Source organism: Streptomyces sp. NPDC058637 (assembly GCF_042717325.1).
Lineage (GTDB): Bacteria > Actinomycetota > Actinomycetes > Streptomycetales > Streptomycetaceae > Streptomyces.
In genome coordinates, this window is the sequence record NZ_JBHXRD010000039.1 from 1 (window position 1) to 57183 (window position 57183).

Below are 57183 nucleotides of genomic sequence, written 5' to 3' on the forward strand. Positions count from 1 at the left end.
ATCCAGGAGGGCCGGCCTCAGCCCGGCGCCGGGCTGAGGCCGGCCCTCCTGGATCCGCCCCCTCAGTCCGCGGGGCCCCCGGTCCGGCCGTACTGCTCCTCCGGCGGGCCGGCCGGTTCCTCGTACCGGCCGAGTGCCCGTTCCGCGGAGGCGACGACCACCGCGTCCACGGCCCCGCGCGCCAGCTCCCGCAGCAGGGGCACCGCACGCCCCGCGAACGGCCGCGCACCGGAACCGAATCCGAGCCGTGCCAGCACCTGCGCCCCGAACGCCTGCCGCAGCGGATCGCCGCTCGCCGTCCAAGCCGCCGCCGCCTGGAACGTCTCCTCGTCGCCGCGCAGCCACAACGCCCCGACCGACTCCTGCCAGTTGTCCAGCTCGGGGTCCCCGTACCGCAGTGCCCTGGCCGCCAGTTCCTCGTAGGAGGCCCGCAGCCCCAGCGCGTGTTCCAGCATCGTCGCGACCGCGCCGTGCCCCGTCTGGCGGTCCTGCCCCGCGAAAGGCTCGCCGTCCCGCAGCAGTTCGACGGTGACGGTCACCCCGCCGTCCACGGCCGTGCGGCGCACCGCGGTCCCGTGACGAGCGTCGTCCCCGTACAGGTCGGACAGCGCGTCCCGCAGGTCCTGTTCCACGTCGAGCGCCAGCACGCGCCGGGCCTCCTCCAGCGCCGGGGCCAGGTCCGGGGCGCCGTGCCGGAGCAGGGCCCGTACGGTGCGCGCCGAACCCCGCCGGGCCGCGACGACCAGCGGGGGTTCGCCCTGCGGACCGGGCAGACCGGGGTCCGCGCCGTGGTCGAGCAGCAGCTCGGTGATCCGCGCGTGGCCCAGACCGACCGCCCAGCGCAGCGCGGTGAAGCCGAAATCCTCGCGCAGGTCCGGCCAGGCTCCGGCTGCCAGCAGCGCCTCGACGACCTCGGTGTGCCCGCCGCACGCCGCCCCGCACAGCGGCAGGTCACCGGCCTCCGGGCCGCTCGCCCGGTTCGGGTCCGCGCCCACGGCCAGCAGCAGCCGGACCGCACCCGGCAGGTCCTGCACCGACGCCAGATACAGCGCGGTCGTGCCGTCCTCGTCGGTCGCCTCGGAGGGCGCACCCGCGCGGAGCGCGCGTAGGACGGCGTCGTCACCCTCGTACAACGCCTCGAAGAGGCTGCTCGGGTCCCCGGCCGGATCGTTCATCATGCACCGACCCTACGGCGGTCCCCGCCCGTGACCACGAATCAGGTGTCGCACTCCAGGACCGTGCGGCACAGCCCGCACCGGACGCGCACCCGGCCCCGGGCCGGGACCCGGACGCGCTGGTGACAGGTGGGGCAGGGGAAGGAGACCCGGAGTCCGGCGGACCCGCTCTCGAAGGCGTAGGGCACGGACGGGTCCTGGCCCGCCGCCCGGCGTTCCCCGGCCTGGCGCCGGTCCTTGGCGTAACGGCGGCGGCCCGCCCAGCCCGCCGAGGCCAGCGGTGGCCGGTCACGGTCGTACCGGGCACGGTCCCGGCCCTTCGTGTACGCCGTGTACGCCTGCGGGCTGGTGAACCACACGGACGGGTCCTCGTCGAAGACGAGCGCGCGTTCGGCCAGGACGTAACCGAACTCCTCGGGCGTGAGATAGCCGAGCTTCTGACTGGAGGTCGCGTCCTCACGGAAGGCGTCCAGCAGCAGCCAGCCCGCGCCGAGGTAGGCGGTCACCGTGTCGGTGAGGATCTCGTTGTCACGGGTGCCGGGGAACTCCAGCCCCAGCCGGTGCAGCAGGACATGGGTGATCTCGTGCGCCAGCGCCGCCCCGATGTCCCTGCGGTGCGTGCGGAACCGGTCGTTGAGCTCGATGAAGTACTCCGGCCCCGCCGTGAGTTCGACACTCGCGGCGTGCTCCATCGGCCGGAAGGCGACGATGACCCGGGCCTCCGGCAGACGCAGGTGCTGCACCAGGGCGTGCGCCACCCGCTGGGCGCCGAGGTGCAGGTCGTCCCCGTCGGAGAAGGCCGCGTCGGCCGGGGCGAGGCTGGTGGCGTACCTGTGCACCCCGTCCGGTGAGATCCGCCGGTAGAGCGCGGTGATCGCGGACCTGACGGTGTCGAGGTGCGGGAATCCGTGGACGACCGGGCTACCGCCGGTCGTGCCGCTCCTGCTGTCGCTCACGTCCCAACTCCCCGTCGATCGTGCTCAACGGACCTCACTCTAGGCGGACGCGCGGGGGAGCGGGCCGGTTGACCGGCTGATGATCTTGGCCGGAATCCCTGCCTTGTGGCAGCGGTGATCGTCTCCCGATAATCGGATCGGTCTTGTCGGGAGCATGTCGAGAATGTGGACGGCTGTGCCCCTGACCTGGACCTGCACACCCGCACGCCTGCACCCGCACCCCCACCGAACCCCCCACCGAAAGCAGGCAGTCCCTTGAAGCAGCTTCTGCGCACCCTCAAAAGATGTTCCGTCGTCGCCGCGGTCGTCCTCGCCGGCCTCAGCCTCCAGCCCAGCGCATCCGCGGCCCCCGCCCCCGTCGTCGGCGGCACCCGCGCCGCCCAGGGCGAATTCCCCTTCATGGTCCGGCTCTCCATGGGCTGCGGCGGCGCGCTCTACGCCCAGGACATCGTGCTGACCGCCGCGCACTGCGTGAACGGCTCCGGCAACAACACCTCGATCACAGCCACCGGCGGCGTCGTCGACCTGCAGTCCTCCAGCGCCGTCAAGGTCAGGTCCACCAAGGTCCTCCGGGCCCCCGGCTACAACGGCACGGGCAAGGACTGGGCGCTCATCAAGCTCGCCCAGCCCATCAACCAGCCCACCCTGAAGATCGCCACCACCACCGCGTACAACACCGGCACCTTCACCGTCGCCGGCTGGGGCGCGGCCACCGAGGGCGGCGCCCAGCAGCGCTACCTCCTCAAGGCGAGCGTGCCCTACGTCTCCGACACCGTCTGCCGCCAGGCCTACGGCAGCGACCTCGTCCCCGCCGAGGAACTCTGCGCCGGATACGTGAACACCGGCGGCGTCGACACCTGCCAGGGTGACTCCGGCGGCCCCATGTTCCGCAAGGACAACGCCGGAGCCTGGATCCAGGTCGGCATCGTCAGCTGGGGCGAGGGCTGCGCACGCGCCGGCTACCCCGGCGTGTACACCGAGGTGTCGACCTTCGCCTCGGCCATCGCGTCAGCGGCCTCGACCCTCTGACCGGCTCACCCCCGCACATCCCCGGGGGCGCCCTTCCTGACGGGCGCCCCCGGACCCACCTCCACGAACGGGGCCCCGGCCTCCTCCGGCTACAGCACCCCACACCTCGTCGGAACCCTCGCGGAGGACCGGCCCCGGCACGTACAGCAGGCGCTGCGGCCCCACCGACCAGTAGCGGCCCAGGCAATCGAACCGGACCGCCCCCTCGTCCCGCTCCCCGACACCTCCGCGCCCCGCGCCGCCATCGGCCGCATCGTGCGCTCCGCACACCGCGGGAACCCGCTGCTGGAGGTGGAGGCGGGCGCCGCCGTCCACGAACTCCTCGTCTCGCTGCGCCGGGCACGCGCCGACGTGGGACCGGACGGCGACCCGGTGCTGCAGGCCCTGGCACGGGACGCGTTCCAGCCGCTCTCCGTCGCCGAGCACGCGGCCCGCCACGGCATGACATCCGCCGGACTGCGCACGGCGGTACGCCGGGGAGCGGGGTGCAGCCCCAAGGACTACCCGCTGTCCATCGGGCCGGGCCGCGCCGAGGAGCTGTTCGCCGCCACCGGCCTGCCGGTCGCGGCGGTCGCCCGGCGCGTCGGCTACGACGACCCGGCCTACTTCTCACGGCTGTTCGCCCGCCGGGTCGGCACGGCACCGGTCCGCTTCCGCGCACAGCGGGGCCGCAGTGTGCCGGGCGGCTGGGGCGACCGGGTACCGGACCCGGAGGACCCGCCGATGATCCCGCCCCCGCAGGTGCGGCTAGGCTCGTCGACCATGACCACGAGCGACATCGACGAGTCCGTCCGAGCGGAACTGAACCGGCTGCGCGAGAGCATCGACAACATCGATGCCGCAGTCGTCCATATGCTCGCCGAGCGTTTCAAGGCCACCCAGCAGGTGGGCCACCTCAAGGCGGCGCACCAGCTGCCGCCCGCCGACCCGGCCCGCGAGAGCCGTCAGATCGCCCGGCTGCGGCAACTGGCGGAGAGCGCCAAGCTGGATCCCGCGTTCGCCGAGAAGCTGCTGAACTTCATCGTGGCGGAGGTCATCCGGCACCACGAGCGCATCGCGGAGGAGTCGGCGGGGGAGACCGTGCCCCCCGGGGCCTGAGACAGGACCCGGGACACGTCACCAGGCGGACACGTCACCAGGTGGGAGTGTCCCGGGAGGGGGTGTCGCGGGAGGGGCCGGACTGCGGCGGGTGCGCCGGCGGGTACCGGGACGGGTACGCCGACCCGGGCTCGGCGGGCCGACCCGGCCGGGTTCCCCGGGCCCGGGCCGCGGACCGAGGCCCGTCGGCCGGGGTGTCCGAGGCGGACCACTCACCCTCACCGAGGACGAGGAGCGGGTCGAACATCACGATGACACCGGCGAGGATCAGGAACGTCACCGGCCCGATCAGCAGCGGCAGCATGATCGAGGTCGCGGCGTCCCCCACGATCGCCTGGGAGTTGTCGACATCGTGCAGGTGCACGGCGATGCCGGTCATGCCCACGTAGTGCATACCGGTGACGGCGACACCCATGACCATGCAGGCACCGAGGCTCGCCAGGAAACCGTGGACGGACACGGCGGCCCAGAGCGCGGCGGTCGCGGCGGCGACGGCGATCACGACGGAGAGCGTGACGGCCACGGTGTCGTACTCGATCCGGCCGTTGAGCCGCATGCCCGCCATGCCGATGTAGTGCATCGCCGCGACACCGAGCCCGGTGATCAGGCCCGCCGATATCAACGCAGGCCGGGTCGCACCCCGGTAGCCCACGATGAGGACACCCACGCCGACCACCACGATCGCGACCACCAGGCTCAGGACGGTGAGCCGGAGGTCGTAGGTGACCGGGGCCTCCGCCACGTCGAAACCCAACATGGCGACGAAGTGCATCGTCCAGATGCCCGAGCCGATCGAGGCCGCGCCGAGCGCGAGCCAGCCGGGCTTCCAGGCGCTGGCGTTGTGCAGGGAGCGGATGGTGCAGCGCAGCCCCAGCGCACCGCCCAGACATGCCATCACGTACGCCACCACGGGGGTCACGGCGCCGTAGTTGAAACCGTCGATCGTGCCTTGCATGAGCAGGCAGCTCCCTGGCATGTGGAAGGTGTGAAGAAAGAGTGTGAGAGGTGACTTTAGGGTCGCCTTAGTATTTGGCCAAATCTTGATCCAGAAAATTGCCGCAAAATGTATAAAAGTGATCAGTCAAGGGGGTGTTAGGGGATATTTCGGGGACTTCAACCTCAAGATCAAGATAAACGAACGAGAAACGACGACACCTCGCCCCCGCGCACACCCACATCAGGCCACCACGCACATCCACACCGGCCCTCACGAACATTTACGCCGGGCCGCCACGAACAGACACGCCGGGCCACCACGAACAGACACGCCGGGCCACCACGAACACCCATGACAGGCAGCCCCCGCCCCGACCACCCCCGCCCGTCAGCCCTGCGAGAACCCCACTGCACAGCCCCCGACCTGTACGGCAGCATGGGCGCCATGTCCGTACTGACGCGCAACGAAGCGCAGACCCGCGCCCAGCTCCTCGACGTACACCGGTACACGGTCGACCTCGATCTCACAGCAGGCGAGGAGACCTTCGACTCCCGGACCGTCATCCGGTTCACCGCCCGCACGGCCGGAGACACCTTCGTCGAGATCAAGCCGGAGACCCTGCGCTCGCTCAGTCTCGACGGACACCCCCTCGACCCCGCCCTCCTCGACGGAAACCGCTACCCCCTCACCCACCTCACCCAGGGCCCCCACGAACTCACCGTCGACGCCTCCCTCCGCTACTCCCGCACCGGCGAAGGCATGCACCGCTTCACCGACCCCGCCGACGGCCGGACATACGTCTACACCCAGCTCTTCATGGACGACGTCCAACGCGTCTTCGCCGCCTTCGACCAGCCCGACCTCAAGTCCGTCTTCGACATCACCGTCACCGCACCCCACAACTGGACCGTCCTCGGCAACGGCATCGCCACCCGCACCGCCCCCGGCCGCTGGACCATCGCCCCCACCCCACCCATCTCCACCTACCTCGTCGCCGTCGCCGCAGGCCCCTGGCACTCCGTCACCACCGAACACGCGGGAATCCCCTTCGGCATCCACTGCCGCCGCTCACTGGCACCCCACCTCGACACCGACGCCGACGAGATCCTCACCCTCACCCGCGCCTGCTACGACCGCTACCACGAGAAGTTCGACGAGCCCTACCCCTTCGACTCCTACGACCAGGCATTCGTCCCCGAATTCAACGCCGGCGCCATGGAGAACCCCGGACTCGTCACCTTCCGCGACGAATTCATCTACCGCTCCGCCGTCACCGACACCGAACGCCAGACCCGCGCCATGGTCATCGCCCACGAGATGGCCCACATGTGGTTCGGCGACCTCGTCACCCTCACCTGGTGGGACGACATCTGGCTCAACGAGTCCTTCGCCGAATACATGGGCTACCAGACCCTCACCGAAGCCACCCGCTTCACCGACACCTGGGTCGACTTCGGCGTCGCCCGCAAGGGCTGGGGCTACGACGCAGACCAACGCCCCTCCACCCACCCCGTCGCCCCCGACCCCGACGCCGTCCCCGACACCGCCTCCGCCCTGCTCAACTTCGACGGCATCTCCTACGCCAAGGGCGCGTCCGCCCTCCGCCAACTCGTCGCCTGGCTCGGCGAGAAGGACTTCCTCGCCGGAATCAACACCCACTTCGCCCGGCACAGATTCGCCAACGCCACCCTCGCCGACTTCATCGACAACCTCGCCTCCGCCACCGACCGCGACGTCCACGCCTGGGCCGCCACCTGGCTGCGCACCACCGGCATCGACACCCTCACCGCACACACCGAGGACACCGGCCACACCTGGACCCTCGCCGTCGAACACACCGGCAACCGCCCCCACCGCATCGCCGTCGGCACCTACGACCACATGCTCGACACCCAGTCCGGCACCGTCCAACTCGTCCTGCGCTCCCGCTTCGAACTCGACATCCCCCAGGGCGACGCCCCCACCACCCTGCCCGGCCGCCGCCCCGCCCTCGTCGTCCTCAACGACAACGACCTCACCTACGCCAAGATCAGGCTCGACCCCGCGTCCTGGGCCACCACACTCGACCACCTCTCCGGCATCCCCGACCCCCTCACCCGCGCCCTCCTGTGGAACACCGCCCGCGACATGGTCCGCGACGGCGAACTCCACCCCACGGCCTACCTCACCGCCGCCCGCACCCACCTCCCGCACGAGACCGACCTCGCCCTCGTCCACGGCGTCCTCGGCTTCGCCGCCACCCACATCACCGACCGCTACCTCACCCCCCACGACCGACCCGCAGCCCTCAGCACCCTCACCTCACTCTGCCGCGACCTGCTCCGCCGCACCGAAGGCCTCACCGCCAAGGACTGGGAACAAGGCGCCGACACCACCGGCCCCGGCAACCCCGCACCCGGCCTCCGCCTCACCGCCGTACGCCACTTCATCGACGCGGCCACCCAACCCGACGCCATCCAGGACTGGCTGAACGACGGCACCGTTCCCGGCGGACCCGAACTCGACCCCGAACTCCGCTGGCGCATCCTCACCCGACTCGCCGTCCTCGGCGCCACCGACGAAGCAGCCATCGCCGACGAACTCGCCAAGGACCCCAGCGCCACCGGACAGGAAGGCGCCGCCCGCTGCCGCGCCGCCCTCCCCACCCCCGAAGCGAAGACCACCGCCTGGCACGCCATGTTCACCGACGACACCCTCTCCAACTACCTCTTCACCGCCACCGCCCAAGGCTTCTGGCAACCCGAACAGCACGACCTCCTCCACGACTACGTCGCCCGCTACTACCCCGAGGCCACCGCCCTCGCCGTACGCCGAGGCCCCGCCATCGCCGAAGCCGCCGGCCGCCACGCCTTCCCCGCCTACGCCATCGACCCCCACAGCCTCCGCCTCGGCACCGACGCCCTCGACGACCAGGCACTCATCCCCGCCCTGCGACGCAAACTCACCGACCAACTCGACGACCTGCGCCGCGCCCTCGCCGTACGCAACGCCCACTGACCCGCCCACACCGCACCCCGACGGCACGACACACCCACCCACGACCCGACCCGCGCCGTCGGCGTACGCGACACCCATCCGGCGCCAGACCTCGACGTACGCACCACCCACCGTGCCCGGCCCACCCACACCAGGGGGGCCGGGCACAGCCATGCGAACAGCGCACACCCATACCAGCCACGCCCTCGCCGCCCCGGCCGACACCAGGCAGCAGTACCCCTTTCGGGTTCAGATCGTTGGGCTCTTCGGCCGCTCCCCCCGAAACCCCGGCAAGCCGGCACGCCCGCACCCGCGCACCCGAAGGACCACCGGACCCATGCCCACCCCACCCCTGGCCGGAGGCACCGCAGGCCCCACCCACCTGCGCCCCCTCCTCGACACCGTGCTCACCGCACTCCACGACGGCGCCGCCCGCCGCGACGGACCCCTCCCCGCAGGCGGCCCCGACACCATCACCCACCACACGCACCACACCACCGGCCCCCTCGTCCCCGACCACGGCACCGGTCCCCACCACGCCCTGCGCACCCTCGTCACCGCACTCACCGAAGGCGCCGCAGACCCCGCACACCCCCACTGCGCCGCCCACCTCCACACCCCACCCCTCGCCGTCGCCGCAGCAGCCGACCTCGCCGCATCAGCACTCAACCCCTCCATGGACTCCTGGGACCAGGCCCCCGCCGCCTCCGCCCTCGAAGCCACCCTCACCCGCACACTCGCCGCCGAGATCTACCCCCACACCCCCCACCCCGACGCCCTCATCACCACAGGCGGCACCGAAGCCAACCAACTCGCCCTCCTCCTCGCCCGCGAACGCCACGGCCCCGTCCAGACCATCTGCGCCGAGAACGCCCACCACAGCATCGCCCGCGCCACCTGGCTCCTCGGCCTCCCCACCCCCCTCGTCATCCCCGCCCCCACCGGCACCATGGACCTCCCAGCCCTCGAAACCGCCCTCACCCGACACCCAGGCCCCCTCCTCGTCACAGCCACCGCCGGCACCACCGACACCGGCCACATCGACCCCCTCCACGCCATCGCCGACCTCACCCAGGCCCACGGCGCCGAACTCCACATCGACGCCGCGTACGGCGGCCCACTCCTCTTCAGCCCCACCCACCGCCATCTCGTCCACGGCCTTCACCGCGCCCACAGCGTCACCCTCGACCTGCACAAACTCGGCTGGCAACCCGCATCCGCCGGCATCCTCGCCGTCCCCCACCACCACGACCTCGACGCCCTCCACCACCAAGCCCCCTACCTCAACGCAGGCGACGACACCGACGCCGGCCTCCCCGACCTCCTCGGCCGCTCCCTGCGCACCACCCGACGCCCCGACGCCCTGAAAATCGCCGCCACCCTCCAGGCACTCGGCCGCGACGGAATGGCCGACCTCATCGACCGCACCCTCGCCGCCGCCCACCACCTCGCCGACATCATCACCACCACCCCCCACCTCGACCTCTACGCCCGCCCCACCATCAGCACCGTCCTCTTCCGCCCCACCGACACAGACGACACCACCGTCGCCACCATCCGCCGCACCCTCCTCACCCAAGGCAAAGCCGTACTCGGCCGCGCCCACGCCGACAACCGCCTCTGGCTCAAAGCCACCCTCCTCAACCCCCACACCACCCCCGAAGACCTCCGCCGGCTCACCACCCTCGTCACCCACGCCGTCACCGGCCTCACGGAAGGCAGCACCCCCCGATGACCGAACAGCCCGCGGCCACCCCCGACCGGCCGCACGACCTCATCGGCATCGGCATCGGCCCCTTCAACCTCTCCCTCGCCGCACTCGCCCACGGCATCCCCACCACCCCCGACAACCCCCACCCCCTCGCCGCCACCTTCTACGAACAGAACCCCGCCTTCCACTGGCACCCCGGACTCCTCATCGACGGCGCCACCCTCCAAGTCCCCTTCCTCGCCGACCTCGTCACCCTCGCCGACCCCACCAGCCCCTGGACCTTCCTCAACCACCTCCGCACCCAGGACCGCCTCTACCCCTTCTACTTCGCCGAGCGCTTCCACATCGAACGCACCGAATACGACGCCTACTGCCGCTGGGTCAGCCGACACCTCCCCGGCCTCCACTTCGGCCACCAGGTCGACACCATCCGCTGGAACACCGACCGCGCCCTCTTCGAAGTCGACTTCACCCAACTCGACCCCCAAGGCGAAGCCGAAGCACTCGGCCGCGCCTACACCCGCCACATCGCCCTCGGCGTAGGCACCGAACCCTTCATCCCCGAAGCCCTACGCCCCCTCACCGACGCCGCGACCCTCCCCGTCATCCACTCCGCCGACTACCTCCACCACCGACAGGAACTCCTGGCCGCCGAACACGTCACCGTCATCGGATCCGGCCAGTCCGGCGCCGAGATCTTCCTCGACCTCCTCCGCGCCCGCCCCCACGGAACCGAGAAGATCCACTGGCTCGCCCGCACCCCGGCCTTCGCCCCCATGGAGTACTCCAAACTCGGCCTCGAACACTTCACCCCCGACTACACCCGCTACTTCCACGCACTCCCCGAAGCCGTACGCGACACCCTCGTCCCCAGCCAGTGGCAACTCCACAAAGGCATCGACACCGACACCATCGCCGCCATCCACGACGAGCTCTACCGACGCACCCTCCACGGCGGCTGGCCCGACGCCACCCTCACCCCCGGAGTCACCGTCCGCACCGCAGGCCGCATCTCAGGCACCCGCATCGAACTCCACCTCGAACACACCCAGCAGGCCACCCGCACCCGCCTCACCACCGACGCCGTCATCCTCGCCACCGGCTACCACGAACGCCCCCTCGACACCCTCCTCGACGGCATCGACCCCCACATCCGCCGGGACGCCTCCCACCGCCCCCGCGTCGACGAGACATACCGGCTCGACCTCGACCCCGCCGTCACCGGCCACATCTACGTACAGAACGCCGAACGCCACACCCACGGAGTCGGCGCCCCCGACCTCGGCCTCGCCGCCTACCGCAGCGCCACCATCCTCAACGACCTCACCGGCACCACCCCCTACCCCCTCCCACAACGCACCGCGTTCACCACCTTCGGCCTCACCCCCCACCCCACCCCCCGCATCCCCGGCCAAGGCACCACACACACCACCCGCCTCCACCACCACCCGTGAACCCACCCACCCACGACAGAAAGGGGCGGCCCGCACCCGCAGACCGCCCCCGACGACAACGGTGGGACCACCCGGAACAACCACGGGCGGCCCCACCGGCCGGCCCAACACCCGGTACCCAGGCACTCAGAGCACCCCGGGCACCCGGAGCACCCCGAACACTCGAAGCACCCCGAACACCCCAACCACTCAGAACACCGGCACACCCTCACGCGTCAGCCGCCAGTCCACCGAAGCGAACTCCGCCGGATCCACCGAACCCTTCGCCCGCACCCAACCGATGATCGTGTTCCGGATCTCATCCGAATTCGCCCACAACTGCTTCGCACCCGGCACATGCGGGAAGTTACCCCCACCACTCGCCCGGTAATTGTTCACCGCGAACACGAACTCCGCAGCCGGATCCACCGGCCTCCCCCCGAACGACAACCCCACGATCCGCGAACCCACCGGCTGCGCGACATCGATCTCGTACGACACACCCGACACCACGTCATAGTTGTAGTCCGGAACACCATCCGCATTCGTCAACTTCGACGTATCCACCGGCACACCCGAAGCCGTCCGCACGTAATACCGCGCCGAATACTCCAGATAATCCTTGAGCTGCGCACCCGTCAGCAACCGCGCCTCCAGCGTGTTCTCGAACGGATACAGCCCCGCAGCATCCCTGATCGTCACCTCACCGGCCGGAATCGCCGCCGTACGCGAGAAACAAGCGGCCTGCGACAGCACCGGCAACGCCGCGTACTCCCCACCCGCCAACGCCTCCCTCACCGTGTCCGCCTGCACCAGGTTGATCAGATCGATGACCGGCTCGTCCTTCCACGGCGCGTCCACCGTCGACATCGCCACCACCGACGTACCGATCACCTGATTCACATACGCCACCACCTTCGTGTGCTCGTCCCCGAGCATCGACGTGATCCGCGGATCCTCCTCCACCGCATTCGAATTCAACACCTCCGCGCCGACCTTCTCCACGACCCAGCGACCCTTCTCCCACACCAGATCGAAGTCGAACAACGTCAACCGCTGCCCCCACTTCAACGGCTCCGAAAGAACGACCTGCTTACCCGTCTCCTTGTTCGTCACGAAATACTCGGGAATCTCCGAATGCGCGTGACCCACCAGAATCGCATCGATACCCGGCACCTGCTCCGCCACCAGACCCGCCGCGTTCTCCACGTACGGCAACTGATCCCCGTACGACGACGTACCCGACGAACCCGAATGCGCCGAAACGATGACCACATCAGCGCCCATCGAACGAAGCTTCGGCACCCACTTCGCCGCCTGCTCCTCAAGACCCGGGAACACCATCTTCCCGCCCACATTCGCCTTGTCCCAGATCGCTATACCCGGATTCGTCAACCCCAGCACAGCCACCCGCACATCACGGCCGTACGGCGTACGCATCCGCTTGATCACATACGGGGCGAACGCCGGCCGCAACGTCTTCGCGTCCAGCGCGTTCGCACCAAGCAGCGGAAAATCGCACTGCTCCTCGAACTTACGCAGCACCGGAATGCCGTAATTGAACTCATGGTTGCCGAGCGCCGCGGCGTCGTACCCGATCCGGTTCATCGCCTGCGCCATCGGATGCACCGGACCACGCTTCGCCGTGATCGGATCGACCTTCGCGTAGTAGTACGACAACTGCGTGCCCTGGATCGTGTCACCCGCGTCGATCAGCAGCGTGTTCCGCCGCCCACGCTCCTCACGGATCTGCTCCACCAGCGTCGAGATCTTCGCCAGGCCCACATCGTTGTGCGCCTTGTCGTCGAACTCCCTGTCCGTGAAGTAGTCCCAGTTGAAGACGTTGCCGTGCAGGTCCGTCGTCCCCATCACGGTGAACGAGTACCGCTTCGCCGGACGCCCGTGCCCCTTCGCCTCCGCGGCCCCGGCAGGCCCGGCGACAGCCCCGCCCGCCAGCGCCACACCCGCACCGGCAGCGGCCGACCGGCCCAGAAAAGTCCTACGGTTCAACGGCATTCTTGACTCCTCGTCCAGACGAACAACGCGCGTAGATTCTGGCTCAGCCACCACACCCCGCAACACCCCACGCAGGTTTCGATCTGATGACCACCAGCACACCCCACCCCGACGGCGGACGCCCGCGCGACCCGGCCGCGGCACCCTGACCCATCCGCCAACGCCACCCGGAATGCTCATCGGAGCGCACCGCCGCACAATTCAACACTTGTCAATAAGCTTTCACCCAAAGGTTGTTGGGCTTTCATGCAAGGCCAATTACCTACCCGTAGGTAAGGTCTAGGCTCGAACCATGCGCCGAGCGAAAATCGTTTGCACCCTGGGACCCGCAACCGACACATACGAGCAGATCAAGGCACTCGTCGAAGCGGGAATGGACATTGCCCGCCTCAACCTCAGCCACGGCACCTACGCCGAACACGAAGAGCGATACCACCGCGTACGCAAAGCAGCCGAAGAGACCGGACGCAGCGTAGGAATCCTCGCCGACCTTCAAGGCCCGAAGATCCGCCTCGGACGCTTCGCCGAAGGCCCCGTACTCCTTGAACGCGGCGACGACTTCACCATCACCGTCGAACCCATGGAAGGCGACCGCCACACCTGCGGCACTACCTACGACGGCCTCGCCGCCGACGTCACCGCCGGTGAACGCATCCTCATCGACGACGGCCGCGTCACCCTCGAAGTCACCGGCATCGACGGACCCCGCGTCCACACCACCGTCATCGAAGGCGGCATGGTCTCCGACCACAAGGGACTCAACCTCCCCGGCGTCGCCGTCTCCGTCCCCGCACTCTCCGAAAAGGACATCGACGACCTCCGCTGGGCCCTGCGCACCGGCGCGGACGTCATCGCCCTGTCCTTCGTACGCTCGGGACGCGACATCGACGACGTCCACCGCGTCATGGACGAGGAAGGCCGCCGACTCCCCGTCATCGCCAAGGTCGAGAAGCCCCAGGCCGTCGAGAACATCGACGACATCGTCGCCGCCTTCGACGGCATCATGGTCGCCCGCGGCGACCTGGGCGTCGAGATGCCCCTGGAACAGGTCCCGATCGTCCAGAAGCGCGCCATCAAGCTCGCCAAGCGCAACGCCAAGCCGGTCATCGTCGCCACGCAGATGCTCGACTCGATGATCGACAACTCCCGGCCCACCCGCGCCGAGGCCTCCGACGTCGCCAACGCCGTCATCGACGGCACGGACGCGGTGATGCTGTCCGGCGAGACCAGCGTCGGCAAGTACCCCGTCGAGACGGTCCGCACGATGGCCCGCATCGTCGAGGCGGCCGAGGAGGACATCCTCGCCAAGGGCCTCCCGCCCCTCACCGACCGGAACAAGCCCCGCACCCAGGGCGGCGCGGTCGCCCGCGCGGCAGCCGAGATGGGCGACTTCCTCGGCGCGAAGTTCCTGGTGGCCTTCACCCAGAGCGGCGACACGGTCAAGCGGCTCTCCCGCTACCGCTCCCCGATCCCGCTCCTGGCCTTCACCCCGGACCCGGCCACCCGCGCGCAGCTGAACCTGACGTGGGGCGTGGAGACGTTCCTCGGGCCGCACGTGGACTCGACGGACGCGATGGTGGCGCAGGTGGACGAGGAACTGCTGAGGATCGGCCGCTGCAAGAAGGGAGACGTGGTGGTCATCACGGCGGGCTCACCGCCGGGAGTGGCCGGCTCCACGAATCTGGTGCGGGTGCACCACATCGGTGAGGACGACAGCCCGAAGTGACGGTCGTCAGTACTTCGGCCCGACGTGAGCGTCCATGAGCGCCACGGATGCCCGTCGGGCTACGGAGATGTTTTTCCCGTTGGTGTGCTTCCACTCAACCCCCACATGGTCGAGCGTGCTGGTGAAGAGGCCCAGGATGTCTGCCGACAGGTTGGTGAAGAAGTACCGGGGGTACTCGTACCGTTTCCGCTCACCACGGACGAGGCGGGTGGTCCAGTTGATGATCCGGCAGCCGTCGGAGTGGATGAGGCCGCGGATGAAGTCCCACGGGTGGGCGTCCACGATCTTCTGTTGCCATGCTTCGAGGGCGATCTTGCGGTCGTGCTTCTTTCCGGGGCCGTGCTGAGGGAAGAGGCATGGCCAGTGCTTGCTCCAGCACGTGACGTACTGACAGCCCGGACTCGCTACCCGGCAAACCTTGTTTGACGGCCGCACCTTCAGTACGGCTGCGACGCAGGCGTCGATGAGGCCCGGCCATGCGTCGGCGCATGCGATTCGGAGAGAGTACACACCCCGTCGATTGAAGCTGATGCAGCCGTCTCCGAGGTACAGGCCGAGTAAGTAGCTGTAGGCGACCGGATCTTGGGGTGCCACGGGGGCGTCACTGCATCTGGGGCAAGGGGTGGAGCGGCCGAGAGGGTCTATCCGGACAAGCCATGACCGGATCGCGGCACGGGAAATGCCGGTCTGCTTGCTGACCGAGTTCTGGCTGTAGCCCTGGTCGAGGAGGGCCAGCGCGCGTTTGCGCGTTTCGAGGTCGTACACACTTCCGAGCCTGGTCGGATTGTGGTGCGCAGACGTGGAAACGGTGCTGCAGTCACACGATCACGTGAATGCGTACCATTTCCTTGCAACCTTCGAATCGAAGGAAAAGTGCCCCAGGTGGGATTCGAACCCACACTGTCGGCTGTTTGAGAGCCGCCTCTCTAACCAGTTGGAGTACTGGGGCCTTAGAAAGGAAGGGCCACGAGTGCCCCGCGTAGTGACACCATACCGCAGCTAGGTAGGCTCAAGGAGCTGCATCTGCCCCGTAACGAGGAGCCCCGTGACCACCCCCGAGTCGCCCCAGCCCGTAGACGACGCCGACGACGACAAGTCGCACGTCCCGCCGCTGACGACCCGCGTCGTCATCGCCGAGGACGAGGCGCTCATCCGCCTCGACCTCAAGGAGATGCTGGAGGAGGAGGGCTACGCGGTCGTCGGTGAGGCCGGGGACGGGCAGCAGGCCGTCGAGCTGGCGCGGGAGCACCGGCCGGACCTGGTCATCCTCGATGTGAAGATGCCGGTGCTCGACGGCATCTCCGCGGCCGAGAAGATCGCCGAGGAGTCCATCGCCCCCGTCCTGATGCTCACCGCCTTCTCGCAGCGCGACCTCGTCGAGCGGGCCCGGGACGCCGGGGCGATGGCGTACCTCGTGAAGCCGTTCAGCAAGAGCGACGTGGTGCCCGCCATCGAGATGGCCGTGTCCCGCTTCGCGGAGCTGAAGGCGCTGGAGAACGAGATCGCCGACCTCTCCCAGCGGCTGGAGACCCGGAAGCTGGTGGACCGGGCGAAGAGCATCCTGCAGACGGACTACGGGCTCTCCGAGCCTGCCGCGTTCCGCTGGATCCAGAAGACGTCGATGGACCGCCGTCTGTCGATGCAGCAGCTCGCCGAGGCACTGATCGAGGACGCCGAGGAGAAGAAGAAGGCGGCCGAGTAGCGCCGTACGGACATACGAACGAGGCCCGCCCCCGAACGACCGGGGGCGGGCCTCCTTCGTATGGTGCGGAGGGGTCAGTCCTCGCCGAGGTAGGCCTTGCGGACCGACTCGTCGTGGAGGAGATCCGCGCCGGTGCCGGAGAGGACGACCTTGCCGACCTCCATGACGTGGCCCTGGTCCGCGAGGGAGAGGGCGGCCTGCGCGTTCTGCTCGACGAGCAGGATCGTGGTGCCCGCCGCCTTGAGCTGGACGATGGTCTCCATGATCTTCTGCATCATGATCGGGGAGAGGCCCATGGAGGGCTCGTCGAGCATGAGCAGCTTGGGCTGGGACATGAGTGCGCGGCCCATGGCGAGCATCTGCTGTTCGCCGCCGGAGAGGGTTCCCGCGGCCTGCTTCCGGCGTTCCCCGAGGATGGGGAAGAGGTCGTAGGCGCGCTGGATGTCCTTCTCGATGCCTGCCTTGTCGGTGCGGAGGAAGGCGCCGAGCTGGAGGTTCTCCGCGATGGTGAGGCGGGGGAAGATGTGGCGTCCCTCGGGGGAGTGGGCGAGGCCCAGTGCCACGATCTTGTGGGCGGGGATGCCGGTGAGGGGCTTCCCGTCGAAGAGGATCCGGCCGCCGGAGGGCTTGAGGAGTCCGGAGAGGGTGCGCAGGGTGGTGGTCTTGCCCGCGCCGTTGGTGCCGATGAGGGTGACGACCTGGCCGGCTTCGACGCTGAAGGAGATTCCCTTGACGGCTTCGATCTTGCCGTAGGCGACCCTGAGGTCCTCGACCTCGAGCAGTGCGGTCACTGGCCTTCCCCTTCTGTGCTGGTGGTGCGCTTGGCCTCGTCCGTCTTCGGCGTTGCGGCTTCGGCGGTGTCCGTGGCCCCGGGCTCCGCCGCCGCTTCCGTCTGCTCGGCCTCCGGTGCGGCCTCGGGCGCGGCATCGGCTTCGGGGGCCGGCACCGGCTCGGGTGCGGGGGCTTCCTTCTTGTCGGGGGTGTCCCCTTCGAAGGGTGTGCCGAGGTAGGCGGCGATGACGCGTTCGTCGCTCTGGACGACGGCGGGTGTGCCTTCGACGAGTTTCTCGCCCTGGACGAGGCAGGCGACGCGGTCGCAGAGGTTGAAGATGAAGCGCATGTCGTGCTCGATGACGAGTACGGCGATGCCCATGTCCCGGATGGCGAAGATGAGTTCTTCGGTGACGCGGGTTTCCTGCGGGTTCATGCCGGCGGTGGGCTCGTCCAGGAGGAGGAGGCCGGGGTCGCTGGCGAGGGCGCGCGCGATCTCCAGCTTGCGCTGGTCTCCGTAGGGGAGGTTGCGTGCGAGGTGGTCGGCCTTGTCCTGGAGGCCGATGAACTCGAGGAGTTCCATGGCTCGTGCGTGGGAGGCGGCTTCGGCCCTCTTGAACCCGGGGCCGCGCAGGAGTGCGGACCAGAGGCCTTCCTTGGTCCTGGTGTGGCGTCCGACGAGGACGTTCTCCAGGACGGTCATGTTGGCGAAGAGCCGGATGTTCTGGAAGGTGCGGGCGATGCCTGCCTGGGTGACGAGGTGGGGCTTGGGCGGCAGGACGGTGCCCTTGTAGCGGACCTTGCCCTCGGTGGGGACGTAGAGGCCGGTGAGGCAGTTGAAGAAGGTGGTCTTGCCGGCGCCGTTGGGGCCGATGAGGCCGACGATCTCGCCGGCGTTGACCTTGAGGTCGACGTCGCGTACGGCGGTGAGGCCGCCGAAGCGCATGGTGACGCCGCTCGCGTCCAGGACCGGCGTGGTGGTCTCGGTGGTGGTCGTCATGTCGTTCACGCCCCCGCCTTCACGGTGCCGACGCCGGATGCGGGCAGGGTGCCCTCGGGTGTGTCGAGTTGGCCGGTCTCGTGGTATTCGAGCTGGGCCCGCCGGTTGGCGATGAGGCCTTCGGGGCGGAAGCGCATCAGCAGGATGAGTGCGAGGCCGAAGCCGAGGAGCTGGTAGTCCTGGAGGAACTGCAGCTTCGCGGGGATCATGTACAGGAGCGTGGCGCCGATCAGGGGTCCGCTGATCGTTCCCATGCCGCCGAGGATGACCGCGGCGAGGAGGAAGGCGGAGTTGGGCGGCACGGGGCCGGCGAAGACGTACATCTCCGGGACGACGGTGCTCTGTACGTGGGCCTGGACGGTGCCGGCGAGTCCGGCGAGGGTGGCGCCGAGTGCGAAGGCGATGAGCTTGACGCGGAAGCCGTTGATGCCCATGGCGGTGGCCGCGGTCTCGTCCTCGCGGATGGCGACCCAGGCGCGGCCGATGCGGGAGCTGCCGGCTCGGCTGAAGACGAGGACCACGAGGATCATCGCGAGCAGCATGAGCAGGTAGTAGTTGGCGTATCCGCCGAGTTCGATGCCCAGGACGGTGTGGGATTCGCCGAAGTCGTATCCGAAGAAGACGAGGTCGGGGATGTTGGGTACGCCGTTGGGGCCGTTGGTGACGCGGGGTCCGGATACGCCGTCGAGGTTGCCTACGGTGATGCGGAAGATCTCGCCGAAGCCGAGGGTGACGATGGCGAGGTAGTCGCCGCGGAGTCGGAGTGTGGGTGCTCCGATGATGACGCCGAAGATCAGGGAGACGGCTGCTCCGGTGAGGACGGCTGCCCAGAAGGGGAAGTGGACGTCGAAGGCGGATGCGGTGGTGCCCGAGACGAGTGCGGCGGTGTAGGCGCCGACGCCGAGGAAGGCGACGTATCCGAGGTCGAGGAGTCCGGCGAGGCCGACGACGATGTTCAGCCCGAGTGCGACGGTCGCGAAGATGAGGATGTTGACCGCGATGAGGGTGTACTGGTCGGTGTTCTGGGTGAAGGGGAACGCTGCTGCGGCGACGAATGCGGCGGCCACGGCGATGGAGCGGTATTTGGTGGTGAGTGCGGAGAGCCGGGCCATGATGCCGGCTTTGAAGAGGGCGCCGATGGCGAAGCCGGCGGTGAGCAGGTAGCCGGTGAAGAGTTCGGCGTACTCGGTGTCGATGCCGTAGGTGACGACGAAGAGGCCGACTCCGAAGGCGATGACGATGATGAGGATCTCGGCCCAGGAGGGGAGGTCCTTGGGGCGTGAGGCCTTGCGGGTGTCGTCGGGCAGGAGGAGGGCGACGAGCGGGATGGCGGAGGCCACCGCTGCTACGAAGCCGCCGGGCTCCAGGTTGACGATGCCGCCGAGTTCGACGGTGATGGCGATGACGGTGAACCAGGTGGTACCGAAGGCGCCGAGGGCGAGGAACTGGAGTGCTTTGGTGGTTCCGGTGGGTGCGATCCAGCGGAGGCCGGGGATGTCGAGGGCGGCGAGTGCGTACAGGAGTACGAGGGCGCCTGCGACGAGGGTGAGGACCTGGAGGCCGCCGGGGTAGCCGTAGACGGTGAGGTCGCCGGGGAACTCGTCGGTGTAGGTCCAGGACATGAAGGTGCTGGCGATGGTCGCGATGCCGCCGAGGGCGGTGAGGCGGCGCAGGCCGGTGGTCCGGGAGCTGGTGGCCGGGGTGGCGGCCGCGGTTTTGGTGGTGTCGGTTGTCATGGCTCTCACGCCCGATCCGCGACGCGCTCGCCGAGCAGGCCTTGTGGCCTGACGAGGAGGACGACGATGAGAAGTACGAATGCCCAGACGTTGGCCCAGGCGCCGCCGCCGAGCTGCTGCATGCCGGGGATCTCTTCGATGTAGGCGATGGAGAGGGCTTCGGCGAGGCCGAGGACGACTCCGCCGACCATGGCTCCGTAGATGTTGCCGATGCCGCCGAGGACTGCGGCGGTGAAGGCCTTGAGTCCGAGGAGGAAGCCCATCTCCCAGCCGATCTGGCCCTTGTCGACTCCGTAGGCGACGGCTGCGACGGCTGCGAACGCGGCACCGATGGCGAAGGCCATCACGATGATGCGGTCGGTGTTGATGCCCATGAGCTTGGCCGTGTCGGGGTCCTGTGCGGTGGCCTGCATGGCGCGGCCGCTGCGGCTCTTGGAGACGAACATGCCGAGGGCGAGCATGCACAGGGGGGCGAGGACGAGGATGAAGGCGTCGGCGCGCTGGATGTACAGGTTGTCGAGCAGTTGGAAGGAGCCGCCGTGGAATTCGGGGAAGCTGAGGGGCTTCTTCGCGTCGGGGTAGAAGCCCCAGACGAGCTGCTGGAGGACGATCGAGAGGCCGATCGCGGTGATGAGCGGGGCGAGCCGGGGGGCTCCGCGCAGTGGTCGGTAGGCGAAGCGTTCCGCGGCTGTTGCTACGGCGACGGAGGCGATTGCGCCGCCGACGATCATGAGGGGTATGGCCACCAGGAGGGACGTTCCGCTGGGGAGCGCCAGGTAGGTGGTGAGGGCGCCGAAGCCCCCGATCATGAAGATCTCGCCGTGGGCGAAATTGATGAGCTGGACGATCCCGTACACCATGGTGTACCCGATGGCTATGAGGCCATAGAGCGCGCCGAGTGCGAGACCGTTGGCCAGCTGTTGCGGCAGTTCGTTCACCGCAGTGCCTCCGATGAGCTTGTCGGATATGACACCGCGCGAGGGCGCTGTTTGCGCCCTCGCGCGGTCAGGAGCATGTGCTGTGGGTGTGCTGGGTGATCAGTCTTCGAACGTGGCGCTCTTGACGTCCTTCCAGGCGCCCTTCTGGACCTCGTAGACGGTGAGCTGCTTGTTGGTGGTGTCACCGAACTCGTCGAAGGAGACCTTGCCGGTCACGCCGTCGAAGGAGACCTTGGACATGGCCTCGGTGACCTTGGCGCGGGCGTCCTCGGGGAGCTTGCCGTCGTTGTCGGCGACGACGGCCTTGACGGCCTGGATGATGGCCCATCCGGCGTCGTAGGAGTAGCCGCCGTAGGCCGCGTAGGGGTCCTTGTAGCCGCCGGCCGCGTAGTCGGTGATGAACTGCTTGGCGGTCGGGAGGGCCTCGACGGGGTAGCCGATGGACGTGGCGTAGTCGCCGTCGTTGGCCTCACCGGAGGCGCTGATGAAGGCGGGGTCGTAGATGCCGTCGCCGCCCATGGTGGGGATCTTGGCGCCGGTCTTCTTGATCTGGTCGGAGAGCAGGCCGCCCTCGGGGTACTGGCCGCCGTAGTAGACGGAGTCGGCGCCGGCGCTCTTGACCTTGTCGGCGGTGCTGGAGAAGTCGGTCTCCTTCACCGTGACGTGGTCGGTGCCGACGACCTTGCCGCCGAGGCGCTCGAATTCCGCGGAGAAGATCGCGGCGAGGCCGGCGCCGTAGGTCTGCTTGTCGTCGACGACGTAGACCTTCTTCTTCTTGGCGTCGTTGTACAGGTACTGGGCGGCGAACTTGCCCTGGACGACGTCGGTGGCGCAGGTGCGGAAGTAGGTCTTGAAGGTGCGCTTGGGTTCGCCCGTGGCCCAGTTGTCGCCCTGGCTGAGTGCCGGGTTGGTGTTGGCGGGGGAGACCTGGGCGAGGCCTGCCTTGTCGAAGACGCCCTGCATGGACTGGGCGACGCCCGAGTTCAGGGGGCCGACGGCTCCGAGGACGTCCTTGTTGCCGACGAACTTGGTGGCGTTGGCCTGTCCGGAGGCGGGGACGGCCTGGTCGTCGAGGGCTTCGATCTTGAATTCGATGCCGGGGACTTCGTTGTTCTTGTTGGCGGTCCTGGCCGCGAGGTCCACGGAGTTCTTGATGCCCTGGCCGAGTGCGGAGAGGGAGCCGGTCAGCGGGGCGTCGACACCGATGACGACGGTGGTCTTGCTGTCGCTGCCGCCGTCGCCCTTGCTGTTGTCGTCGCGCGAACCGCAGGCGGTGAGTGTGAGTGCACCGGTGGTGAGCACTGTGGTGAGGATGATCAAAGAACGGTGTCGCACGAAAGGTCCTTTCCCTGGCGCGGCCTCCTCTGCATGAGGTGCCGTGACTACGCCGGGCTGTACTGGTCGATACAGGGCCGTGCAGTAGACACGCCCGGCGGCGCGGTGACTGGCCGTGACTCTATGGGCAGGGGCGGGGTCGGGGATGGGGGTGGAGCAGGATGTGACTGTCTTGTTATGCCCTTGAGCAAGGCTTGAGGTGGCTGTGTGGACATGTACGGCTTTCTGCCGGGCGGGGAAGTGACCGCATGGTGAGAACGTGCAGCTCTGCTAAGGGGCTTGGGTGGATCTTGGTGCTGTCGCACGAATCGGGGCGCAAGGGGCGTGGCGAGGTCGCGCCGGTGGGTCGGCGGGGGTGCGGTGGCCGTTTTCGTGTATTGCACATTTGTTACGCAGTGTTACATCTGGCGATGGGTTCGATTCGCTGCGGCTGCCTGAGTGGCTGCTGACGTGCCTCGTGGAGCATGTGTGCGGGTCAGGAGTGTTGACGGTGCGTGTCCGGCAACATTCCGGAAATGCTTCGGATATGGGTCCGCCCGGTCCGGAATGCGGTGCGCATTCCGGACCGGGCGGCGGGTTCCGGGGGTCTGGTGGTCAGCCGGCGGCGGGCCGTTCCGTGTCGCGCAGGAGGCAGGTGAGGCGGGCGGTACAGACCCGCTTGTCCTGTTCGTCGGTGATGACGATTTCGTACGTGGCGGTGGAGCGGCCACGGTGCACGGGGGTGGCGACGCCCGTCACGAGGCCGCTGCGCGCGCCGCGGTGGTGGGTGCAGTTCAGGTCCACGCCGACGGCGATCTTGCCGGCTCCGCCGTGGAGCATGCTGCCGACGGAGCCGAGGGTCTCGGCGAGGACGGCCGATGCGCCGCCGTGGAGCAGGCCGTAGGGCTGGGTGTTGCCCTCGACGGGCATGGTGCCCACGACGCGCTCGGCGGACGCCTCGACGATCGTGACGCCCATGCGCTCGCCGAGGTGCCCGGCGGAGAAGAGGGCGGGGAGGTCGACGCCGAGTGCGGCGTACTCGTCGATGATCTCCTGGGGGAACGTGGGTGCGGTGTGCTCGCCCATGGGGTCCGGCTCCGATCGTCTGCGGTCGTTCGCTGGTGTGTGCCCTGTTCTTATCAGACGGCTGAGCGAACGCTTAGGGGCCGGTGTCCGCGGCCGGGACACCCACCGGTCCCGGCGGCCCTCAGGTGTTCGCGGCCTGCTCGAAGCGGACGACGACCGACTTGCTGGCCGGGGTGTTGCTGGTGTCCGCGGTCGCGTCGAGCGGGACGAGCACGTTGGTCTCGGGGTAGTACGCGGCGGCGCAGCCCCGTGCGGTCGGGTAGTGCACGACGCGGAAGCCCGGTGCCCGGCGCTCGACGCCGTCCTTCCACTCGCTCACGAGGTCGGTGTACGAGCCGTCGGCCAGTCCGAGCGTGCGGGCGTCGTCGGGGTTGACCATGACGATGCGGCGTCCGCCCTTGATGCCGCGGTAGCGGTCGTCGAGGCCGTAGATCGTGGTGTTGTACTGGTCGTGGGAGCGCAGGGTCTGCAACAGCAGTCTGCCTTCGGGGAGTTCGGGGTACTCGACGGGTGCGGCGGTGAAGTTGGCCTTGCCGGTGGCGGTGGGGAAGCGGCGTTCGTCGCGCGGGGCGTGGGGCAGGGAGAAGCCGCCCGGTCGTGCGACGCGGGCGTTGAAGTCCTCGAAGCCGGGCACGACGCGTGAGATGCGGTCGCGGATCGTCCCGTAGTCCTTCTCGAAGTCCTCCCAGGGCGTGGTGGACCGGGGGCCGAGGACGGCGCGGGCCAGGCGGGCGACGATGGCGGGCTCGGAGAGCAGGTGGGGGCTCGCGGGGGTGAGGTTGCCGCGCGAGGAGTGGACGAGGCCCATGGAGTCCTCGACGGTGACGAACTGCCTCTTCCCCGCCTGGACGTCCTTGTCGGTGCGTCCGAGGGTGGGCAGGATGAGGGCGCGGGTGCCGGTGACGGCGTGGGAACGGTTGAGCTTGGTGGACACGTGGACGGTGAGCCGGGCGCGGCGCATCGCTGTCTCGGTGACGGTGGTGTCGGGTGTCGCGGCGACGAAGTTGCCGCCCATGGCGAAGAAGACCTTGGCCTCGCCGTCGCGCAGTGCCTGGATGGACCGGACGACGTCGTAGCCGTGGTGGCGCGGTGAGGTGATGCCGAATTCCCGGTCCAGGGCGTCGAGGAAGGCGGCCGAGGGCCGTTCGAAGATGCCCATGGTGCGGTCGCCCTGGACGTTGGAGTGGCCGCGTACGGGGCACACCCCGGCGCCGGGCCGGCCGATGTTGCCGCGTAGCAGGAGGAAGTTGACCACTTCGCGGATGGTCGGTACGGAGTGTTTGTGCTGGGTGAGGCCCATGGCCCAGCAGACGACGGTGCGCTTCGAGGCGAGGACCATGGCGAGGGCCTGCTCGATGGCCTCGCGTTCCAGGCCGGTGGCGGCGAGGGTCCCGGCCCAGTCGGCGGTGCGGGCGGCTGCGGCGAACTCCTCGTAGCCGTGGGTGTGTTCGGCGACGAAAGCGGTGTCGACGGCTCCTTCGGTCCGAAGGATCATCTTGTTGAGGAGGCGGAAGAGGGCCTGGTCGCCGCCGATGCGGATCTGCAGGAAGAGGTCGTTGAGGGCCGCGCCCTTGAGCATGCCGCGGGCGGTCTGGGGGTTCTTGAACCGTTCCATGCCGGCCTCGGGCAGCGGGTTCACCGAGATGATCTTCGCTCCGGAGGCCTTGGCCTGCTCCAGGGCGGCGAGCATCCGGGGGTGGTTGGTGCCCGGGTTCTGTCCGGCGACGATGATCAGGTCGGCCTGGTGGAGATCGTCCAGGCTGACGCTGCCCTTGCCGATGCCGATGGTCTCGGTGAGCGCCGATCCCGATGACTCGTGGCACATGTTGGAGCAGTCCGGAAGGTTGTTGGTGCCGAACTCCCGGGCGAAGAGCTGGAGCAGGAACGCCGCCTCGTTGCTGGTGCGGCCCGAGGTGTAGAACAGGGCCTCGTCGGGGGAGGCGAGCGCCGTGAGCTCCTCGGCGAGGATCTCGAAGGCGCGCTCCCAGGTCACGGCTTCGTACCGGTCGGCGCCCTCGGGCAGATACACAGGTTGCGTGATGCGGCCCTGCTGGCCGAGCCAGTAGCCGCTGCGGCCGGCCAGGTCGGCGACGGGGTGCGCGGCGAAGAAGTCGGGGGTGACACGGCGCAGGGTCGCCTCCTCGGCGACGGCCTTGACACCGTTCTCGCAGAATTCGGCGGTGTGCCGCTTGTCGCCTTCGGGCCAGGCGCAGCCGGGACAGTCGAACCCGTCCTTCTGGTTGACCTTGAGGAGGGTCCGCGCGGTGCGCCGTAGCCCCATCTGCTGCTGGGCGACGATCAGGCTGTGGGCGACGGCGGGCAGCCCCGCGGCCGCGTGCTGGACCGCTTCGACCTGCGGGGCGTCCTGGACCGGGTCACCGGTCGGGGGCTTGGTGGCCATGGTTGCTCCCCTTCGAGCGCTTCTTCCTCTTTCGATCGTGTCATGCGTCCGCGCGGTGGTGCCCGGTGGGAAGGCGGGGATCCGGGAGGGCCGGGCGGGAGCTGTGCCAGTGGGCTCGAGCGGTGCGCGAGTGGGGGACGAGCGGCGGCCGGTCCGGATTGTCAGTGGTCCGTGGCAGGATCGGGGGCGTGGCTGAGACGGCATCGAAGAAGACGGCAGACAACCGACCGCGCCTGCTCCTGATGGACGGGCACTCCCTGGCGTACCGGGCGTTCTTTGCGCTCCCCGCGGAGAATTTCACGACCGGCACGGGGCAGCCGACGAACGCCGTGTACGGCTTCGCGTCGATGCTGGCGAACACGCTGCGCGACGAGGCGCCCACGCACTTCGCGGTGGCCTTCGACGTGTCCCGCAAGACATGGCGTTCGCAGGAGTTCCCGGCGTACAAGGCGAATCGTTCCAAGACCCCCGACGAGTTCAAGGGGCAGGTGGAGCTGATCGGTGAGCTGCTCGACGCGATGCGCGCCGACCGGTTCGCCGTCGACGGCTTCGAGGCGGACGACGTCATCGCGACGCTGGCCACGCAGGCCGAGGCCGCGGGTTTCGAGGTGCTGATCGTCACGGGTGACCGGGACTCCTTCCAGCTGATCACGGAAAACGTGACGGTGCTGTACCCGACGAAGGGTGTCTCCGAGCTGACGCGCTTCACCCCGGCGAAGGTCGAGGAGAAGTACGGGCTCACCCCGCGGCAGTATCCGGACTTCGCGGCGCTGCGTGGCGACCCGTCGGACAATCTTCCGGGCATCCCGGGTGTCGGTGAGAAGACCGCCGCGAAGTGGATCAACCAGTTCGGTTCGTTCGACGACCTCGTGGCGCGTGCCGAGGAGGTCAAGGGCAAGGCGGGGCAGAATTTCCGTGACCATCTGGACGCGGTCCGGATGAACCGCCGGCTGACCGAGATGGTCCGGGACGTGGAGCTGCCGAAGGCCCCGCAGGAGCTGGAGCGCGCTCCGTACGACCGTACGGCGGTCACGGGTGTGCTGGACGTCCTGGAGATCCGTAACCCGAGCCTGCGGGAGCGGCTGATGGCCGTCGACCCCGGTGCGGCCGGGCAGGAGGAGGCCGCTCCCGAGCCCGCGTCCGGTGTGGAGCTGGACGGTTCGGTGCTGGGTTCGGGCGAGGTGGCGCCCTGGCTGGAGGCCCACGGCGGGCAGCCGCTCGGTGTCGTCACGGTCGACACCTGGGCGCTGGGGGCGGGCAGCGTGACCGAGGTGGCGCTGGCCGCCGCGGACGGGGCCGCCGCCTGGTTCGATCCCTCGCGGCTCGACGAGGCCGACGAGCGGGCGTTCGCCGCGTGGGTCGCCGACCCGGAGCGCCCCAAGGTCATGCACAACGCGAAGAGCGCCATGCGGGTCTTCCCCGAGCAGGGCTGGCGGATCGAGGGTGTCACGATGGACACCGCGCTGGCCGCCTACCTGGTCAAGCCCGGTCGCCGTTCGTTCGCCCTGGACGCGCTGTCCGTGGAGTACCTGGGGCGTGAGCTGGCCCCCGCCGCCGCGTCCGACGGTCAGCTGGCCTTCGGCGCCGACGACAGGGCGGAGGCCGACGCGCTGATGTCGCAGGCCCGTGCCGTCCTGGATCTGGGCGACGCGTTCACGGTGCGTCTGCGGGAGGTCGGTGCGGCGGATCTGCTGCATGACATGGAGCTGCCCACGTCGATCCTGCTGGCCCGTCTGGAGCGGCACGGCATCGCGGCCGACCGGGAACACCTGGAAGGCATGGAGCAGCAGTTCGCGGGTGCGGTGCAGCAGGCGGTGAAGGAGGCGCACGCCGCGGTGGGGCGTGAGTTCAACCTCGGGTCGCCCAAGCAGCTCCAGGAAGTCCTCTTCGGTGAGCTGGCGCTGCCCAGGACGAAGAAGACGAAGACGGGTTACACGACGGACGCCGACGCGCTGGCCTGGCTGGCCGCGCAGACCGAGCACGAGTTGCCGGTCATCATGCTGCGCCACCGTGAGCAGGCGAAGCTGCGGGTCACGGTCGAAGGCCTGGTCAAGACGATCGGTGCTGACGGCCGTATCCACACCACGTTCAACCAGACGGTCGCGGCGACCGGTCGGCTCTCGTCCACGGATCCGAATCTGCAGAACATCCCGGTCCGTACGGACGAGGGGCGGGCGATCCGCCGGGGCTTCGTCGTCGGTGAGGGCTTCGAGACGCTGATGACGGCGGACTACAGCCAGATCGAGCTGCGTGTGATGGCGCACCTCTCCGAGGACGCCGGCCTGATCGAGGCGTTCACCTCTGGGGAGGACCTGCACACGACGGTCGCCTCGCAGGTGTTCGGCGTCGAGAAGTCGGCCGTCGACGCCGAGATGCGCCGCAAGATCAAGGCGATGTCGTACGGGCTGGCGTACGGGCTCTCCGCGTTCGGGCTCTCCCAGCAGCTGAACATCGAGCCCGGCGAGGCGCGCGGGCTGATGGACACCTACTTCGAGCGGTTCGGCGGTGTCCGCGACTATCTCCACCGTGTCGTGGAGGAGGCCAGGTCCACCGGGTACACGGAGACGGTCTTCGGCCGCCGCCGGTATCTGCCCGACCTGACCAGTGACAACCGTCAGCGGCGCGAGATGGCCGAGCGGATGGCGCTCAACGCCCCGATCCAGGGGACCGCGGCCGACATCGTGAAGGTCGCGATGCTCAAGGTGGACAAGGCGCTCACCGAGGCGGAGCTGACCTCGCGGATGCTGCTCCAGGTCCATGACGAAATCGTCTTGGAGATCGCGGGGGGCGAGCGCGAGCGGGTCGAGGAGATCCTCCGCAGGGAGATGTCCACGGCGGTCGAGCTCCGTGCTCCGCTGGACGTCTCGGTCGGGGTCGGCGGGGACTGGGAGTCGGCCGCCCACTGACGGCTCCGCCACTCGCCGTCGAGGGCGTCCTCCTCACACGAGGAGGGCGCCCTCGTCATGTACGGAGGGCGTCCTCGTCGGCCGGGCGGACGGGTGCGGTCCGTGTGCCGGGACCGTCAGGCGGGCGGGGAGCGGTCCGGGCCCGCAGCCGCATCCACGCCCCGTACAGCACGAGCCCGACGGCGAGTCCCGCGCCGGCGCCGAAGCAGGCGGTGGGGATGATGTCGAGCGGTGTGTCGATGTGCCCGAAGTAGGCCCACCAGCGGGCGCACCGGTGGGCGACGCCGAGCAGGACGCAGACGGCGAGCAGCGTGACCGCCCAGCGGCGCTCCGCCCGGCCGAGCACCGGCACGGACTCCGGCACCGGAAGGGGCGCGGTCCGCCGCAGCCCGGAGTACGTGAACCAGGCCAGGACCGTCAGCGCCACGGCCGAACTGCCGTACTGGACCAGCTGGAACACCGGGAAGCCGCCGACGCTGCGGCTGAGCACCGGCACCAGTTCGGTGCCCCACCGGCTGTGATGGGTGAAGGCGTCCCACACGACATGGGTGCCCGACCCGATGACCGCGGACAGTGCGAACCACGCCGCCGCGGGGAGGACCGGAGCCCCGGGTTCCCGCCGCCGGCCCCGTACGAAGGTGTGCACGCGGCCCTGCCACGACGCCGGCAGCAGGGCGACCAGCGGGTCGCGCAGCAGCAGCCACAACGCCACGACCGCACCGGTGATGAGCACGTCCACGGTGAACACGCCCCCCACGGAGTGCGTCACCTCGCCGAACTCCATCGCTCCCGGGATCGCCGTGTCCGCGTAGTACGTGATGTCGGGGGCGAACGAACCCGCGACGAGGGCGGAGGCGACCAGTGGGCCCCGGCCCGTCCCGGACCGGCGGATCCCGGGGAGCACGGCCGCGGCGTGGCTGAGGGTGAAGGGCATGGCGGCAAGTATGCGTGAGCCCCCGTCACGGCCTGTCCGGGCTGTCGTGCAAATTGCCGACGGGAAGGTGAAAAGTCGGTAAGAACCGGTCATGGACCGGTGTTCGGGCGGCGCCCGTTGCCGTAGGGTCGCCTGAGTCCTCGCGCTGGGGAGCGCGAACAGCCGTCGACGGGGAGGGACCAGAACGTATGGCAGCGCAATTCGGCCGCCGGCTGCGCAGGGGGGCCACCACCACCGCTGTGGCCGCCGCCGCGGTGGCCGCCCTCGCCGCGTCGCAGGCCCCTGCGGCGCCACTGGCCGCGAGCACGGCGGGCGGTGACCCGGCGGCAACCGGTGCGACCCCGTCCGGTGACAGCGCGGCCACCGGCAACTCGCCGTACTACACGGACCTGCCGCCGCTCACCACGCCCAACAAGCCCGGCGCGTCCGTGAATCTGCCGGTGACCGGCAGTGCGGAAGCGGGCATACCGGCCACGATCCTGGCGGCGTACAAGAAGGCCGAGCAGGACCTCGCGAGCACCGACGCCGCCTGCCGGCTGCCGTGGCAGCTCCTCGCCGCGATCGGCAAGGTCGAGTCCGGCCAGGCGCGCGGCGGGAAGGTCGACGACAACGGGACCACGTTCTCCCCGATCCTCGGCCCGGCCCTCAACGGGCAGGGCTTCGCCCTGATCAAGGACAGTGACGGCGGGGCGTACGACGGGGACTCGACCCACGACCGTGCGGTCGGCCCGATGCAGTTCATCCCGCAGACCTGGGCGACGTGGGGCCGGGACGGGAACGGGGACGGCCGCAAGGACCCCAACAACATCTACGACGCGGCGCTGTCCGCCGGGCGCTACCTCTGCGCGGGTACCCGCGACCTGGCTGTGGCGGCGGACCTCGACCAGGCGGTGCTGAGCTACAACCACTCGCGGGAGTACCTGCGTACGGTGCGCTCCTGGTTCGACTACTACAAGCGCGGCACGCACGAAATCCCGGACGGCACCGGTGTCCTCCCGGTCGGCACGGGCAGCGGATCGTCCACGCCGTCGCCGTCCCCCACCCCGCCGGCCACCCCCGGCGGCGGCTCGACGCCCAGCCCGGACCCCACCCCGCCGAAGCCGAAGCCGCCCACGACACCTCCCACGAAGCCGCCCACGACCCCGCCGACCACGCCACCGACGACCCCGCCGGCCCCGGCCGACAGGTTCGGCAGCATCGAGAAGACGGGCACCGGCACCCTCACCGCCACGGCGGGCGAGGCGTTCACCGAGCGCGTCAAGGTGCGGGCGAGGAACACCCTCGGCGCCCCGCTCGCCAAGACCCCCGTCACCTTCGCGATCACCGGCGACACCGACACCCGGTTCGCCGGCGGGAAGACCACGGTCACGCTGTCCACCGGAGCCGACGGCACCGTCACGGCGCCCGTGCTGACGGCGGGCGAGAAGACCGGTGAGTTCGTCGTGACGGCGGTCGCCGGCACCACCGCGCCCCGTGTCCTCACCTACATGGCGAACGTCACCGCCCGGCAGGCGGACGCTCTCACCCGCACCGACGGCAAGGCACTCAGCGCCGTCGCCGGTACCGGGTTCGCCGACGCGGTCGAGGTCAGGGCGACGTACAAGGGGGCGGGCCTCGCGGGCACCGCCCTCACCGCCACGATGGTCACCGACGGGAAGGCGCCCGCCGAGAACGGCAAGGGCCCGTACTTCAAGAACGCCGCCGGTGACCCCGTCCGCACGCTGACGGGCCTGAAGACCGGCGCCGACGGAGTCCTGAAGCTCCCGGAGATCTTCGCCGACGACACCGCGGGCACCTACACGCTGCGGCTCACCACGGCGAGCGGTGTCACGCTCACCGTCGAGCTCACGGTCGAGGCGGCCCCCGCCGCCTGACCCGCGCCCGTACCACCGCGGAGCAGCCCCCGGCCACCGGCCGGGGGCTGCTCCCGTCCCGCTCCGGACAGGACGTCAGTCCCGGCGCAGCCGCGCCGACGTGTAGCGGGTCGCCTCCACCGTCGTCGGGTCCTCCGGCCACGGATGCTTCGGGTAGCGGCCACGCAGCTCGGCCCGCACCGCCCGGTAGCCCTCCCGCCAGAACGACGCCAGATCCGCCGTCACGGCCGCGGGCCGCCCGGCGGGGGAGAGCAGGTGCACCAGGACGGGCACCCCGGCCACCCTGGGTGTCTCCCGCAGCCCGAACAGCTCCTGGAGCTTCACCGCGAGTACGGGCTGCTCGCCCCCGTACTCCACCCGGATCCTCGACCCGCTCGGCACCGCGATCCGCTCCGGGGCCAGCTCGTCGAGCCGGGCCGCGTCGCCCGTCGCCCAGGGCAGCAGCCGGCGTACCGCCTGCCCTGCGTCGATCCGCGCCAGGTCCGAGCGCCGCCGCGCCCGCGACAGCTCGGGCTCCAGCCACTCCCCGGCGCGCGCGAGCAAGGCGCCGTCCGACACGTCGGGCCACGGCGCCCCCAGCACCCGGTGCAGGAAGGCGAGCCGCAGCCGCAGCTGCTCGCTGTCCCCGGTCCACCGCAGCAGCCCCGGTCCCTCCCGCCGCAGACCCTCCAGCAGCGCCCCGCGCACCAGGTCGGGAGCAGGCCGCTTCAGCGCCCGCACCGACAGCTCGACGGCTCCGAGCCGCTCCACGGAACGGGCCACCACATCGCCGTCCACCCAGCGGACCTCCTCGCCCGAGAACCGCAGGTGCCCGGCGGCCAGCCGCGCCGTGTCCTCGTCGACGACCGCCGCCAGCCGCACCCGGGCGGACGCCGCGTGGGCAGGCCGGTCGGCGACCGCGACGGCCAGCCACGGCGCGCTACGCAGCCCCGAACCCTCCCGGAGCTCGGCCCCCGTGCCCGACACCATCAGGAACGCGCCCTCGCCGCGGGCCCGCGCCACCCGCTCCGGGAACGCCAGCGCCGCCACCAGCCCGGCCGCCGCGTCGTCCGACGAACCCCCGCCACCGGCCTTGTCGAGCGAGGACGACAGCCGCCTCACCTCCTGCCGCCAGCGCGCCGCGTAACCGTCCCCGCCCCGGCGGGCCGTCCGCAGGGCCGCGGCCAGATCATCGCCGTACTCCCGCGGCGGCTCCTCGCTGAGCAGCGCCACCACCTCCGCGGCCCGCCGTCCGCCCACCTCGTCCGCACCGTCCAGCAGTGCCCGCGCCAGCCTGGGGTGCAGGCCGAGCCGGGACATCCGTACGCCCCGGTCGGTCACCCGCCCCGCCGCGTCCACCGCGCCCACCGCCGTCAGCACCTCCCGCGCCGCGCCCATGGCCCCGGCGGGCGGCGGATCGAGCAGCGCGAGACCGGTGGCGTCCGGAGCGCCCCAGCACGCCGCCTGCAGCGCGAACGCGGTCAGGTCGGCCACCTTGATCTCCGGCGACGGGAACCGGGCGAGCCGCCCGTCCTCCGCCTGCTCCCAGCAGCGGTACACCGCACCCGGTGCCTCGCGCCCCGCCCGGCCCGCCCGCTGGCGGCCGGCCGCCTGGGACGCCCGTACGGTCGTGAGCGCGCTCAGGCCCCGCGCGTGGTCGGTACGCGGCTCCCTGGCCAGCCCGCAGTCCACGACCACCCGCACGCCCGGCACCGTGAGGGAGGACTCCGCCACGGACGTCGACAGCACCACCCGGCGCCGCTCGGACGACCCCGCCAGCACCGCGTCCTGCACGGCCGCGGGCGCCCGCCCGTGCACCTGGAGCACCTCCGCGTCCACCCCCGCGAGCTGCCCGGCCACCCGGCCGATCTCCCCGACCCCGGGCAGGAAACACAGCACGTCGCCGTCCCGCTCGGCCAGCGCCCGGCGCACCACGGCCGCCACGTGCGTCAGCAGCGCGGGATCGACGCGCATCCCGTGCGGCGGGCGCACCGGACCGGACGGCGGCGCCCACACCACCTCGACGGGATGGGACACCCCCTGCGCCTCGACCACCGGGGCATCGCCCAGCAGCCGGGCCCAGCCCTCCGCGTCCGTCGTCGCCGACGCCGCGACCAGCCGCAGATCGGGTCTGATCGCCTCCCGTACGTCGAGGAGGAAGGCGGCGACCGTGTCCGCGTCCAGATGCCGCTCGTGGCACTCGTCGATGATCACCACGTCGACGCCGGCCAGTTCCTGGTCGCGCTGCAGCCGCTGGAGCAGCACCCCGGTGGTCACGACCTCCACCACCGTGCCGCGCCCCACCACGCGCTCCCCGCGCACCGTGAAGCCGACCCGCTCGCCGGTCCGCTCCCCGAGCAGCCACGCCATCCGGCGCGCCGCCGCCCGGGCCGCGATCCGCCGGGGCTCGGCGACGAGCACCCGGCGCACCGGGCCGCCACCGGTCAGCCCGGCGAGCACCAGGGGGACGAGCGTCGTCTTGCCGGTCCCGGGGGGCGCGCAGAGCACCGCGACCCCCCGGTCGTCGAGCGCCCGCTCCAGGGCGGGCAGGGCGGTGCGTACGGGCAGCTGGTCCAGGGCGTCGGTGCGGATCACGCCCCCAGTCTCGTACGCCGCTGCCTCACGCGGTCCGGTGGTCCCGCTCCGTCACGTCCGCCGGGCCCGATCCCTCATGCCCTACCGGTCCCGCTCGCAGACGAAGATCGCAGTCCCGGGGATGAGGTGGCCGCGCAGGGGGGACCAGCCGCCCCACTCCTGGTGGTTCCACTCCGGCCACTCCGGTTCGACCAGGTCGACCAGGCGGAAGCCGCCCGCCACCACGTCCCGGACCCGGTCGCCGAGCGTCCTGTGGTGCTCGACGTACACCGCGTCGCCCTGCTCGTCCTGCTCGACGTACGGCACGCGGTCGAAGTAGGAGGCGGCGACCGAGAGCCCTTCGGGGCCCGGCTCGTCGGGGAACGCCCAGCGGATCGGGTGGGTCACCGAGAAGACCCAGCGGCCCCCGGGGCGCAGCACCCGGCGCACCTCGCGGAACACCTGCACGGGGTCCGCGACGAAGGGCACCGCGCCGTAGGCGGAGCAGGCCAGGTCGAAGGAGGCGTCGCGGAACGGCAGCCTGCCCGCGTCCGCCTCCACCAGGGGGACGCCGTCGCCGATCCGCAGCGCGTGCTGGAGCTGGCGGTGGGAGAGGTCCAGGGCCACCGGGCGGGCGCCCTGCGCGGCCAGCCAGCGTGAGCACTGGGCGGCGCCGGCGCCGATCTCCAGGACGTCCCGGCCCTTCAGGGCGGACGCGGGGCCCAGCAGGGCTGCGTCCGCCTCGTCCAGGCCCTCGGGGCCCCAGACGAAGCGGTCGTCCCCCAGGAAGGCCCCGTGGTCGCTCTGGTACTCGTCGGCGTTCCGGTCCCACCAGCCGCGACTTGCCCGGCTGCTCTCCGCTTCACCGGCCTGTCGGCGCGTCGCCTCTGGTTCGGAGTCGTAGGTCTCTTGGCTCATCGTGCCCGTCGCTGTAGTTTGCCTTTCACCCGCCGCACACGGTGTCCTCCCGCGTCGTACGGGTGAGTACGTCCGAATGCGCGCGACACACCGATGGGGCGATGTGGCCTCGGTGAACGTGAGTTGTGCCGGGATCGGGACGTTGCGTCCCGGGTGTGCGCCTTCGCGCATTGACCCTGTCCGGCTGCCCCCGTATGCTACAAGTTGCGCTGCGAGCCTGCGCGCTTCAGACCTAGCAGGCCGCGCTCGCGTCTGTTGCATGTCCCCTCGGTTGTCGAGGCGCCTTTCCGGTCAGGTTGGGTGCACTCCAGGCTGTCCGGCTTCTGCAGAGGCGATACGGGCTTTCGGCGTAGCAGTACCTACGACTCACTGTCCGTACCGGAGCCCTTTCCCACATGACGAGCAGCACCGAGACCACCGCCACCACTCCGCAGGTTGCGGTCAACGACATCGGCGACGCGGACGCGTTCCTCGCGGCGATCGACGCGACGATCAAGTACTTCAACGACGGCGACATCGTTGACGGCGTCATCGTCAAGGTTGACCGGGACGAGGTTCTCCTCGACATCGGTTACAAGACCGAAGGCGTCATCCCGAGCCGCGAGCTCTCGATCAAGCACGACGTCGACCCGAACGAGGTCGTCAAGGTCGGCGACGAGATCGAGGCCCTGGTCCTCCAGAAGGAGGACAAGGAAGGCCGCCTGATCCTCTCGAAGAAGCGCGCTCAGTACGAGCGTGCCTGGGGCACCATCGAGAAGATCAAGGAAGAAGACGGCATCGTCACCGGTACCGTCATCGAGGTCGTCAAGGGTGGTCTCATCCTCGACATCGGCCTCCGTGGCTTCCTGCCGGCGTCCCTCGTCGAGATGCGTCGTGTCCGCGACCTCCAGCCCTACGTGGGCAAGGAGCTCGAGGCCAAGATCATCGAGCTGGACAAGAACCGCAACAACGTGGTCCTGTCCCGCCGCGCCTGGCTCGAGCAGACCCAGTCCGAGGTGCGCCAGACGTTCCTCACGACCCTGCAGAAGGGTCAGGTCCGCTCCGGCGTCGTCTCCTCGATCGTCAACTTCGGTGCCTTCGTGGACCTGGGTGGCGTCGACGGTCTCGTGCACGTCTCCGAGCTGTCCTGGAAGCACATCGACCACCCCTCCGAGGTCGTCGAGGTCGGTCAGGAAGTCACCGTCGAGGTTCTCGACGTGGACATGGACCGCGAGCGTGTCTCCCTGTCGCTCAAGGCGACGCAGGAAGACCCGTGGCAGCAGTTCGCCCGTACGCACCAGATCGGGCAGGTCGTTCCCGGTAAGGTCACCAAGCTCGTTCCGTTCGGTGCGTTCGTGCGCGTCGACGAGGGCATCGAGGGTCTGGTCCACATCTCCGAGCTGGCCGAGCGCCACGTGGAGATCCCGGAGCAGGTCGTCCAGGTCAACGACGAGATCTTCGTCAAGGTCATCGACATCGACCTCGAGCGCCGCCGCATCAGCCTCTCGCTGAAGCAGGCCAACGAGGCCTTCGGTGGCGACCCGGCCTCGGTCGAGTTCGACCCGACCCTGTACGGCATGGCCGCGTCGTACGACGACCAGGGCAACTACATCTACCCCGAGGGCTTCGACCCCGAGACCAACGACTGGCTCGAGGGCTTCGAGGCGCAGCGCGAGGTCTGGGAGACCCAGTACGCCGAGGCGCAGACGCGCTTCGAGCAGCACCAGGCCCAGGTCATCAAGTCCCGCGAGGCCGACGAGGCCGCTGCGGCCGAGGGCGCGGCTGCCCCGGCCGGCAGTGCCCCGGCTGCCTCCGGCGGTAGCGGTGGCGGCGGCGGCGGCTCCTACTCCTCGGAGTCGGCGGACAACGCCGGCGCCCTGGCGTCGGACGAGGCCCTGGCCGCCCTGCGCGAGAAGCTGGCCGGCGGCCAGAGCTGACGCTCTGATCCCGGTCGCTCATCGGCTGCGGTAGCTGTAGAGCTGTGAGTGAGGCCCGCCCCTTCGAGGGGCGGGCCTCACTCGCGTTTCCGGAGCCCTCGACCGGGGCCGGGCCCCGGATGTCAGACGTGAACACGGGCTTCAGGCGTGGCGTGGGCGTCGCGCGTGCCCCGGGCGTCAGGCGTGTCCAGGGCGTCGGGTGTGTCCAGAGGTGTCAGGCCCGACCCGGGCGTCACGTCCGCGCCCCGGGTTCGGTGGCTCAGGGCGTCACCGCGATGTTCGTCAGGCCTCTGCCGCCCGTGACCGTGTTGCTGCTGTGGACGGTGGTGCGGCAGCCGGTGCTCTGGTTGGTGACGTTCACGGCGAGCTGTCTGTCCCCGGTGGCGCCGGTCAGGTCCGAGGCGTTGCCACGGAAGACGGTCCCGCAGCCCCAGCCGCTCTGCTGGGTGTGCGTCTCGTAGCCGTTGTTGCTCGTACGGAAGCCCTTGTTGTTCTCGACCAGGACGTCGTTGCCCTTCACGTCGACCCAGGAGTCGTCGTAGTTGGCGCCGGTCAGCCCGCCGCCGTCGAAGGTGTTGCCGATGATCCGCGCTCCGGTGGTGCCTTCCTTGATGTCGATGTTCTCGCCGCCCACGCCCGGACCGATCGTGTTGCCCAGTATGCGGATCCGGTCGCTCCGGTCGGAGAGGTCGCCCGCCGAACCGACGTACACGCCCTCGCCCATGCCGCGTCCGTCGTGGCCGGTGTCGTGGATCCGGGAGTTCCTGATGACCCCGTCCGTGCTGGATCTGCGGAAGTGGACGCCTTCCATGTCGAGGTCGTGGACGGTCACCGAGTCGATGACCACGCCTTTCGCGGCGTCCGCCATGATCCCCTTCTGCCCGCCGGTGACGGTGATGCCGTACACGGTCCAGTAGGACGCGCCGTTGAGGTGCAGGCCGTAGCCGCCGCCCGCGGTGAGGACCGCCCTGTCGGACCCGGTGACGGTGATCCGGGCGGCGGCGGTGGCGGGGGCCGTCGCCTTGAAGTTGCCGGTGTACGTGCCGTCCGCGAGCCGGATCGTGTCGCCGGGGGCGGCGGCGGTGAGTGCCGCCTTGAGCTGGGCGGCGGTGGTCACGTCGATGACCGTCGCGGCCTGTGCTCCGCCGGCCGTGGCGAGGGCCAGGCCACCGGTGGCGAGCACGGTGGCCAGCAGGGCGGGGAGCGGCGTGCGGGTGCGCATGGGGTGCCTTCCCGTCGAAGGGGCCAGGGATTCGTAGGCGTTTCCGTACGTGCATGCGGGGGGAGCCCTGGGAGTCCTGCCGGGTGACGCTAGGGGTGGGTGATGAGCATGTCAAGGTCTGGACCATTACCCCGGGCGAGGGGGTGAACAGGGAAGGCCGCAGGGGCGTCTGACGGTCCGTAACACGCACCCGAGGACGTGGGTCGTCCGTCCGGGCCGCGAAATGTGAGGTGGCCGGGAATGCCGGTGCCGAACGGGGTGTTCTTGTCCAGGAACACGAGGAGGAGCGGTAACCGTGCCTGATCCGCAGAGTTTGTACGAATGGGAGCCGAAGGGCCTGGCCGTCGTCGACATGGCGCTCGCCCAGGAGTCGGCCGGCCTGGTCATGCTCTACCACTTCGACGGATACATCGACGCGGGCGAGACCGGCGAGCAGATCGTCGACGGCCTGCTCGAGACGCTGCCGCACCAGATCGTGGCCCGCTTCGACCACGACCGGCTGGTCGACTACCGCGCCAGGCGCCCGCTGCTGACCTTCCGGCGTGACCGCTGGACGGCGTTCGAGGCGCCGACGCTGGACGTCCGGGTGGTGCAGGACGCCACGGGCGCACCCTTCCTGCTCCTGTCCGGGCCCGAACCGGACGTGGAATGGGAGAGGTTCGCCGCCGCCGTCGAACAGATCGTGGAGCGGCTCGGTGTGCGCCTCGCGGTCAACTTCCACGGCATCCCGATGGGCGTCCCGCACACCCGCCCGGTCGGCATCACCCCGCACGGCAACCGCACCGACCTCATGCCGGGACACCGCAGCCCGTTCGACGAGGCGCAGGTCCCCGGCTCCGCCGAGGCGCTCGTCGAGTACCGGCTGATGGAATCCGGCCATGACGTCCTCGGTGTCGCGGCCCACGTGCCGCACTACGTGGCCCGGTCCTCGTACCCGGACGCGGCCCTCACCGCCCTGGAGGCGATCACGGCCGCCACCGGCCTGGTCCTGCCGAGCGTCGCGCACACGCTGCGCACCGAGGCGCACCGCACCCAGACCGAGATCGACCGGCAGATCGGGCAGGGCGACGAGGAGCTCGTATCACTCGTCGAAGGGCTGGAGCACCAGTACGACGCGATCGCGGGCTCCGAGACCCGGGGCAATCTCGTCGCGGAACCCGTCGACCTTCCCTCGGCCGACGAGATCGGCCTCGAATTCGAACGCTTCCTCGCCGAACGCGAAGGCGATTCCTGAGGGTGATTGCCGAGGGGCGGGACGGCCGCCGGGCCGGAGGCTAGGCTCGGCGCATGCTGAAAGTGGGCCTGACCGGCGGGATCGGCGCCGGCAAGAGCGAAGTGTCGCGGCTGCTCGTGAGCTACGGGGCCGTCCTGGTCGACGCCGACCGGATCGCGCGCGAGGTCGTCGAGCCCGGGACACCGGGGCTCGCGTCCGTCGTCGAGACCTTCGGCCCCGGCATCCTGGCGGCCGACGGCACGCTGGACCGGCCCGCGCTGGGCGCGATCGTCTTCGCCGACCCCGCACGCCTGGCCGCCCTCAACGCCCTGGTCCATCCGCTCGTCGGTGCCCGGTCCGCCGAACTGGAACGGGCCGCCGCACCCGACGCGGTGGTCGTCCACGACGTCCCGCTCCTCACCGAGAACGGTCTCGCCCCGCTCTACGACCTGGTCGTCGTCGTGGACGCGACCCCGGAGACGCAGCTCGACCGGCTCGTACGGCTGCGGGGCATGACCGAGTCCGACGCCCGCGCCCGGATGGCCGCGCAGGCCACCCGCGCGGAGCGGCTGGCCGTGGCCGATCTGGTCGTCGACAACGACGGACCGCTGGAGGACCTGGAACCCCAGGTCCGCAAGCTCTGGTCGGAGCTGACCGCGCGGGCAGCCGCCGCGGGCTGAGGTGCTGCCCGGCCCGCGACGTATGAGCCGCGACCGACCGCCCTGGTCACCGGCCTTCCGGCCTGCGACTGTTCTGCCCGGCCCCGGACCGTACGGGCCGTCACCGGTGGAGCACCGCGCGGTTGCCACGTACCGAGGTGGTGCCGCGCCCGGAATACCGGACGGTGGCCGGACGTTGAAGTGCGGAGCGCGAAGGGAAGGATGTGACCGTGCCCGAAAGGAACCCGGAGACGCACGTGATCGACTTCCGGGCGGCGGAGCAGTTGCTCGCCGCGCGGGATCCGAGGGGTGCCGTCAAGCTGCTCGACTCGGTGATAGCCGCCCACCCGGAGAACACGGCAGCCCGGCTGCTGCGCGCCCGGGCCTTCTTCGCCGCAGCCCAACTTCGCCCGGCCGAACTCGAATTCGAGCTGGTCCTGGAGCGCGAGCCGGACAACGCCTTCGCCCACTTCGCGCTGGCCCGCACCTTCGAACGCGCCGGCCGGCCCGAACAGGCCACCCGTCACTTCCGGCTGGCCGCGGCGCTCGACCCCAATCCGGAGTACCTGCGGGCAGCCCGCTTCGACGACCGCTCCTGACCTCTGCCCGGTCAACAACCGCAGCGCACACCGGCCCGCAGGGGATTCCGTCAGTCCCCCGGCCGGTCCGGCGTGCCCCGGTCGGGTTCGTACGGCGGGACGTCGCGCCCCGGCTGGAAGTGCGGGCCCTGGCGGATGCGGCGGACGACGACGCAGAAGTCCGTCAGCGAGACCGCGAACAACAGCCCACAGGCCGTCGCCCAGCCGACGCGTTCCGTCACCACGAAGGCCACCAGGCCGAACACGGCCCAGACCATGCCCCATAGACTCAGCCAGAGTCGCATCCGCAGGGGGCTGCGCGCAGTGGACGGTTCACTCCCGGTACGCATCCGCATCACCTCTCCTCCCAGCATGAACCCGCGGCGCGGCGCACGGAAACCCATACCGGACGACGGGGAGCGCGGCTGTGAACGTGACAGGTCAGGGGAACGCGGCATGGGGCGACAGCGTCGCCCGCGGGGCCCGGGTGCGCGGCGCCCTGCTGGGCGGCGCGATCGGGGACGCGCTCGGCAACCCGGTGGAGTTCCTCTCGCTCGACGGGATCCGCCGCACCCACGGGGAGCGGGGAGTGCGGGGGCCGGTCGAGGACGCGGACGGTGTCGTCGGGCGGGTCACGGACGACACCCAGATGACGCTCTTCACGGTCGAGGGGCTGATCAGGGCCCACGCCCGGGCCCGGTCCAAGGGAATCGGCGGCGCCGAGGCCGAGCTCGTACGCAACGCCTACCGGCGCTGGCTCGACACCCAGAACCACCCCTCCCCGCCGGTACGCGGCGGAGAGGACCCCGTACGGACCGGATGGCTCAGGCGGCAGCCCTGGCTGTACGCGCGCCGGGCGCCCGGCAACGCCTGCCTGACGGGGCTCGCGGTCGGCCACGTACCCGCCCACGGCACACCGTTCGGCGTACCCGGCCCGGTCAACCCGCAGTCCAAGGGCTGCGGCACGGTGATGCGGTCGGCGCCCTTCGGCCTGCTCGGCGAGGACGCCGCCACCGGCTTCGAACTGGCCGCCCGATGCGCGCAGATCACCCACGGCCACCCCACGGGGGCGTACGCGGCCGGGGCGCTCGCCGCGATCGTCACGCATCTGCTGGAGGGCGACTCCCCGGAAGGCGCCGTCCTGCGCGCCATGAACCTGCTGGCCCGCCACCACGGCCACGAGGAGACGACGGCCGCCCTGCGTGGCGCCGTCGACCTGGCCGCCCGGGGCGGTCCCACCGCGGAGCGGGTGGAGTCCCTGGGCGCGGGCTGGGTCGCCGAGGAGGCCCTCGCCATCGCCGTCTACTGCGCTCTCGTGCTGCCCGGCGCGGACGACGTGGACGAGGCCCTGTTGCTTTCCGTCAACCACTCGGGCGACAGCGACTCCACGGGCTCGGTCTGCGGCAATCTGCTCGGCGCACGCCACGGTGACGTACGGCTGCCGGCCTCGTGGCTGGCCCGTACCGAGGGCAGGTCCGTGATCGCCGAGCTCGCCGACGACCTGTGCCTGGAGATCGAGCAGCGGGTGGTGTGGCCGGACGGGCGCTACCCCGAGTGCTGAGGGAACACGTTCCGTCACATTCCCGGGAACGGTGCCGGACGCCCGTACGTTCTGCCGGTATGAGCGAACAAGTGACACGCCAGGGACACGAGGGGACGGGGCCGGGCTCCATCACGCCCGACGGCTGCGCGGTGGAGCTGTACGCGCGGCTGTCCCCCGGGAGCGAGCCGGACGTGATCGGAGCAGCCGTGCCCGACGGTGCGAGTCTGCTCGAACTGGGCTGCGGGGCGGGCCGGGTGACGCACTCCCTGGTAGCGCGGGGCCTCTCGGTGACCGCGGTGGACGAATCGCCACGGATGCTGGACCGCATCCGCGGCGCCCGCACCGTGCTGAGCCCGATCGAGTCGCTGGACCTCGGCGACGAGCGGTTCGACGCGGTCGTCCTCGGGTCGTTCCTGGTGCACACCAGCGATCACCGGGTCAGGGAAGGGCTGTTGCGGACCTGTCGTACGTACGTCAAGGACGACGGGGTCGTGCTCATCCAGCGTGAGGGCGCCGACTACCACTCCGACCTTCCCCGGGAGCGTGAGGACCCGGCGGCGGGTTGCACCATACGGATGGTCTCGGCGGAGCCCGTCGGCGACGGGGTCGACGAGGTGCGCGCCGAGTACGTCTTCCGGGACGCGCGGTGGACCCAGACCTTCCGGTCGCGGCAGCTCTCCGTGGAGCAGTTCGAGGCCCATCTGGAAGCGGCCGGGCTCCGCGTCGAGCGCTATCTCACCGACGACGGCGTCTGGGTGGAGGCCCGGCCCGTACAGCCCTGAGAAAAGGCGAATCGGTGGCCGGGGGACGCGATGAGTTCCCGTTCCCGGTGCGGTCTACCTCCATGAAAGCGCCGAGGAGGCGAAGCGGCCCGAGCCGCTTCCCGCCCGCACTGGCGCGTCCTCATGACGACCTCCGAGGAGACCTCCATGCCCGAAGTCACCGCTGCCGCCGTCTCTCCCGCCGCGACCGCGCCTGCCGCGACCGCACCCGTCACCGCACCGCGACGCGGCCGGCGCGTCGCCCTGACCACGGCCCGTGTCGTCCTCGCGCTGTTCTTCGGATTCAGCGCGGTGGCCAAGATCACCGCCCACGAGTCCGCCGTGGAGTCCTTCGACCGGATGGGCTGGAGCAGCGGGGCGATGTATGTGATCGGCGGGTTGGAGATGGCCGGCGCCGTGGCCCTGCTGATACCGCTGCTGGCCGGTGTGGCGGCGATGGCCTTCGCCGGGCTGCTGGCCGGTGCGTCGATCGTCCAGCTGACCCTGTTGGACCCGCCGAACGCGGTCATGCCCGCCCTGCTCATCGTCGTGGTCGTGCTGATCGCCCGGGACCGCGGGGAGCGGACCGCGGAGCTGTTCGCGCTGCTCCGCGGCCGGACAGGTGCGCGGCGCGACGGTCAGTGAACGAAGCTGTAGCTGCGCCAGGGCAGGCTCCGCGGGGGGTTGACGTCGGTGACCGTGGTCGGCACGTAGGTGGTGCCGCGTCCGGAGCAGTCGCGGGTGCGGTAAAGGATCATGTCGATCAGCGTCCGGTTGGCGACCTCCTGCGCACCCGCGGGTGCCATGCGGTGGCATCCCTTCACCGACGGGCTGTTCACGCTGACGACCCGGTCGCGTTCGGTGGTGTAGGTGACCGGCCCGACGGCGGTGCGTCCAAGGCCGGAGCATCCGGTCGCGGCGAGGGCGAGCAGGGCCGCCCCGGCGGCGATGCCGACGCGGCGGCGGAGATCGGTGGGGGTCGCGGTGACGGACATGGGCGGGTCCTCGTCTGCTCGTCCGGCTCATCGGTACGTCACAGGGACGTGCTGGCGCTGGCCACCCTGCCCGCTCCCCGTGGGCCCGGCACCCGGTGCGCGGCCGGTCGGGGCCACCGGCACCCGGACAGGGGTTCGACGGGTGCTGATACCGGGCATATCGTGGTAATAGGGCGCGACGGTAGGCGCTCTCGGACTCTGGGGGCCGTGATGGTCGAGGAGCTGGTGATCGCAGCGGTGGCGGTGGCGTCGGGCTGCGCGGTGTACGCGACGGCTGCGGCCCGGGTGGTCAAACAGTACGAGCGAGGCGTCGTGCTCCGCCTCGGAAGGCTTCACGACCAGGTGCGGCCCCCCGGCTTCACCATGATCGTTCCTGGCGTCGACAGGCTCCGCAAGGTGAACATGCAGATCGTGACGATGCCCGTGCCCGCGCAGGACGGGATCACACGGGACAACGTCACGGTGCGCGTGGACGCGGTCATCTACTTCAAGGTCGTGGACCCGGCGAGCGCGGTGATCCAGGTGGAGGACTACCGGTTCGCCGTCTCGCAGATGGCCCAGACCTCTCTGCGGTCGATCATCGGAAAGAGTGACCTGGACGACCTCCTCTCGAACAGGGAGAAGCTGAACCAGGGCCTGGAGCTGATGATCGACAGTCCGGCCGTCGGCTGGGGTGTGCAGATCGACCGGGTGGAGATCAAGGACGTGTCGCTTCCGGAGACCATGAAGCGCTCCATGGCCCGGCAGGCCGAGGCCGACCGGGAGCGGCGCGCGAGGGTCATCAACGCCGACGCCGAACTGCAGGCGTCCAAGAAGCTGGCCCAGGCGGCCCAGGAGATGTCCAGCCAGCCGGCGGCGCTGCAGCTGCGACTGCTGCAGACGGTGGTCGCGGTCGCTGCCGAGAAGAACTCCACCCTGGTCCTGCCGTTCCCCGTCGAGCTCCTCCGCTTCCTGGAGCGCGCCCAGCAGGACCGGCCGCCCCAGGTTCCGGACGAGACACGGCCGTCGCAGGGCGCACCCGGGCAGCCCGCGCGGATGGAGAAGCCCCCGTCGAAGGAGCAGCCGCCACGTGCCGCCTCCTCCCCTTACCGCCCCCCGCCGTACGAAGGTGATCGGACCGAGCCGCAGCCGCAATCCGTACACGAGCCCGAGCGGCCCTCCAGCGGCGCGCACGCCGAGCCGCTCACCCCTCACTGACCCGTCCCGAGACTGTCCTCCGCCCGCCCTGACCTGTGGAAACACCTGGCCGGGGCGGGCCTTGTCGTACCTCCCGCCTAGACTCACGAAGACAGGGATCGCAAGGGATCCACCAGTGGGCGCAGGCGGAAGGGGGCGGGGACGGACATGGCGCAGCAGACACAGGACGCGGCCGTCGACCGGCTGCTGCGGTGCGCCGCGGTGTTCCTGCCCGCCGCGTTGCCCCGGGACGGCCGGATCGCCTTCTGGGCTCCCGAGGGGACCGCTGACATCACGGGCGCCGACGGTCCGTTCCCCGAGGAGCGGGCGGCCGGTCCGGGGGAGCTCGCGTACACGGTCACGGAGCTGACGGTCGTCGGCCGGCACGGCGCGCACGGTGCCCGCCGCCGCACGGTGCCCGCCGTGCTGCTGCCCGTCGCCGAGGCGGTGCCCCTGCTCGCCCGTGCCCGGCACCGCACCGTCGCCCACCCCGCCGCCCGCGCCTGGGGCGCCGCGGCCCTCCACGCACTCACCCTGGTGGCGCGCGGCAGACTCCTGCCCGGCCTGACGGCCGACGACCACGACGCCTGGCGGGCCGGACCCCGTGACGCCGAGGACGTCGCCCATCTGCGGGCCGTCGCCGCCGCCATGCCGCCCGAGGGGCACGCGGTCCCGCTGGACGGCACACCCCTGCGGGTCCCCGAGCCCCAGGCGCTGCTCGGAGCGTTCCTCGACGCCGTAGCCGACACCCTGCCCCGGACACCGGCGGCGGCCCACGCGATGGGGGCGCCGTTCGCCGCCCGCGAGGCACAACAGCTGACCGACGCCCGTGCCTGGGCCGTCGAGGTGGCCGCCGGACTCGACGCGGGAGTGCGCGTCTCCCTGCGCCTCGACCTGTCCGCGTACGAACTGTTCGACACCACAGACACCACAGGCACTGCGGGCGCTGCGGGCACCCCAGGCACCACGGGCACCACGGGCACCACAGACTTCTCAGACACCGCGAACACCGGAGACAGCCCGGACACCCCGGCCGCCCGGCACGCCGCCGCTGCCGTCACCCAGGTGCACAGCCTCGCCGACCCCACCTACGTCACCGACGCGGCCACGCTGTGGAGCGGCGGGGCGGGGGAGCCGTTCGGACCGAGGGCCAGGATCGACGCGGTGCTGGCGCTGCGGCGCGCGGCCAGGGTCTGGCCCCCGCTGGAGCGGCTGCTCGACCAGCCCGTCCCGGACGTCCTCGCGCTCACCGAGGACGAGCTGTACGAGCTGATCGGCGACGCCGGGGTGCGTCTGGCCGCGGCGGGCGTAGCGGTGCACTGGCCCCGCGAGCTCGCCCGCTCGCTCACCGCAGCGGCCGTCGTCCGGACCGCGCCGGGCTCGGCCACCGACGGCACCTCGTTCTTCGACGCCGAGCACCTCTTCGCGTTCAACTGGCAGCTGTCCCTGGGCGACGAACGGCTCACCGAGGCGGAGATGGACACGCTGGCCGAGGCCCACCGTCCGGTGGTGCGGCTGCGTGACCAGTGGGTGGTCGTGGACCCGGCGCTCGTACGGAAGGCGCGCAAGCGGGAGCTCGGTCTGCTGGACCCCGTGGACGCGCTCGCCGTCGCCCTGACGGGCAGCGCCGAGGTCGACGGCGAGCAGGTCGACGCCGTACCGGTCGGAGCCCTCGCCGCGCTCCGCGCGCGCATCCTGGACGAGGACGCCACTCTCCCGCCGCCGCCCGGCCTCGACGCCACCCTGCGTGACTACCAGCTGCGGGGCCTGGCCTGGCTGGACCGGATGACCTCGCTCGGCCTCGGCGGCTGCCTCGCCGACGACATGGGCCTGGGCAAGACCATCACCGTCATCGCGCTCCATCTGCACCGCGCGCACACCGCCCCCACCCTGGTGATCTGCCCCGCATCCCTCCTGGGCAACTGGCACCGCGAGATCAACCGCTTCGCGCCCGGCGTCCCCGTGCGCCGCTTCCACGGCACCGACCGGACCCTCACCGACCCGGACGGCGGCTTCGTCCTCACGACCTACGGCACGATGCGGTCCAGCGCGGACCGGCTCGCCGAGCACACCTGGGGACTCGTCGTCGCCGACGAGGCCCAGCACGTGAAGAATCCGCACTCCTCCACGGCCAAGGCGCTGCGTACCATCCCCGCCCCGGCCCGTGTCGCCCTGACGGGCACCCCCGTCGAGAACAACCTCTCGGAGCTCTGGGCCCTGCTCGACTGGACCACCCCCGGGCTGCTCGGCCCGCTCAAGGCGTTCCGCTCCCGGCACGCCCGGATCGTCGAGAACACCGGCACCGCGGCGGGACTGGGCAACGAGGAAGCGGTGGAGCGGCTCTCCCGGCTGGTCCGCCCCTTCCTGCTGCGGCGCAAGAAGTCCGACCCGGGCATCGCGCCGGAGCTGCCGCCCAAGACGGAGACCGACCACCCCGTCTTCCTCACCCGCGAGCAGGCCACGCTCTACGAGGCGGCCGTCCGCGAGACGATGGCGTTCATCGAGCAGTCGGAAGGCATCGCCCGACGCGGGCTGATCATGAAGCTGCTCGGTTCGCTCAAGCAGATCTGCAACCACCCCGCGCAGTACCTCAAGGAGGAGCCGACCCGGCTCCCCGGACGCTCGGGAAAGCTCGCCCTGCTCGACGAGCTCCTCGACTCGATCCTCTCCGAGGGCAGCTCCGTCCTGATCTTCACCCAGTACGTCTCGATGGCCCGCCTCCTCTCCGCCCACCTGGCCTCCCGCGCCATCCCCTCCCAACTGCTGCACGGTGGTACGCCGGTGCCCGAGCGGGAGCGGATGGTGGACCGCTTCCAGTCCGCCGAGGTCCCCGTCTTCCTGCTCTCCCTCAAGGCGGCCGGCACCGGACTGAACCTCACCCGGGCCGCCCACGTCATCCACTACGACCGCTGGTGGAACCCGGCGGTCGAGGAGCAGGCCACCGACCGCGCGTACCGCATCGGCCAGACCCAGCCCGTGCAGGTGCACCGGCTGATCGCGGAGGGCACCGTCGAGGACCGGATCAGCGAACTGCTGGAATCCAAGAGGGTCCTCGCCGACGCGGTGCTCGGTTCGGGCGAGGCCGCCCTGACCGAGCTCAGCGACCGCGACCTGGCCGACCTCGTCTCGCTCCGGAGGACGGAATGAGCCCCGTCGGTCCCCGGCCCGCGGCCCGCCCCGGCCCCGACGACCTGCGGCGCACCTTCGAGGCCGTGCCCGCCCGCCCCGGACACGCCGACGGCCCCTTCGCGGACAGCTGGTGGGGCAGGGCCTGGGTGGACGCACTGGAGTCCCTGTCGATGGACGAGGGACGACTCGCCCGCGGCCGTACGTACGCGGACGGCGGGCACGTCGCCGCGATCACCGTGACCCCCGGCCGGGTCATCGCGTACGTCCACGGCAGCCGCCCCCGCCCGTACCGCGCGGAGCTGCGCCTGCGTACGTTCTCGGCCTCCGACTGGGACACCTTCCTGGACGCCGCCGCGGCCCGGCCCGGGCATCTGTCCGCCCTGCTCGACAAGGAGATGCCGCACTCACTGGTCGACACGGCGGGGGAGACCGGCATCCGGCTGCTTCCCGCCGCCGGCGACCTCGACCCCGACTGCTCCTGCCCGGACCGCGGCTGGCCCTGCAAACACGTGGCGGCGCTCTGCTTCCAGACGGCCCGGCTCCTGGACAGCGACCCGTTCGTCCTCCTGCTGATGCGCGGCCGGGGCGAGCGTGAACTCCTCGACGAGCTCGGCCGCCGCAACGCCGAGCACTCCGCCCGCGAGCGGCCCGCCGTCCCCGCCATGCCCTCGGTCCCGGCGGGCGAGGCCCTGGCCGACCGCTTCCTGCCCCCGCTCCCCGCACCACTGCCCGTGCCCCCGCATCCCGGCCAGCCACCCTCCTACCCGGACCTGCCCGGCGCCCGCGACCCGCTGTCCCTGGACCACCTCGCCTCGGACGCGGCGGCCCGCGCCCACGCGATCCTGACCACCGGGGACGACCCGCTCGCCGGACTCAGCACCTGGCAGGACGCGGTGCGCATCGCCGCGTCCCGGCCCACCGCCGGGCTCACGGCCACCACCCGGGCCCTCTACCGCGAGCTGGCCTTCGCCACCGGCCGCAGCACCACCGACCTGGCACGCGCCGTCGCCGCCTGGCGCCAGGGTGGCGCGGAGGGCCTCTCCGTCCTGGAAAGCCCGTGGGACCCGCCGGCCGGGCCGTTCGACCGGGCACGCCCCGCCCTGGCCGCGGCCGACTTCCCGCGCTTCCAGCCCTGGCGCAACCGCCTGACCAACGCCGGGGGCACCCTCCAGCTCCGCTTCGGCCACGACGGCCGCTGGTACGGCTACGAATCCGACCCGGGCGCGGACGACTGGTGGCCCCGCGCCACCCCGGACACCGATCCGGTGGGCGCGCTCACCGCACTGCGCGGCTGACCAGCCATCAGCTCTGCGCGTAGTAGGCGAGCAGCCCGACGACCAGGAGCGCGCACAGGGGCAGCATCACCCAGCGGGCCTTGCGGAACGACTCGTTCTCCTGCTGGGACAGCCCGCGGTCGGCACCGTGGACGGTGGCCAGATGCTCCCCGGCCATGTCGACGAGCTTCCGAGTGGTCAGCAGCGAGGGAGACCAGTCGCAGTGCGCGCACACGAGGAAGTCGCGGTACGGGTCGTACCGGAAGTCGCGTTCGATGTTCACCGTGAAGACCCGGCCGTCCGGTCCGACGGCGGTGTAGTGGCGTATCGCCGCACCCATGAAACTGTCTCCCCTGCTCGGCTGTCGTACCCGTACCCGTACCCGTGCGCGTACCCGTACCCGTGCGCGTACCCGTACGCGTGCGCGATGGCGGGACGATACGGCACGGACATGTGCACGGACATGTGACCGCAGGCGTCAAGGCCCCGCCGTGCCCCCGGCCGCGCCCGTGACGCCGGGCAGGGACACCCCGCGGCCCGCGAAGAACCGTTCGAACACGGGCAGCGGCAGATCGGCCGCGCGGGTGGCCGCCGTCGTCCCCGACGGGTTGTGGAAGTGCACCCCGGTCCCGTCGGCGGTGCGTGAGGTCAGCAGGACCAGATGTCCGCCCCGTCCCGGAGCCGGCAGCTCCGGATGCCGGATCCCGTAGTGCACGGACGCCATCACGCTCCTGCCCTCGTCCAGCAGGCCGGTGATGCCGGCGGGGGAGAGGTGCCGGTGGACGACCGCGTCGAGGCCGTGCGCCTCGGACACGTACGCGGCGAACGGGGCGTAGACCAGGCCCCGGATCACGCCCTCGGCATCCTCGGTGTACGCGCCGTGCTCCAGGGCCCCGTCGCGCAGCGCGAACAGGCTCGGGGCTCCGGCGCCGAGCGCCATGCGCAGGCAGGTCATACCGCACAGATGACCTGCCCAGCGCCCGTACTCCTCGGGCGAGGCCGCGCCCGAGTCCGCCCAGCCCGGGTCCTCCGCCGGATCGAGCCCGCCCTCCACGATCGCGCCCACCAGGCCCGGCGACGCGAACTGCGTGTGGACGGGGACCGGGCAGGCCGCGCAGATCACTGGCGGTATCCGCTCAGGAAGCGCCCGATACGGCTGATCGCCGCGTCGAGGTCGTCGGCGTGCGGAAGGGTCAGGATGCGGAAGTGGTCCGGGCGCGGCCAGTTGAAGCCCGTGCCCTGCACCACCTGGATCTTCTCCCGCAGCAGGAGGTCCAGGACGAACCGCTCGTCGTCGACGATGTCGTGCACCTTCGGGTCGATGCGCGGGAACGCGTACAGCGCGCCCTTCGGCTTCACGCAGGAGACCCCGGGGATCTCGTTCAGCCGTTCCCAGGCCCGGTTGCGCTGCTCGTGGAGCCGGCCCCCGGGAGCGACGAGCTCGCGGATCGACTGCCGTCCGCCGAGCGCCGCCTGGATCGCGTACTGGGCGGGGGCGTTGGGGCACAGCCGCATGGAGGCGAGCATGGTCAGCCCCTCCAGGTAGTTACGGGCGTGCTGCTTCGGGCCCGACACGACCAGCCAGCCGGAACGGAATCCCGCGACGCGGTACGTCTTGGACAGCCCGCTGAAGGTGAGGCAGAGCAGATCCGGGGCCAGGACCGCCACGGAGTGGTGCTCCACGTCGTCGTACAGGATCTGGTCGTAGATCTCGTCGGCGAACACCATCAGGCCGTGCCTGCGCGCCAGATCGAGCATGCCTTCGAGGATCTCGCGGGGGTAGACGGCGCCCGTCGGGTTGTTCGGGTTGATGATCACCATGGCCCTGGTGCGGTCGGTGATCTTCGAGGCCATGTCGGCCAGGTCCGGGTTCCAGTCCGCGGCCTCGTCGCACGTGTAGTGCACGGCCTTGCCGCCCGCGAGGGTGGTGACGGCCGTCCACAGCGGATAGTCGGGGCTCGGGATGAGGATCTCGTCGCCGTCCTCCAGGAGTGCCTGGACGGACATGGAGATCAGCTCGGAGACGCCGTTGCCGAGGAAGACGTCGTCGACGTCGACATCGGCCAGCCCGATCGCCTGATAGCGCTGCGCCACGGCCCGGCGCGCGGAGAGGATGCCGCGCGAGTCGGTGTAACCGTGAGCCTGAGGGAGCATCCGGATCATGTCCTGGACGATCTCCTCGGGAGCCTCGAACCCGAACAGCGCCGGATTGCCCGTGTTGAGGCGGAGCACACTGTGGCCCGCCTCCTCGAGGGCGTTGGCCTGTTCGATGACCGGGCCCCGGATCTCGTAACAGACCTCGTTGAGCTTGCTGGACTGCCGGAACTCCATGTGGTGCCTCCCCGTCCCTGAATTGCGATACTTGGTTTTACCAAGCTTGAGCTTGGAAAGTCCAACAACATGTCTAGACTGCGTCACATGCCACGTCAGCAGCAGCCAGCAGCACGCCCTGTCCGCCGCCGGAGTTACGACCAGTTCTGCGCCACAGCCCGGGCCCTCGACTCCGTCGGGGACCGGTGGACGCTGCTGATCGTGCGTGAACTGCTGGCCGGTCCGCGCCGGTACACGGATCTGCACGCCGACCTGCCCGGCGTCAGCACGGACGTACTGGCCTCCCGGCTCAAGGACATGGAGCAGGGCGGCCTGGCCGTGCGCCGCCGGCTGCCACCGCCCGCCGCCGCCGCGGTGTACGAACTGACCGGGCACGGCCGCGGACTGCTCCCGGTCCTCGCCGCGCTCGCCCGCTGGGGTGCCCCCGCGCTCACCGAACGCCGCCCCACGGACGCCGTACGGGCCCACTGGTTCGCCCTGCCGCTGCTGCGCGCCCTGGACGGCCTCACGCACCAGGGTGTCGTCGAAGTCAGGGTCGACGAGGGGGAGTTCCACATCCGCACGGGCGGCGGCGCGGTGGGCGAGGACGCGTACGGATACGGTCCCGCCACGGACCCGGACGCCTGCCTCGTGCTCGACGCCGAGCTCTGTCTGGCCCTCGGGCGCGGCGAGCTGACCCTGGCCGAGGCGGTCCGGGACGGCCGGGCCGAAGTCCTGGGCGAGGGCCCGCTCGCCGTCGAAATCCGCGACGGCGGCTGACCGCGCCGCCGGTGCCCGCGCGTCGGCCCGCACGTAGCGTGGGCACGTTCGATGGGCCCGGATACCGAGGGAGTCGGTCATGAGGTTCGATGGCGCGATCGGTGCGAAGAAGCGGGTGACACTGCGCGAGGTCATGCTCGTGGCTATCTGTGTGGCGATGCTCGGCCTCGTGCCGGCGGCGGCGGTCGCGACACCGGGCAGCGGGGTGAGCGCCACCGTCGTCGCCGAGGGCACGTCCGAGGGCAGGCTCAAGGTGAAGGCACCCAAGGGCCGCACGGAGGTGACCTTCCGGAAGATCACCGTGGAACCGGGCGGCTCCACCGGCTGGCACACCCACCGCGGACAGCTGATCGTCGTCGTCAAGGCCGGGACGCTGACCCGGACCCTCGACGACTGCTCGGTCGAGGTGACACCCGCGGGGACGTCGTTCATCGAGCCGTCCGGCGTCGACCACCGGCACATCGGGCGCAACCACGGCACGGAACCCGTCGTGCTGTGGGTGACCTATCTGCTTCCCGAGGGCAGCGAACTGTCCGACGACGCCGACGCGGTGGACTGCCCGGTCGCGTAGGAACGTTCCGCCGGGGGCCCGGAACGGTGCCGCGAAGGGCACGGTTCCGGGACCGGCTTCACAGCGTCCGGCTCGGGCGACCGGTCCGGATCGGAAGACCGCGTCCGGCCTGGAACACCGCGTCCGCCACCGCCGCGCCGGCGAAGGAGAGCCCCACCCCCGCCCCGACGCTGAGCAGCAGATAGCCCCCGGCCTGCCCCAGCCTGCGGGCCGAGCTCAGGGTCAGCAGTTCGTAGGAGAAGGTCGACCAGGTCGACAGCGCGCCGCAGAAGCCGGTGGCCAGCAGGAGCTGGAGCCGTGGTCCGAGGTCGCCGTCCGTGGCCCCTTGCGCGACGAATCCCAGCACCAGCGCGGCGCTCGCGTTGGCCGCGAACGTGCCCCACGGGAAGGCGCTGTGGAGGCGGAACTTGGCGTCCACCCCGAGCAGATAGCGCAGCGGCGCCCCGACGAGGGCGCCCGCGATCACGAGCAGCCAGTCGGTCATCACGCACCGCCCTGGGAACGGTCGCCATGTCCGAGGGCGGCGTGCGCGGCGACGGCACCCGCCGTCACCGCGGCCAGGGCGGCCACGACCGTCAGCAGCATGCACCCCACCGCGGGGAGCGGCCACCGCCCCTCCGTCATCACCAACGACATCTACACACAGGAGGACGCCCAGCACATCCGGCGCACCCTGGAGGGGATCCTCGAACCGGAACGCGTCGTCGGCGTCGAGACGGGAGCCTGCCCGCACACCGCCGTACGCGACGACCCCACGATGAACCTCGCGGCCGGCGCCGAGATGCTGGAGCGCTTTCCCGACACGGACACGCTCTTCTACGAGTCCGGCGGCGACAACCTCACGCTCACCTTCAGCCCCGCCCTCGTCGACATCTTCCTCTTCGTCCTGGACACCGCCGAGGGCGAGAAGATGCCCCGCAAACGGGGGCCGGGAATCACCGACTCGGACCTGCTCGTCATCAACAAGATCGACATCGCCAAGTACGTACGTACCGACATCGGCATCATGGAGTCCGACGCCCACCGGGTCCGCGAGAACCGCCCCGTCGTGCTCACGGACTGCCTGACAGGGGTCGGCGTCGACGACGTCCTCGGCTACATCGAGTCACGCCGCAAGGTGCTGATCTGACGTGCCGCCCACCCCGCTCCGCACCAGGCCCGACCGTCTCGTCCCCGGCTACTACAGCGCCGTCCGCCTCCCCCCGGAGGTGGCGGCCCTGGCCTCCGTACCGGACACGCTCGCCCCCGGCTCCCCGGCCAAGGTGGGCATCCTCGACCTGGCGTTCGCCGTACGGGGTGGGCGCACCGAACTCGTCGAGCGCTACCAGAAGTCGCCCCTGCAGATCATGCGGCCGCTGTGGACCGACCCGGCCATGCCCGGCATGGCGTACGTCTGCCTGATGGCGACCGGCGGCGGTGTCGCCCAGGCGGACCGCTACCGGATGGACTTCCGCTGCGGCCCGGGCAGTGAGGTCCACCTCACCACCCAGGCCGCCACCAAGGTCTTCCGGATGGAGCACGACTACGCGAGCCAGCGGGTGCACATCACGGCGGACGAGGACTCCTACGTCGAGTACCTGCCGGACCCCGTGATCCCGTTCAAGGACGCGCGGTTCTACCAGCGCAACGAGGTCACGGTCGCCCCGGGCGCCACCGTCCTCCTCGGGGACACCGTCACGGCCGGGCGGCTCGCGCGCGGGGAACGCCACGACTACCGGGTCCTCGCGGCGGATCTGCGCATCGCCCGGCCCGACGGCACCCTCCTCGCCCTCGACACCCTGCGCCTGGAGACGGGCGTGGCGACGGCCGGCACCGGAGTCGTGGGCCCCGGGGTGTTCGCCGGCCACGACCACGTCTCCTCGCTCTTCGTCGTGAGCGACCGCGCCCCGGCCTCCGAGATCGCCGACACCCTGCACACGGCACTGGCCGGATACGGCGTCCTGTACGGGGTGAGCGTGCTGCCGCGGGACTGCGGCGCCTGGCTGCGGCTCCTGGACGACAGCCCCGTGCGGGTAGCCGCCGCGCACACCGCCGCCTGGCACGCCGTGCACCGACTCCTCACCGGCCGCCCGGCGCCCGCCACCCGCAAGCCGTAGCGCGCTCCCTACCCCGGCCCGGCACCCCCCGCCCCCACGACACCCCGACGAGGTACCGCAGATGAACACCGCTCCCGCGCCGATGCCACCCGCGTACGACTCCGGGGACACCGCCTGGCTGCTCGCCGCCACCGCGATGGTGCTGCTGATGACGCCGGGACTGGCGTTCTTCTACGGCGGCATGGTGCGCACCAGACACGTCCTGATGATGATCAAGATGAGCTTCGCCGCGCTCGCCTTCGGCACGCTCGCCTGGTGGGTGATCGGCTACACGCTGGCGTTCGGCCCCGATGTCGGAGGCGCGGGACTCATCGGCAACCTCGACCACGTGTTCATGAACGACATCGGCCTGACCACGCTGACCGGCCGCATCCCGACCTACGTCTACAGCACGTTCCAGATGGGCTTCGCGATCATCACCGTCGCGCTGATCAGCGGATCGATCGCCGACCGCGCCACGATGAAGGGCTGGCTCGTCTTCGTCGTCCTGTGGCTGCTGATCGTCTACGTCCCGCTCGCGCACTGGGTGTTCGACCAGGACGGCTGGATCGTCAGGCACCTCGGCGCGCTCGACTTCGCCGGCGGTCTGCCCGTGGAGCTCAACTCCGGAGTCGCCGGCCTGGCCGTGGCACTCGTCCTGCGGGCACCGCGGGACTTCGCCCGCCGGGAGGAACGGCCCAACAACATCCCCCTCGTCGTGATCGGCGTCGGACTCCTCTGGTTCGGCTGGTTCGGCTTCAACTCCGGTTCCGCACTGAGCGACCAGGGCACCGCGGCCGCCGCGTTCATCAACACCCAACTGGGGGCCGCGGGCGCCATGGTCACCTGGCCGCTCGTCGAGAAGTGGCGCACCGGCAAGGTGACCACCATGGGCGTCGTCTCGTCCGCCGTCGCGGGCATGGTCGCCATCACCCCCGCCTGCGGTGAGATCGACACCCTGGGCTCCGTCGTCACCGGGCTCGTCGTCGGCGCGGTCTGCGCCTTCGCGATCACGCTCAAGTACCGCTTCAACGTGGACGACACCCTCGACGTGGTCGGTGTGCACGGAGTCGGAGGGTTCGTCGGACTGATCATGGTCGGCCTGTTCGCCACCGCGCGGATCAGCGGCCAGAAAGGGCTCTTCGAGGGCGGCGGCTGGGCCCTGCTCGGCAAGCAGCTCGTCGCGATCGTGTCCGTCATCGCGTTCTCCTTCATCCTGACCTGGCTCATCGCCAAGGCCGTCGACCTGACCGTCGGATTCCGCGCGAAGGAGCCGTACGGCCACGTCCCCGGCGAGGAGGAGGAGCGGGCCTACGACTTCTGGACCGCCGAACAACTCGAGGAACTGGTGTCCGGCAGCACCCCGGCCGGCGCGTCGGTGAGGAACGACGAGGAGCTCATCCGGAAGATCACCGACCTGCTGAAGGCCAGGGGCACCCGGCCCTGACCGGCCACGGGACCCCGGGGCGCGCGGTCGGCCGGGGCCGCGGGGTCATGATGGACGGGTGCGATTCGAACCGATCACCTGGGAACGGCTGGCCGAAGCCCTCGCCGAGCACGCCGATGGTAAGGAGCCGGCCGACGGCGGGCCCTGGCTCAGGATCGGCATCGACGGCGCCCCGGCCGCCCGCCCCGGCGAACAGGCCGAGCGCGTCGCCGGGGCGCTGCGGGCCCGCGGGCGCCCGGTCCTCACCGTGTCGACCGGAGGATTCCTGCGCCCGGCGAGCCTGCGCTACGAATACGGGAAGCAGGACCCCGACGCGTACGCCGACAGCTGGTTCGACACCGGCG

General features: G+C 70.7%; 46 protein-coding genes, 1 tRNA gene and 3 pseudogenes (1 of these 50 only partly in view). 26 read left to right on the forward strand and 24 right to left on the reverse strand.

Annotation, left to right across the window (positions count from 1 at the left end; genetic code table 11):
- Positions 1–62: 62 nt before the first annotated feature.
- Together ACFWVP_RS29910 and ACFWVP_RS29915 are read right to left on the reverse strand one after the other, a co-directional pair.
- Entirely contained in the window at positions 63–1178 is a 1116-nt protein-coding gene (locus ACFWVP_RS29910; protein ID WP_384501100.1) for an ankyrin repeat domain-containing protein, read from the reverse strand.
- Between the two features lie 38 nt (positions 1179–1216).
- Positions 1217–2131, reverse strand: a complete 915-nt coding sequence (locus tag ACFWVP_RS29915) for a hypothetical protein (protein WP_384501101.1) — start codon at positions 2129–2131, stop codon at positions 1217–1219.
- Positions 2132–2386: 255 nt separating this feature from the next.
- On the opposite strand from ACFWVP_RS29915, the gene ACFWVP_RS29920 reads away from it, so the two are divergent.
- The gene (locus ACFWVP_RS29920; RefSeq protein ID WP_384501102.1) at positions 2387–3160 is read left to right on the forward strand and encodes a S1 family peptidase; all 774 of its coding nucleotides are present in this window, start codon (positions 2387–2389) and stop codon (positions 3158–3160) included.
- A 5-nt stretch (positions 3161–3165) separates the two neighbouring features.
- Here ACFWVP_RS29920 and ACFWVP_RS29925 read toward each other — a convergent pair.
- Positions 3166–3346, reverse strand: a pseudogene (locus ACFWVP_RS29925) (hypothetical protein); the annotation flags it as partial.
- On the opposite strand from ACFWVP_RS29925, the pseudogene ACFWVP_RS29930 reads away from it, so the two are divergent.
- Positions 3347–3895 (forward strand): annotated as a pseudogene (locus ACFWVP_RS29930) (helix-turn-helix domain-containing protein); the annotation flags it as partial.
- A 27-nt stretch (positions 3896–3922) separates the two neighbouring features.
- Complete coding sequence (locus ACFWVP_RS29935) at positions 3923–4258, forward strand: chorismate mutase (protein ID WP_384501150.1); 336 nt, start codon at positions 3923–3925, stop codon at positions 4256–4258.
- Between the two features lie 34 nt (positions 4259–4292).
- Here ACFWVP_RS29935 and ACFWVP_RS29940 read toward each other — a convergent pair whose 3' ends face one another.
- Positions 4293–5213, reverse strand: a complete 921-nt coding sequence (locus tag ACFWVP_RS29940; protein ID WP_384501103.1) for an MHYT domain-containing protein — start codon at positions 5211–5213, stop codon at positions 4293–4295.
- A gap of 426 nt (positions 5214–5639) precedes the next feature.
- Between ACFWVP_RS29940 and pepN the strand changes: the two genes are divergently transcribed.
- The 3 genes from pepN to ACFWVP_RS29955 all read left to right on the forward strand — a co-directional run bounded on the left by pepN (position 5640) and on the right by ACFWVP_RS29955 (position 11336).
- A complete protein-coding gene (gene pepN, locus ACFWVP_RS29945) occupies positions 5640–8192 on the forward strand; it encodes an aminopeptidase N (RefSeq protein ID WP_384501104.1) in 2553 nt (850 codons plus the stop codon).
- A 316-nt stretch (positions 8193–8508) separates the two neighbouring features.
- Positions 8509–9906: a pyridoxal phosphate-dependent decarboxylase family protein gene (locus ACFWVP_RS29950; RefSeq protein WP_384501105.1), complete on the forward strand. Its 1398-nt coding sequence runs from the start codon at positions 8509–8511 to the stop codon at positions 9904–9906.
- Positions 9903–11336, forward strand: a complete 1434-nt coding sequence (locus ACFWVP_RS29955) for a lysine N(6)-hydroxylase/L-ornithine N(5)-oxygenase family protein (protein WP_384501106.1) — start codon at positions 9903–9905, stop codon at positions 11334–11336. Before ACFWVP_RS29950 ends, ACFWVP_RS29955 begins: the two co-directional genes overlap by 4 nt.
- A 189-nt stretch (positions 11337–11525) precedes the next feature.
- Here ACFWVP_RS29955 and ACFWVP_RS29960 read toward each other — a convergent pair whose 3' ends face one another.
- The gene (locus tag ACFWVP_RS29960; RefSeq protein WP_384501107.1) at positions 11526–13331 is read right to left on the reverse strand and encodes a bifunctional metallophosphatase/5'-nucleotidase; all 1806 of its coding nucleotides are present in this window, start codon (positions 13329–13331) and stop codon (positions 11526–11528) included.
- Positions 13332–13623: 292 nt separating this feature from the next.
- Here ACFWVP_RS29960 and pyk point away from each other — a divergent pair, with 292 nt between their 5' ends.
- Complete coding sequence (pyk, locus tag ACFWVP_RS29965) at positions 13624–15057, forward strand: pyruvate kinase (protein WP_384501108.1); 1434 nt, start codon at positions 13624–13626, stop codon at positions 15055–15057.
- Positions 15058–15063: 6 nt separating this feature from the next.
- On the opposite strand, the gene ACFWVP_RS29970 is transcribed toward pyk, so the two are convergent.
- Entirely contained in the window at positions 15064–15822 is a 759-nt protein-coding gene (locus tag ACFWVP_RS29970; RefSeq protein WP_384501109.1) for a transcriptional regulator, read from the reverse strand.
- Positions 15823–15931: 109 nt separating this feature from the next.
- A tRNA-Leu gene (locus ACFWVP_RS29975) sits at positions 15932–16006 on the reverse strand.
- Between the two features lie 96 nt (positions 16007–16102).
- On the opposite strand from ACFWVP_RS29975, the gene ACFWVP_RS29980 reads away from it, so the two are divergent.
- Entirely contained in the window at positions 16103–16759 is a 657-nt protein-coding gene (locus ACFWVP_RS29980; protein ID WP_384501110.1) for an ANTAR domain-containing response regulator, read from the forward strand.
- Positions 16760–16833: 74 nt separating this feature from the next.
- Here the strand turns inward: ACFWVP_RS29980 and ACFWVP_RS29985 are convergent, their stop codons facing one another.
- From ACFWVP_RS29985 to ACFWVP_RS30015, 7 genes are all read right to left on the reverse strand, one after another.
- Complete coding sequence (locus ACFWVP_RS29985) at positions 16834–17550, reverse strand: ABC transporter ATP-binding protein (protein ID WP_384501111.1); 717 nt, start codon at positions 17548–17550, stop codon at positions 16834–16836.
- Positions 17547–18530 (reverse strand): ABC transporter ATP-binding protein, encoded by a 984-nt coding sequence (locus tag ACFWVP_RS29990; protein WP_384501151.1) that lies wholly within the window; start codon positions 18528–18530, stop codon positions 17547–17549. The genes ACFWVP_RS29985 and ACFWVP_RS29990 overlap by 4 nt, the downstream gene beginning before the upstream one ends.
- A 5-nt stretch (positions 18531–18535) precedes the next feature.
- Positions 18536–20266: a branched-chain amino acid ABC transporter permease gene (locus tag ACFWVP_RS29995; protein ID WP_384501152.1), complete on the reverse strand. Its 1731-nt coding sequence runs from the start codon at positions 20264–20266 to the stop codon at positions 18536–18538.
- Positions 20267–20271: 5 nt separating this feature from the next.
- Complete coding sequence (locus tag ACFWVP_RS30000; RefSeq protein ID WP_384501112.1) at positions 20272–21204, reverse strand: branched-chain amino acid ABC transporter permease; 933 nt, start codon at positions 21202–21204, stop codon at positions 20272–20274.
- Between the two features lie 99 nt (positions 21205–21303).
- The gene (locus ACFWVP_RS30005; protein WP_384501113.1) at positions 21304–22539 is read right to left on the reverse strand and encodes an ABC transporter substrate-binding protein; all 1236 of its coding nucleotides are present in this window, start codon (positions 22537–22539) and stop codon (positions 21304–21306) included.
- Positions 22540–23133: 594 nt separating this feature from the next.
- Positions 23134–23604: a PaaI family thioesterase gene (locus ACFWVP_RS30010; protein ID WP_384501114.1), complete on the reverse strand. Its 471-nt coding sequence runs from the start codon at positions 23602–23604 to the stop codon at positions 23134–23136.
- Positions 23605–23725: 121 nt separating this feature from the next.
- Positions 23726–26005 carry an FdhF/YdeP family oxidoreductase gene (locus tag ACFWVP_RS30015; protein ID WP_384501115.1) on the reverse strand — a complete coding sequence of 760 codons (2280 nt, stop codon included), beginning with the start codon at positions 26003–26005 and terminating at the stop codon, positions 23726–23728.
- A gap of 188 nt (positions 26006–26193) precedes the next feature.
- Here ACFWVP_RS30015 and polA point away from each other — a divergent pair, with 188 nt between their 5' ends.
- Positions 26194–28911: a DNA polymerase I gene (gene polA, locus ACFWVP_RS30020; RefSeq protein WP_384501116.1), complete on the forward strand. Its 2718-nt coding sequence runs from the start codon at positions 26194–26196 to the stop codon at positions 28909–28911.
- Positions 28912–28966: 55 nt separating this feature from the next.
- On the opposite strand, the gene ACFWVP_RS30025 is transcribed toward polA, so the two are convergent.
- On the reverse strand, positions 28967–29845 hold the full coding sequence (locus ACFWVP_RS30025; protein WP_384501117.1) for a DUF4184 family protein: 879 nt from the start codon (positions 29843–29845) through the stop codon (positions 28967–28969).
- A 188-nt stretch (positions 29846–30033) separates the two neighbouring features.
- On the opposite strand from ACFWVP_RS30025, the gene ACFWVP_RS30030 reads away from it, so the two are divergent.
- Positions 30034–31719 (forward strand): lytic transglycosylase domain-containing protein, encoded by a 1686-nt coding sequence (locus ACFWVP_RS30030; protein ID WP_384501118.1) that lies wholly within the window; start codon positions 30034–30036, stop codon positions 31717–31719.
- A 75-nt stretch (positions 31720–31794) separates the two neighbouring features.
- Here the strand turns inward: ACFWVP_RS30030 and hrpB are convergent, their stop codons facing one another.
- On the reverse strand, positions 31795–34293 hold the full coding sequence (gene hrpB / locus ACFWVP_RS30035) for an ATP-dependent helicase HrpB (protein ID WP_384501119.1): 2499 nt from the start codon (positions 34291–34293) through the stop codon (positions 31795–31797).
- 81 nt (positions 34294–34374) lie between these two features.
- On the reverse strand, positions 34375–35190 hold the full coding sequence (locus ACFWVP_RS30040) for a class I SAM-dependent methyltransferase (RefSeq protein ID WP_384501120.1): 816 nt from the start codon (positions 35188–35190) through the stop codon (positions 34375–34377).
- A gap of 395 nt (positions 35191–35585) precedes the next feature.
- On the opposite strand from ACFWVP_RS30040, the gene rpsA reads away from it, so the two are divergent.
- Positions 35586–37106 (forward strand): 30S ribosomal protein S1, encoded by a 1521-nt coding sequence (gene rpsA, locus ACFWVP_RS30045; protein WP_384501121.1) that lies wholly within the window; start codon positions 35586–35588, stop codon positions 37104–37106.
- Positions 37107–37365: 259 nt separating this feature from the next.
- Here the strand turns inward: rpsA and ACFWVP_RS30050 are convergent, their stop codons facing one another.
- A complete protein-coding gene (locus ACFWVP_RS30050; protein WP_384501122.1) occupies positions 37366–38328 on the reverse strand; it encodes a right-handed parallel beta-helix repeat-containing protein in 963 nt (320 codons plus the stop codon).
- 295 nt (positions 38329–38623) lie between these two features.
- On the opposite strand from ACFWVP_RS30050, the gene ACFWVP_RS30055 reads away from it, so the two are divergent.
- The 3 genes from ACFWVP_RS30055 to ACFWVP_RS30065 all read left to right on the forward strand — a co-directional run bounded on the left by ACFWVP_RS30055 (position 38624) and on the right by ACFWVP_RS30065 (position 40799).
- Positions 38624–39562 carry a PAC2 family protein gene (locus ACFWVP_RS30055; protein WP_384501123.1) on the forward strand — a complete coding sequence of 313 codons (939 nt, stop codon included), beginning with the start codon at positions 38624–38626 and terminating at the stop codon, positions 39560–39562.
- A gap of 53 nt (positions 39563–39615) precedes the next feature.
- A complete protein-coding gene (gene coaE / locus ACFWVP_RS30060) occupies positions 39616–40221 on the forward strand; it encodes a dephospho-CoA kinase (RefSeq protein ID WP_384501124.1) in 606 nt (201 codons plus the stop codon).
- Between the two features lie 209 nt (positions 40222–40430).
- Positions 40431–40799, forward strand: coding sequence for a tetratricopeptide repeat protein (locus tag ACFWVP_RS30065; RefSeq protein ID WP_384501125.1), 369 nt, complete (start codon positions 40431–40433; stop codon positions 40797–40799).
- A 50-nt stretch (positions 40800–40849) separates the two neighbouring features.
- On the opposite strand, the gene ACFWVP_RS30070 is transcribed toward ACFWVP_RS30065, so the two are convergent.
- Complete coding sequence (locus ACFWVP_RS30070; RefSeq protein WP_384501126.1) at positions 40850–41152, reverse strand: DUF6343 family protein; 303 nt, start codon at positions 41150–41152, stop codon at positions 40850–40852.
- Between the two features lie 59 nt (positions 41153–41211).
- On the opposite strand from ACFWVP_RS30070, the gene ACFWVP_RS30075 reads away from it, so the two are divergent.
- The 3 genes from ACFWVP_RS30075 to ACFWVP_RS30085 all read left to right on the forward strand — a co-directional run bounded on the left by ACFWVP_RS30075 (position 41212) and on the right by ACFWVP_RS30085 (position 43727).
- Entirely contained in the window at positions 41212–42339 is a 1128-nt protein-coding gene (locus tag ACFWVP_RS30075; RefSeq protein WP_384501153.1) for an ADP-ribosylglycohydrolase family protein, read from the forward strand.
- A gap of 59 nt (positions 42340–42398) precedes the next feature.
- Positions 42399–43103, forward strand: a complete 705-nt coding sequence (locus ACFWVP_RS30080; RefSeq protein WP_384501127.1) for a class I SAM-dependent methyltransferase — start codon at positions 42399–42401, stop codon at positions 43101–43103.
- 147 nt (positions 43104–43250) lie between these two features.
- Entirely contained in the window at positions 43251–43727 is a 477-nt protein-coding gene (locus ACFWVP_RS30085; RefSeq protein ID WP_384501128.1) for a DoxX family protein, read from the forward strand.
- On the opposite strand, the gene ACFWVP_RS30090 is transcribed toward ACFWVP_RS30085, so the two are convergent.
- Positions 43721–44077 (reverse strand): hypothetical protein, encoded by a 357-nt coding sequence (locus ACFWVP_RS30090; protein WP_384501129.1) that lies wholly within the window; start codon positions 44075–44077, stop codon positions 43721–43723. The two genes, ACFWVP_RS30085 and ACFWVP_RS30090, sit on opposite strands and share 7 nt — an antisense overlap.
- A gap of 210 nt (positions 44078–44287) precedes the next feature.
- On the opposite strand from ACFWVP_RS30090, the gene ACFWVP_RS30095 reads away from it, so the two are divergent.
- The 3 genes from ACFWVP_RS30095 to ACFWVP_RS30105 all read left to right on the forward strand — a co-directional run bounded on the left by ACFWVP_RS30095 (position 44288) and on the right by ACFWVP_RS30105 (position 49677).
- The gene (locus ACFWVP_RS30095) at positions 44288–45274 is read left to right on the forward strand and encodes an SPFH domain-containing protein (protein WP_384501154.1); all 987 of its coding nucleotides are present in this window, start codon (positions 44288–44290) and stop codon (positions 45272–45274) included.
- Positions 45275–45421: 147 nt separating this feature from the next.
- Positions 45422–48400, forward strand: a complete 2979-nt coding sequence (locus tag ACFWVP_RS30100; protein WP_384501130.1) for an SNF2-related protein — start codon at positions 45422–45424, stop codon at positions 48398–48400.
- Complete coding sequence (locus ACFWVP_RS30105) at positions 48397–49677, forward strand: SWIM zinc finger family protein (RefSeq protein ID WP_384501131.1); 1281 nt, start codon at positions 48397–48399, stop codon at positions 49675–49677. The genes ACFWVP_RS30100 and ACFWVP_RS30105 overlap by 4 nt, the downstream gene beginning before the upstream one ends.
- Positions 49678–49684: 7 nt before the next feature.
- Here ACFWVP_RS30105 and ACFWVP_RS30110 read toward each other — a convergent pair whose 3' ends face one another.
- From ACFWVP_RS30110 to ACFWVP_RS30120, 3 genes are all read right to left on the reverse strand, one after another.
- Complete coding sequence (locus ACFWVP_RS30110; RefSeq protein ID WP_384501132.1) at positions 49685–49996, reverse strand: hypothetical protein; 312 nt, start codon at positions 49994–49996, stop codon at positions 49685–49687.
- A 138-nt stretch (positions 49997–50134) separates the two neighbouring features.
- Complete coding sequence (locus ACFWVP_RS30115) at positions 50135–50779, reverse strand: peptidase (protein ID WP_384501133.1); 645 nt, start codon at positions 50777–50779, stop codon at positions 50135–50137.
- Complete coding sequence (locus tag ACFWVP_RS30120) at positions 50776–51987, reverse strand: pyridoxal phosphate-dependent aminotransferase (protein WP_384501134.1); 1212 nt, start codon at positions 51985–51987, stop codon at positions 50776–50778. Before ACFWVP_RS30120 ends, ACFWVP_RS30115 begins: the two co-directional genes overlap by 4 nt.
- A gap of 87 nt (positions 51988–52074) precedes the next feature.
- Here ACFWVP_RS30120 and ACFWVP_RS30125 point away from each other — a divergent pair, with 87 nt between their 5' ends.
- Complete coding sequence (locus ACFWVP_RS30125) at positions 52075–52746, forward strand: winged helix-turn-helix transcriptional regulator (RefSeq protein ID WP_384501135.1); 672 nt, start codon at positions 52075–52077, stop codon at positions 52744–52746.
- Positions 52747–52825: 79 nt separating this feature from the next.
- A complete protein-coding gene (locus tag ACFWVP_RS30130; RefSeq protein WP_384501136.1) occupies positions 52826–53317 on the forward strand; it encodes a cupin domain-containing protein in 492 nt (163 codons plus the stop codon).
- 58 nt (positions 53318–53375) lie between these two features.
- Here the strand turns inward: ACFWVP_RS30130 and ACFWVP_RS30135 are convergent, their stop codons facing one another.
- A complete protein-coding gene (locus tag ACFWVP_RS30135) occupies positions 53376–53801 on the reverse strand; it encodes a fluoride efflux transporter FluC (RefSeq protein ID WP_384501137.1) in 426 nt (141 codons plus the stop codon).
- Positions 53802–53921: 120 nt separating this feature from the next.
- Between ACFWVP_RS30135 and ureG the strand changes: the two are divergent.
- From ureG to ACFWVP_RS30155, 4 genes and pseudogenes are all read left to right on the forward strand, one after another.
- A pseudogene (ureG, locus tag ACFWVP_RS30140) lies at positions 53922–54446 on the forward strand (urease accessory protein UreG); the annotation flags it as partial.
- Between the two features lies 1 nt (position 54447).
- Positions 54448–55413 (forward strand): urease accessory protein UreD, encoded by a 966-nt coding sequence (locus tag ACFWVP_RS30145; RefSeq protein WP_384501138.1) that lies wholly within the window; start codon positions 54448–54450, stop codon positions 55411–55413.
- A 61-nt stretch (positions 55414–55474) separates the two neighbouring features.
- Positions 55475–56839, forward strand: coding sequence for an ammonium transporter (locus ACFWVP_RS30150; RefSeq protein WP_384501139.1), 1365 nt, complete (start codon positions 55475–55477; stop codon positions 56837–56839).
- Positions 56840–56897: 58 nt separating this feature from the next.
- A protein-coding gene (locus ACFWVP_RS30155; RefSeq protein WP_384501140.1) for a uridine kinase crosses the window boundary here: on the forward strand, positions 56898–57183 show its 5' end (the start). Its footprint extends 356 nt past the window's final position; the window shows 286 of its 642 coding nt (coding positions 1–286); its start codon is at positions 56898–56900; the stop codon falls past the right edge of the window.

Excerpts from the sequence above, each read along its gene's own strand:
- ACFWVP_RS29995 (WP_384501152.1), bottom strand. The coding sequence starts at position 20,266 with ATGACAACCGACACCACCAAAACCGCGGCCGCCACCCCGGCCACCAGC.
- coaE (WP_384501124.1), top strand. The coding sequence starts at position 39,616 with ATGCTGAAAGTGGGCCTGACCGGCGGGATCGGCGCCGGCAAGAGCGAA.
- pepN (WP_384501104.1), top strand. The coding sequence starts at position 5,640 with ATGTCCGTACTGACGCGCAACGAAGCGCAGACCCGCGCCCAGCTCCTC.
- pyk (WP_384501108.1), top strand. The coding sequence starts at position 13,624 with ATGCGCCGAGCGAAAATCGTTTGCACCCTGGGACCCGCAACCGACACA.
- ACFWVP_RS30015 (WP_384501115.1), bottom strand. The coding sequence starts at position 26,005 with ATGGCCACCAAGCCCCCGACCGGTGACCCGGTCCAGGACGCCCCGCAG.
- ACFWVP_RS30105 (WP_384501131.1), top strand. The coding sequence starts at position 48,397 with ATGAGCCCCGTCGGTCCCCGGCCCGCGGCCCGCCCCGGCCCCGACGAC.
- ACFWVP_RS30150 (WP_384501139.1), top strand. The coding sequence starts at position 55,475 with ATGAACACCGCTCCCGCGCCGATGCCACCCGCGTACGACTCCGGGGAC.
- ACFWVP_RS29940 (WP_384501103.1), bottom strand. The coding sequence starts at position 5,213 with ATGCAAGGCACGATCGACGGTTTCAACTACGGCGCCGTGACCCCCGTG.
- ACFWVP_RS30030 (WP_384501118.1), top strand. The coding sequence starts at position 30,034 with ATGGCAGCGCAATTCGGCCGCCGGCTGCGCAGGGGGGCCACCACCACC.
- ACFWVP_RS30125 (WP_384501135.1), top strand. The coding sequence starts at position 52,075 with ATGCCACGTCAGCAGCAGCCAGCAGCACGCCCTGTCCGCCGCCGGAGT.
- ACFWVP_RS30080 (WP_384501127.1), top strand. The coding sequence starts at position 42,399 with ATGAGCGAACAAGTGACACGCCAGGGACACGAGGGGACGGGGCCGGGC.
- ACFWVP_RS30010 (WP_384501114.1), bottom strand. The coding sequence starts at position 23,604 with ATGGGCGAGCACACCGCACCCACGTTCCCCCAGGAGATCATCGACGAG.
- ACFWVP_RS29935 (WP_384501150.1), top strand. The coding sequence starts at position 3,923 with ATGACCACGAGCGACATCGACGAGTCCGTCCGAGCGGAACTGAACCGG.
- ACFWVP_RS30135 (WP_384501137.1), bottom strand. The coding sequence starts at position 53,801 with ATGACCGACTGGCTGCTCGTGATCGCGGGCGCCCTCGTCGGGGCGCCG.
- ACFWVP_RS30090 (WP_384501129.1), bottom strand. The coding sequence starts at position 44,077 with ATGTCCGTCACCGCGACCCCCACCGATCTCCGCCGCCGCGTCGGCATC.
- ACFWVP_RS30050 (WP_384501122.1), bottom strand. The coding sequence starts at position 38,328 with ATGCGCACCCGCACGCCGCTCCCCGCCCTGCTGGCCACCGTGCTCGCC.
- ACFWVP_RS30120 (WP_384501134.1), bottom strand. The coding sequence starts at position 51,987 with ATGGAGTTCCGGCAGTCCAGCAAGCTCAACGAGGTCTGTTACGAGATC.
- ACFWVP_RS29960 (WP_384501107.1), bottom strand. The coding sequence starts at position 13,331 with ATGCCGTTGAACCGTAGGACTTTTCTGGGCCGGTCGGCCGCTGCCGGT.
- ACFWVP_RS29950 (WP_384501105.1), top strand. The coding sequence starts at position 8,509 with ATGCCCACCCCACCCCTGGCCGGAGGCACCGCAGGCCCCACCCACCTG.
- ACFWVP_RS30085 (WP_384501128.1), top strand. The coding sequence starts at position 43,251 with ATGCCCGAAGTCACCGCTGCCGCCGTCTCTCCCGCCGCGACCGCGCCT.
- ACFWVP_RS30130 (WP_384501136.1), top strand. The coding sequence starts at position 52,826 with ATGAGGTTCGATGGCGCGATCGGTGCGAAGAAGCGGGTGACACTGCGC.
- rpsA (WP_384501121.1), top strand. The coding sequence starts at position 35,586 with ATGACGAGCAGCACCGAGACCACCGCCACCACTCCGCAGGTTGCGGTC.
- ACFWVP_RS30110 (WP_384501132.1), bottom strand. The coding sequence starts at position 49,996 with ATGGGTGCGGCGATACGCCACTACACCGCCGTCGGACCGGACGGCCGG.
- ACFWVP_RS30095 (WP_384501154.1), top strand. The coding sequence starts at position 44,288 with ATGGTCGAGGAGCTGGTGATCGCAGCGGTGGCGGTGGCGTCGGGCTGC.
- ACFWVP_RS30100 (WP_384501130.1), top strand. The coding sequence starts at position 45,422 with ATGGCGCAGCAGACACAGGACGCGGCCGTCGACCGGCTGCTGCGGTGC.
- ACFWVP_RS29910 (WP_384501100.1), bottom strand. The coding sequence starts at position 1,178 with ATGATGAACGATCCGGCCGGGGACCCGAGCAGCCTCTTCGAGGCGTTG.
- ACFWVP_RS30040 (WP_384501120.1), bottom strand. The coding sequence starts at position 35,190 with ATGAGCCAAGAGACCTACGACTCCGAACCAGAGGCGACGCGCCGACAG.
- ACFWVP_RS29990 (WP_384501151.1), bottom strand. The coding sequence starts at position 18,530 with ATGACGACCACCACCGAGACCACCACGCCGGTCCTGGACGCGAGCGGC.
- ACFWVP_RS30025 (WP_384501117.1), bottom strand. The coding sequence starts at position 29,845 with ATGCCCTTCACCCTCAGCCACGCCGCGGCCGTGCTCCCCGGGATCCGC.
- ACFWVP_RS29955 (WP_384501106.1), top strand. The coding sequence starts at position 9,903 with ATGACCGAACAGCCCGCGGCCACCCCCGACCGGCCGCACGACCTCATC.
- ACFWVP_RS30070 (WP_384501126.1), bottom strand. The coding sequence starts at position 41,152 with ATGCTGGGAGGAGAGGTGATGCGGATGCGTACCGGGAGTGAACCGTCC.